At 69.2% G+C, this 54,883-nt stretch carries 58 protein-coding genes and 1 tRNA gene (2 of these 59 only partly in view); 30 read left to right on the top strand and 29 right to left on the bottom strand.

From position 1 onward, the window contains the following. From AB4070_RS09070 to AB4070_RS09055, 4 genes are all read left to right on the top strand, one after another. On the top strand, positions 1–276 hold the 3' end of the coding sequence (locus tag AB4070_RS09070) for a DMT family transporter (protein ID WP_441979790.1). The gene continues 744 nt to the left of window position 1, outside the view; only the last 276 of its 1,020 coding nucleotides appear in the window; its start codon lies off the left edge, out of view; its stop codon occupies positions 274–276. Positions 277–353: 77 nt separating this feature from the next. After that, complete coding sequence (aspS, locus tag AB4070_RS09065; protein WP_441979789.1) at positions 354–1,655, top strand: aspartate--tRNA(Asn) ligase; 1,302 nt, start codon at positions 354–356, stop codon at positions 1,653–1,655. A 187-nt stretch (positions 1,656–1,842) separates the two neighbouring features. Beyond that, positions 1,843–2,883: a tryptophan--tRNA ligase gene (trpS, locus tag AB4070_RS09060; RefSeq protein ID WP_441979788.1), complete on the top strand. Its 1,041-nt coding sequence runs from the start codon at positions 1,843–1,845 to the stop codon at positions 2,881–2,883. A gap of 90 nt (positions 2,884–2,973) precedes the next feature. After that, positions 2,974–3,441 (top strand): acetyltransferase, encoded by a 468-nt coding sequence (locus AB4070_RS09055; RefSeq protein ID WP_441979787.1) that lies wholly within the window; start codon positions 2,974–2,976, stop codon positions 3,439–3,441. A gap of 74 nt (positions 3,442–3,515) precedes the next feature. Here the strand turns inward: AB4070_RS09055 and AB4070_RS09050 are convergent, their stop codons facing one another. Then, a complete protein-coding gene (locus AB4070_RS09050; protein WP_441979786.1) occupies positions 3,516–4,139 on the bottom strand; it encodes an HAD family hydrolase in 624 nt (207 codons plus the stop codon). A gap of 85 nt (positions 4,140–4,224) precedes the next feature. On the opposite strand from AB4070_RS09050, the gene AB4070_RS09045 reads away from it, so the two are divergent. Then, positions 4,225–4,995: a glycosyltransferase family 2 protein gene (locus AB4070_RS09045; protein WP_441979785.1), complete on the top strand. Its 771-nt coding sequence runs from the start codon at positions 4,225–4,227 to the stop codon at positions 4,993–4,995. Between the two features lie 25 nt (positions 4,996–5,020). On the opposite strand, the gene AB4070_RS09040 is transcribed toward AB4070_RS09045, so the two are convergent. Then, entirely contained in the window at positions 5,021–5,911 is an 891-nt protein-coding gene (locus AB4070_RS09040; protein WP_441979784.1) for an alpha/beta fold hydrolase, read from the bottom strand. Between the two features lie 93 nt (positions 5,912–6,004). On the opposite strand from AB4070_RS09040, the gene AB4070_RS09035 reads away from it, so the two are divergent. The 4 genes from AB4070_RS09035 (at position 6,005) to AB4070_RS09020 (ending at position 9,976) form a co-directional block, all read left to right on the top strand. Further along, the gene (locus AB4070_RS09035) at positions 6,005–7,759 is read left to right on the top strand and encodes an MDR family MFS transporter (protein WP_441979783.1); all 1,755 of its coding nucleotides are present in this window, start codon (positions 6,005–6,007) and stop codon (positions 7,757–7,759) included. Position 7,760: 1 nt separating this feature from the next. Further along, the gene (locus AB4070_RS09030; RefSeq protein ID WP_441979782.1) at positions 7,761–8,216 is read left to right on the top strand and encodes a MarR family winged helix-turn-helix transcriptional regulator; all 456 of its coding nucleotides are present in this window, start codon (positions 7,761–7,763) and stop codon (positions 8,214–8,216) included. Positions 8,217–8,296: 80 nt separating this feature from the next. Continuing rightward, the gene (locus tag AB4070_RS09025; protein WP_441979781.1) at positions 8,297–8,824 is read left to right on the top strand and encodes a MarR family winged helix-turn-helix transcriptional regulator; all 528 of its coding nucleotides are present in this window, start codon (positions 8,297–8,299) and stop codon (positions 8,822–8,824) included. 63 nt (positions 8,825–8,887) lie between these two features. Then, complete coding sequence (locus AB4070_RS09020) at positions 8,888–9,976, top strand: alkene reductase (protein ID WP_441979780.1); 1,089 nt, start codon at positions 8,888–8,890, stop codon at positions 9,974–9,976. 15 nt (positions 9,977–9,991) lie between these two features. Here AB4070_RS09020 and AB4070_RS09015 read toward each other — a convergent pair whose 3' ends face one another. Next, the gene (locus AB4070_RS09015) at positions 9,992–10,777 is read right to left on the bottom strand and encodes a DNA/RNA non-specific endonuclease (RefSeq protein ID WP_441979779.1); all 786 of its coding nucleotides are present in this window, start codon (positions 10,775–10,777) and stop codon (positions 9,992–9,994) included. A gap of 103 nt (positions 10,778–10,880) precedes the next feature. On the opposite strand from AB4070_RS09015, the gene AB4070_RS09010 reads away from it, so the two are divergent. The 3 genes from AB4070_RS09010 to AB4070_RS09000 all read left to right on the top strand — a co-directional run bounded on the left by AB4070_RS09010 (position 10,881) and on the right by AB4070_RS09000 (position 13,573). Next, positions 10,881–12,242 (top strand): aminotransferase class I/II-fold pyridoxal phosphate-dependent enzyme, encoded by a 1,362-nt coding sequence (locus AB4070_RS09010; RefSeq protein ID WP_441979778.1) that lies wholly within the window; start codon positions 10,881–10,883, stop codon positions 12,240–12,242. Continuing rightward, a complete protein-coding gene (locus AB4070_RS09005) occupies positions 12,242–13,489 on the top strand; it encodes a pyridoxal phosphate-dependent aminotransferase (protein ID WP_441979777.1) in 1,248 nt (415 codons plus the stop codon). The genes AB4070_RS09010 and AB4070_RS09005 overlap by 1 nt, the downstream gene beginning before the upstream one ends. 13 nt (positions 13,490–13,502) lie before the next feature. Next, positions 13,503–13,573 (top strand) — tRNA-Cys (locus AB4070_RS09000). Between the two features lie 30 nt (positions 13,574–13,603). Here the strand turns inward: AB4070_RS09000 and AB4070_RS08995 are convergent. Further along, a complete protein-coding gene (locus tag AB4070_RS08995; protein WP_441979776.1) occupies positions 13,604–14,455 on the bottom strand; it encodes an AraC family transcriptional regulator in 852 nt (283 codons plus the stop codon). 123 nt (positions 14,456–14,578) lie between these two features. Between AB4070_RS08995 and AB4070_RS08990 the strand changes: the two genes are divergently transcribed. Continuing rightward, positions 14,579–15,124 carry a carboxymuconolactone decarboxylase family protein gene (locus AB4070_RS08990; RefSeq protein WP_282848046.1) on the top strand — a complete coding sequence of 182 codons (546 nt, stop codon included), beginning with the start codon at positions 14,579–14,581 and terminating at the stop codon, positions 15,122–15,124. 61 nt (positions 15,125–15,185) lie between these two features. Here the strand turns inward: AB4070_RS08990 and AB4070_RS08985 are convergent, their stop codons facing one another. Both AB4070_RS08985 and AB4070_RS08980 read right to left on the bottom strand, forming a co-directional pair. Continuing rightward, positions 15,186–15,917 carry a glutamine amidotransferase gene (locus AB4070_RS08985; protein ID WP_441979775.1) on the bottom strand — a complete coding sequence of 244 codons (732 nt, stop codon included), beginning with the start codon at positions 15,915–15,917 and terminating at the stop codon, positions 15,186–15,188. Further along, positions 15,914–16,936, bottom strand: a complete 1,023-nt coding sequence (locus tag AB4070_RS08980; protein WP_441979774.1) for a type I glyceraldehyde-3-phosphate dehydrogenase — start codon at positions 16,934–16,936, stop codon at positions 15,914–15,916. Before AB4070_RS08980 ends, AB4070_RS08985 begins: the two co-directional genes overlap by 4 nt. A gap of 51 nt (positions 16,937–16,987) precedes the next feature. Here AB4070_RS08980 and AB4070_RS08975 point away from each other — a divergent pair, with 51 nt between their 5' ends. Beyond that, positions 16,988–17,668, top strand: coding sequence for an HAD-IA family hydrolase (locus AB4070_RS08975; protein WP_441979773.1), 681 nt, complete (start codon positions 16,988–16,990; stop codon positions 17,666–17,668). Between the two features lie 4 nt (positions 17,669–17,672). Here AB4070_RS08975 and gabT read toward each other — a convergent pair whose 3' ends face one another. After that, the gene (gene gabT / locus AB4070_RS08970) at positions 17,673–19,010 is read right to left on the bottom strand and encodes a 4-aminobutyrate--2-oxoglutarate transaminase (RefSeq protein WP_441979772.1); all 1,338 of its coding nucleotides are present in this window, start codon (positions 19,008–19,010) and stop codon (positions 17,673–17,675) included. Positions 19,011–19,098: 88 nt separating this feature from the next. On the opposite strand from gabT, the gene AB4070_RS08965 reads away from it, so the two are divergent. Further along, positions 19,099–19,878 carry a YggS family pyridoxal phosphate-dependent enzyme gene (locus AB4070_RS08965; RefSeq protein ID WP_441979771.1) on the top strand — a complete coding sequence of 260 codons (780 nt, stop codon included), beginning with the start codon at positions 19,099–19,101 and terminating at the stop codon, positions 19,876–19,878. A 6-nt stretch (positions 19,879–19,884) separates the two neighbouring features. Then, positions 19,885–20,760: a heme o synthase gene (locus tag AB4070_RS08960; protein WP_441979770.1), complete on the top strand. Its 876-nt coding sequence runs from the start codon at positions 19,885–19,887 to the stop codon at positions 20,758–20,760. A 13-nt stretch (positions 20,761–20,773) separates the two neighbouring features. Here AB4070_RS08960 and AB4070_RS08955 read toward each other — a convergent pair whose 3' ends face one another. From AB4070_RS08955 to AB4070_RS08925, 7 genes are all read right to left on the bottom strand, one after another. Further along, entirely contained in the window at positions 20,774–20,980 is a 207-nt protein-coding gene (locus AB4070_RS08955; RefSeq protein ID WP_441979769.1) for a CDGSH iron-sulfur domain-containing protein, read from the bottom strand. Further along, a complete protein-coding gene (locus tag AB4070_RS08950) occupies positions 20,977–22,044 on the bottom strand; it encodes an iron-containing redox enzyme family protein (protein ID WP_441979768.1) in 1,068 nt (355 codons plus the stop codon). The genes AB4070_RS08955 and AB4070_RS08950 overlap by 4 nt, the downstream gene beginning before the upstream one ends. Before the next feature lie 132 nt (positions 22,045–22,176). Then, positions 22,177–23,067: an endo alpha-1,4 polygalactosaminidase gene (locus tag AB4070_RS08945; protein ID WP_441979767.1), complete on the bottom strand. Its 891-nt coding sequence runs from the start codon at positions 23,065–23,067 to the stop codon at positions 22,177–22,179. After that, positions 22,992–23,684 (bottom strand): DUF899 domain-containing protein, encoded by a 693-nt coding sequence (locus AB4070_RS08940; RefSeq protein ID WP_441979766.1) that lies wholly within the window; start codon positions 23,682–23,684, stop codon positions 22,992–22,994. The genes AB4070_RS08945 and AB4070_RS08940 overlap by 76 nt, the downstream gene beginning before the upstream one ends. A 55-nt stretch (positions 23,685–23,739) precedes the next feature. Beyond that, the gene (locus AB4070_RS08935) at positions 23,740–25,137 is read right to left on the bottom strand and encodes an MFS transporter (protein ID WP_441979765.1); all 1,398 of its coding nucleotides are present in this window, start codon (positions 25,135–25,137) and stop codon (positions 23,740–23,742) included. Positions 25,138–25,181: 44 nt separating this feature from the next. After that, positions 25,182–26,297 (bottom strand): carboxylate-amine ligase, encoded by a 1,116-nt coding sequence (locus tag AB4070_RS08930; protein ID WP_441979764.1) that lies wholly within the window; start codon positions 26,295–26,297, stop codon positions 25,182–25,184. A gap of 8 nt (positions 26,298–26,305) precedes the next feature. Further along, positions 26,306–26,572, bottom strand: coding sequence for a DUF7218 family protein (locus AB4070_RS08925; RefSeq protein WP_441979763.1), 267 nt, complete (start codon positions 26,570–26,572; stop codon positions 26,306–26,308). Positions 26,573–26,695: 123 nt separating this feature from the next. Here AB4070_RS08925 and AB4070_RS08920 point away from each other — a divergent pair, with 123 nt between their 5' ends. Continuing rightward, positions 26,696–26,860 carry a hypothetical protein gene (locus tag AB4070_RS08920; RefSeq protein ID WP_017201713.1) on the top strand — a complete coding sequence of 55 codons (165 nt, stop codon included), beginning with the start codon at positions 26,696–26,698 and terminating at the stop codon, positions 26,858–26,860. A 77-nt stretch (positions 26,861–26,937) separates the two neighbouring features. Here AB4070_RS08920 and AB4070_RS08915 read toward each other — a convergent pair whose 3' ends face one another. Then, complete coding sequence (locus tag AB4070_RS08915) at positions 26,938–27,144, bottom strand: CsbD family protein (RefSeq protein WP_046747714.1); 207 nt, start codon at positions 27,142–27,144, stop codon at positions 26,938–26,940. A gap of 213 nt (positions 27,145–27,357) precedes the next feature. Between AB4070_RS08915 and AB4070_RS08910 the strand changes: the two genes are divergently transcribed. Beyond that, on the top strand, positions 27,358–27,735 hold the full coding sequence (locus AB4070_RS08910) for a hypothetical protein (RefSeq protein WP_441979762.1): 378 nt from the start codon (positions 27,358–27,360) through the stop codon (positions 27,733–27,735). A gap of 78 nt (positions 27,736–27,813) precedes the next feature. Here the strand turns inward: AB4070_RS08910 and AB4070_RS08905 are convergent, their stop codons facing one another. Beyond that, the gene (locus AB4070_RS08905; RefSeq protein ID WP_282848031.1) at positions 27,814–28,161 is read right to left on the bottom strand and encodes a hypothetical protein; all 348 of its coding nucleotides are present in this window, start codon (positions 28,159–28,161) and stop codon (positions 27,814–27,816) included. A gap of 300 nt (positions 28,162–28,461) precedes the next feature. On the opposite strand from AB4070_RS08905, the gene AB4070_RS08900 reads away from it, so the two are divergent. Further along, on the top strand, positions 28,462–28,947 hold the full coding sequence (locus tag AB4070_RS08900) for an FBP domain-containing protein (RefSeq protein WP_441979761.1): 486 nt from the start codon (positions 28,462–28,464) through the stop codon (positions 28,945–28,947). A gap of 5 nt (positions 28,948–28,952) precedes the next feature. Here AB4070_RS08900 and AB4070_RS08895 read toward each other — a convergent pair whose 3' ends face one another. The 6 genes from AB4070_RS08895 to AB4070_RS08870 all read right to left on the bottom strand — a co-directional run bounded on the left by AB4070_RS08895 (position 28,953) and on the right by AB4070_RS08870 (position 35,634). Then, positions 28,953–29,774, bottom strand: coding sequence for a PaaX family transcriptional regulator (locus AB4070_RS08895; protein ID WP_441979760.1), 822 nt, complete (start codon positions 29,772–29,774; stop codon positions 28,953–28,955). Continuing rightward, positions 29,764–31,002, bottom strand: coding sequence for a kynureninase (locus AB4070_RS08890; protein WP_441979759.1), 1,239 nt, complete (start codon positions 31,000–31,002; stop codon positions 29,764–29,766). Before AB4070_RS08890 ends, AB4070_RS08895 begins: the two co-directional genes overlap by 11 nt. 1 nt (position 31,003) lies before the next feature. Next, positions 31,004–31,966, bottom strand: coding sequence for a hydrolase (locus tag AB4070_RS08885; protein WP_441979758.1), 963 nt, complete (start codon positions 31,964–31,966; stop codon positions 31,004–31,006). Further along, entirely contained in the window at positions 31,966–32,817 is an 852-nt protein-coding gene (locus AB4070_RS08880) for a tryptophan 2,3-dioxygenase (RefSeq protein ID WP_441979757.1), read from the bottom strand. Before AB4070_RS08880 ends, AB4070_RS08885 begins: the two co-directional genes overlap by 1 nt. 61 nt (positions 32,818–32,878) lie before the next feature. Then, a complete protein-coding gene (locus tag AB4070_RS08875; protein WP_441979756.1) occupies positions 32,879–34,594 on the bottom strand; it encodes an amidase in 1,716 nt (571 codons plus the stop codon). Next, the gene (locus tag AB4070_RS08870; protein WP_441979755.1) at positions 34,594–35,634 is read right to left on the bottom strand and encodes an agmatine deiminase family protein; all 1,041 of its coding nucleotides are present in this window, start codon (positions 35,632–35,634) and stop codon (positions 34,594–34,596) included. Before AB4070_RS08870 ends, AB4070_RS08875 begins: the two co-directional genes overlap by 1 nt. Before the next feature lie 67 nt (positions 35,635–35,701). On the opposite strand from AB4070_RS08870, the gene AB4070_RS08865 reads away from it, so the two are divergent. Together AB4070_RS08865 and AB4070_RS08860 are read left to right on the top strand one after the other, a co-directional pair. Continuing rightward, on the top strand, positions 35,702–36,406 hold the full coding sequence (locus tag AB4070_RS08865; protein WP_441979754.1) for a TetR/AcrR family transcriptional regulator: 705 nt from the start codon (positions 35,702–35,704) through the stop codon (positions 36,404–36,406). A gap of 10 nt (positions 36,407–36,416) precedes the next feature. After that, positions 36,417–37,790 (top strand): pyridoxal phosphate-dependent decarboxylase family protein, encoded by a 1,374-nt coding sequence (locus AB4070_RS08860; RefSeq protein WP_441979753.1) that lies wholly within the window; start codon positions 36,417–36,419, stop codon positions 37,788–37,790. A 24-nt stretch (positions 37,791–37,814) separates the two neighbouring features. On the opposite strand, the gene AB4070_RS08855 is transcribed toward AB4070_RS08860, so the two are convergent. Together AB4070_RS08855 and AB4070_RS08850 are read right to left on the bottom strand one after the other, a co-directional pair. Next, positions 37,815–38,870, bottom strand: coding sequence for an alpha/beta hydrolase (locus tag AB4070_RS08855; RefSeq protein WP_441979752.1), 1,056 nt, complete (start codon positions 38,868–38,870; stop codon positions 37,815–37,817). A gap of 77 nt (positions 38,871–38,947) precedes the next feature. After that, the gene (locus AB4070_RS08850) at positions 38,948–39,472 is read right to left on the bottom strand and encodes a TetR/AcrR family transcriptional regulator (RefSeq protein WP_441979751.1); all 525 of its coding nucleotides are present in this window, start codon (positions 39,470–39,472) and stop codon (positions 38,948–38,950) included. Between the two features lie 97 nt (positions 39,473–39,569). On the opposite strand from AB4070_RS08850, the gene AB4070_RS08845 reads away from it, so the two are divergent. After that, positions 39,570–40,280 carry an MBL fold metallo-hydrolase gene (locus AB4070_RS08845; RefSeq protein ID WP_441979750.1) on the top strand — a complete coding sequence of 237 codons (711 nt, stop codon included), beginning with the start codon at positions 39,570–39,572 and terminating at the stop codon, positions 40,278–40,280. Between the two features lie 25 nt (positions 40,281–40,305). Here AB4070_RS08845 and AB4070_RS08840 read toward each other — a convergent pair whose 3' ends face one another. The 3 genes from AB4070_RS08840 to AB4070_RS08830 form a co-directional block, all read right to left on the bottom strand. Continuing rightward, entirely contained in the window at positions 40,306–40,869 is a 564-nt protein-coding gene (locus AB4070_RS08840) for a cysteine hydrolase family protein (RefSeq protein WP_441979749.1), read from the bottom strand. After that, positions 40,866–42,308, bottom strand: a complete 1,443-nt coding sequence (locus AB4070_RS08835) for a purine-cytosine permease family protein (protein WP_441979748.1) — start codon at positions 42,306–42,308, stop codon at positions 40,866–40,868. The genes AB4070_RS08840 and AB4070_RS08835 overlap by 4 nt, the downstream gene beginning before the upstream one ends. A gap of 80 nt (positions 42,309–42,388) precedes the next feature. Further along, positions 42,389–43,669, bottom strand: coding sequence for a M18 family aminopeptidase (locus AB4070_RS08830; RefSeq protein WP_441979747.1), 1,281 nt, complete (start codon positions 43,667–43,669; stop codon positions 42,389–42,391). A gap of 268 nt (positions 43,670–43,937) precedes the next feature. Between AB4070_RS08830 and AB4070_RS08825 the strand changes: the two genes are divergently transcribed. After that, positions 43,938–44,801, top strand: coding sequence for an EamA family transporter (locus tag AB4070_RS08825; RefSeq protein WP_441979746.1), 864 nt, complete (start codon positions 43,938–43,940; stop codon positions 44,799–44,801). Between the two features lie 114 nt (positions 44,802–44,915). Beyond that, a complete protein-coding gene (locus AB4070_RS08820; protein WP_441979745.1) occupies positions 44,916–46,349 on the top strand; it encodes a DUF222 domain-containing protein in 1,434 nt (477 codons plus the stop codon). A gap of 24 nt (positions 46,350–46,373) precedes the next feature. Here AB4070_RS08820 and AB4070_RS08815 read toward each other — a convergent pair whose 3' ends face one another. Further along, positions 46,374–47,030 carry a response regulator gene (locus tag AB4070_RS08815; RefSeq protein WP_218867291.1) on the bottom strand — a complete coding sequence of 219 codons (657 nt, stop codon included), beginning with the start codon at positions 47,028–47,030 and terminating at the stop codon, positions 46,374–46,376. 227 nt (positions 47,031–47,257) lie between these two features. On the opposite strand from AB4070_RS08815, the gene AB4070_RS08810 reads away from it, so the two are divergent. Next, positions 47,258–48,403, top strand: coding sequence for a sensor histidine kinase (locus AB4070_RS08810; RefSeq protein ID WP_441979744.1), 1,146 nt, complete (start codon positions 47,258–47,260; stop codon positions 48,401–48,403). Between the two features lie 253 nt (positions 48,404–48,656). Here AB4070_RS08810 and AB4070_RS08805 read toward each other — a convergent pair whose 3' ends face one another. After that, positions 48,657–49,400: a GntR family transcriptional regulator gene (locus tag AB4070_RS08805; protein WP_441979743.1), complete on the bottom strand. Its 744-nt coding sequence runs from the start codon at positions 49,398–49,400 to the stop codon at positions 48,657–48,659. 169 nt (positions 49,401–49,569) lie between these two features. Here AB4070_RS08805 and AB4070_RS08800 point away from each other — a divergent pair, with 169 nt between their 5' ends. From AB4070_RS08800 to AB4070_RS08780, 5 genes are all read left to right on the top strand, one after another. After that, complete coding sequence (locus tag AB4070_RS08800; RefSeq protein ID WP_441979742.1) at positions 49,570–50,499, top strand: phosphate/phosphite/phosphonate ABC transporter substrate-binding protein; 930 nt, start codon at positions 49,570–49,572, stop codon at positions 50,497–50,499. A 106-nt stretch (positions 50,500–50,605) separates the two neighbouring features. After that, a complete protein-coding gene (gene phnC / locus AB4070_RS08795; protein WP_441979741.1) occupies positions 50,606–51,436 on the top strand; it encodes a phosphonate ABC transporter ATP-binding protein in 831 nt (276 codons plus the stop codon). Further along, a complete protein-coding gene (phnE, locus tag AB4070_RS08790; protein WP_441979740.1) occupies positions 51,433–53,187 on the top strand; it encodes a phosphonate ABC transporter, permease protein PhnE in 1,755 nt (584 codons plus the stop codon). Before phnC ends, phnE begins: the two co-directional genes overlap by 4 nt. Continuing rightward, a complete protein-coding gene (locus AB4070_RS08785; protein ID WP_441979739.1) occupies positions 53,184–54,158 on the top strand; it encodes an FAD-dependent oxidoreductase in 975 nt (324 codons plus the stop codon). Before phnE ends, AB4070_RS08785 begins: the two co-directional genes overlap by 4 nt. Before the next feature lie 11 nt (positions 54,159–54,169). After that, positions 54,170–54,883 carry the 5' portion of an alcohol dehydrogenase catalytic domain-containing protein gene (locus tag AB4070_RS08780; protein ID WP_441979738.1) on the top strand. It continues 375 nt past the right edge of the window, so the window shows 714 of its 1,089 coding nt (coding positions 1–714); it begins with the start codon at positions 54,170–54,172; its stop codon lies beyond the right edge, outside the window.

The raw sequence follows: 54,883 nt of genomic DNA, 5'->3' as shown, positions 1-54,883 counted from the left end.
GCGCTCAACGCCCTCCTGTTCCTGGTCGCGCCGACCACCGCGGCGGCGGGGGCGCTCCTCCTCGGCGAGCCGCTCACGGGCGTCACGCTGCTCGGATTCGGGCTCTGCGCGGCGGGTGTCGCGGCCGTGCTGGTGAGCGAGGCGCGAGGCGGGAGCGACGTGGGCGGCCCGGAGCCCGATGCTACGCTGGCGGCGGCAGCTGCGAGGAGTGACGACCCTCGGCCTCTCGGGGCGAGCGGCTCCCGCGCGTCCGGCGTATCGACGAGAGGCCGATGAGCGATCGGCGAAGGTGTGGTGGCACCGCGATCTAGCCCCCGCCCGCACCTCCAGGGCTTTCGCCACCTGGAGGAATCATGTCGCCATCCGACCCCGCCCGCACGCTCGCCACGGAACTCCCCACCATGCCCGATGGTGCCCGGATCACCCTCATGGGTCACGTGCACCGGCGCAGGGAACTCGCCACCGTGTCGTTCCTGATCCTGCGCGACCGCACGGGACTCGCGCAGGTGGTGTTCCGACCCGACCAGCTGCCGGTGGACGGCCTGCCCGGTGAGGAGACGGTCGTGCGCATCGAAGGCACCGCCACCGCGAATGGCCATGCCCCCGGCGGGATCGAGGTGACGGCGCCGGAGGTCACCCTGCTCTCCGAACCCGCGCGCACGCCGGTCGTCGAGCTCTGGCGTCCCACGCTCGACGCGGCGCTGCCGACCGTGCTCGACCATGCCGCCGTCACCTGGCGGCACCCTGCTCAGCGGGCGAAGTGGGAGCTGGCCGCGGCGAGCCTGCGCGGATTCCGTCGCACGCTCGACGCCGAGGGGTTCACCGAGATCCAGACGCCGAAACTCGTCGACTCCGTGACGGAGTCGGGCGCGAACGTGTTCCCGGTCGACTACTTCGGCTCGACCGCATACCTGGCGCAGAGCCCGCAGTTCTTCAAGCAGCAGCTCGTCGGCGTCTTCGAGCGCGTGTACGAGACCGGCCCGGTGTTCCGCGCGGAGCCGCACGACACGGTGAGGCACCTCGCCGAGTACGTGTCGCTCGACGCCGAGCTGGGCTTCATCGACGACCACCGCGACGTGCTCGCGCTGCTGCATCGGGTGCTGACGGGCATGATCGACGGCATCCGCACCGAGAGCGGCGACGCCGTCGAGCGCCTCGGTGTCGAGCTGCCGGTCATCCCCGACGAGATCCCGGTGATCCACTTCCAGGATGCCCTTCGGCGGGTGGGCGCTCCGGACGACGAGCCCGACCTCGCGCCGGCGCATGAGCGCGCCCTGGGGGAGTGGGCGCGGGAGCGGTACGGCAGCGACGTGCTCGCCGTGGAGGGGTACCCGATGCGCAAACGCCCCTTCTACACGCACCCGCAGACCGATGACCCGCGCTGGAGCAACAGCTTCGACCTGATCTTCCGTGGGCTCGAACTCGTCACCGGCGGACAGCGACTGCACCGGCACTCCGACTACGTCGCCGCCATCGAGGCGCGGGGCGAGTCGCCCGATGCCTACGCCTCGTACCTCTCGGCGTTCGCGCACGGGATGCCCCCGCACGGCGGGTTCGCGATCGGGCTGGAGCGCTGGGTGTCGCGGCTCATCGAGGCGTCGAACATCCGGGAGGTGACGCTGTTCCCGCGCGACCTGCACCGGCTCACACCCTGACTGTCGCCGGGAGCTCCTCAAGAGCTCGTGGTCGCGGTGCGCGATAGCATCTGTTCCATGACGATCAACCGCTCTGCATGGTGGTGGCTGCGATAGCAGCCGGTTGACGTACGTTCATGGGCTGCACGGCAGTTCGTGAACAGCACCCGTGAACTCCGTGCGGCTCCCGATTCAGGGAGAGAGACAGATGGATTCGTTCACCGCGACCGCACACCGATCGACGGAGGTCGCCGACGACGTGGCCCGGCATCCGGAGAGGTTCCGCGTGCTCACGGGGGAGCGCCCGACCGGCGCGCTCCACCTCGGGCACTACTTCGGCACGATCCGGGAGCGGGTGCGCCTGCAGGATGCCGGGGTCGAGACGTTCCTCGTGCTCGCCGACTACCAGGTCATCACCGATCGGGATACGACGGCCCACGTGCGCGAGAACGTGCACGGGGCCGTCCTCGACTACCTCGCCGCGGGAATCGATCCGGTGCGGACGACGATCTTCACGCACTCGTCGGTCCCTGCGCTGAACCAGCTGCTGCTCCCGTTCCTCAGCCTCGTCACCGAGGCCGAACTGCACCGGAACCCCACGGTCAAGGCCGAGTTCGAGGCATCGGGGCGCGCCCTGAGCGGGCTGCTGCTGACATACCCGGTGCATCAGGCAGCCGACATCCTCTTCTGCAAGGGGAACCTGGTGCCGGTGGGGAAGGACAACCTGCCGCACGTGGAGATGACGCGGGTGATCGCTCGGAGGTTCAACGAGCGCTACGGGGCGATGTTCCCGATCCCGGATGCGTTGATCACCGCGACGCCCGAGGTCCCCGGCCTGGACGGTCGCAAGATGTCGAAGAGCTACGGGAACGCGATCGCCCTGTCGATGACCGCGGATGAGACCGTCGCCGTGATCCGGCGCACGCGGACGGATCAGGACCGGCGGATCACCTTCGACCCGGAGCATCGACCCGGGGTCTCGGCACTGCTGTCGACGGCTGCCCTGTGTCTGGGGGCTGCCCCGGAGGAGCTGGCCGCTGACATCGGAGACGGTGGCAGCGGTCAGCTGAAGGCGTTGACCGCCACCGCGGTGAACGACTTCCTGGCGCCTCTGCGCGCCCGGCGGCGAGAGCTCGCGGCGGACGGGGAACTCGTGCGCTCCGTCCTGCGGCGCGGCAACGATCATGCTCGCGCGATCGCGGATGCCACCCTCGATGAGGTGCGTGCGGCGATGGGCACCGTGTATTGACGGGACGGCAGGCGAGGGCTCGGCGACGCGCGTCGCGGGTCGCTACGTGCTCTGGAAGGATGGATCGATGTCTTCCCGGAAGGAACTCGCATGACCGATCTCACCGTTCGACCGTCGCTCGGGCCGGAGGAGTACCCGGCGCTCGTCGCGATCTGGCGGAGTGCCGTCGACGCCACGCACGACTTCCTCGCGGAAGCGGATCGGAACGCGATCGAGGCCAGGCTCGCTTCGGATTACTTCCCCGCGGTCTCCCTCTCAGTGGTGGAGCGCGACGGTCGACCGGTGGGATTCTCCGGCGTGCTCGACGGGAACCTCGAGATGCTGTTCGTCGATGCGGCCGCACGCGGCGGTGGGATCGGCACGGTACTCCTCGCCCACGCGATCGGGGAACAGGGCGTCACGGCGGTCGACGTCAACGAACAGAACGTCTCGGCCGCCGGGTTCTATGTCCACCGCGGGTTCGAGGTCGTCGGTCGCAGCGAGACGGACGAGGCGGGTCGACCGTATCCGCTGCTGCACCTGCGGCTCGGGGCTGATCGGTCTTCGCACGACGCCTAGGAGCATTCCGCTCCGCGTCGAGCAGATGCACACGCATCACCCGAACGCGATGAGGCGGCCCTCGACGTCGCGCTTCACACCCTTCTGCTGCGAACTGTGTCTCCGTTCGCCGCGACGTCCACGCCCGCGTGGACGAGTCGAGCGCGCAGGTCGTCGACTCCGTCGTAATGATGGGTGTGCATCGCGAGGCTCTGCGCTCCCACGAGCTTCGACGCCGAATCGTCGGTGAAGAAGACCTCGGCCGCGTCCACCCCGAGAGCCTCGAGCACGTGGCGGAACGCGCGGGTGTCGGGCTTCGCGTATCCGATCTCGGCGGAGTTGAAGACCGCGTCGAACCGGGAGGCGATGCCGAGGGCCGCGATCTCGGCCGGGATCGTGTCCGTGCCGTTGGTGAGCACGGCGGTGCGGACTCCTGACTCGCGGACGTCGTCGATCAGCTCCAGCACGCCGTCGTCAATCGCCGCGGGCTGCGCGCTCCACTCTTCGGCAGCAGCCGTCCCGACCCGCGCACCGACACGGCGCACCCACTCGGCTCTCGTGATCCGGCCGGTCGTGACCTCGTCGATCAGCGGGCGGGCGAAGGCGATGCGCTCGATGTCTCCGGGGGCGAGAGCGTAGCGGCGCTCGATCGTCGCCGTGTTCCTGGCGTCGAAGTGCCGGATCACGCCATCGAGGTCGAACAGTACGACACGGATCATCCGACCATCCTCGCTCAATCGCGGCGATCGGCCCTCCACGGAGGAGACTGTGTCTGGAATCCGTCGGTGCAGGGGGAGGAGAACGATGGCGACCGTGTTCCCGCGCTCCGTCTCGGTGGTCATCCCCGTGCGTGATGACGCCCGCTTGCTGGAGGTGTGCCTGGCGGCACTCGCGCGGCAGACCCGGCGCGCCGACGAGATCGTCATCGTCGACAACGGCAGCAGTGATGACACGGTCGACGTGGCCGAGAGGTTCGGCGCCCGCGTGGCGAGCGAGCCGATCCCGGGGATCCCCCGAGCATCGGCGGCCGGTTATGACGCAGCCACCGGCGACATCATCGCGAGGCTCGACGCCGACTCGCGCCCCCACCCTGACTGGGTGGAGCGGATCGAGAGGACGTTCCGCGAGCGTCCCGACGTCGACTTCCTCACCGGCGACCCGCGCTTCTACGGATCGACGCCGCTCGTGCACTGGATGGGGGAGCGCCTCTACATCGGCGGCATGTACACGACGATGGCGCCCGTCCTCGGGCATGCGCCGCTCTACGGGTCGAACATGGCGATGCGCGCCTCGGCCTGGCGCACGCTGAGCGCCGAGGTGCACCGCGAGGAGACGAACATCCACGACGACTTCGATCTGTCGTTCCACGTGCGGCCGGAAATGACGGTGCTGCGGGACCGTGACCTCGTCGTCGAGGTGTCGGCCCGACCGTTCCAGGATTGGGCATCGCTCCGACGGCGGTTGAGCTACGTCGTGCCCACCGTGCGTCTGCATCTGTCGCAGGAGTCGTTGCGCCTTCGACGGCAGGCGCGTCGCGAGGTCGACCGATCGGATGGATCGTCCGTCGGACGGTGAGAGCTGCCGGTCCAGAGCGGGTGTTTCAGTCGCGCGCGCGGGAGAACAGATCGAGCAGGTCGGCGGTCAGCTGATGCGGGGTCGTCTCGCTCGGACTGTGCCCCGTCGGGTACGCGCGGAACTCCGCGTCGATGTCGCGCGCGTACCGTTCATGTGCGGTCAGGGGCCACAGGTCGTGCGAGCCCGCGACGACGAGCTTGGGCACGGGCAGCGCCCGCACCCGGTCGCGCAGGTCGGGTGCGACCATCATGAGTCCCACGATCTCGTCGACACTGCGACGGCTCGTCAGGGCGAACCGCGAGCGCACGAACTCGAGTCGCCGCGGCGGGACGCGGTTCTTGTTCGTCACGATCCCCCAGATCATGAGTCCCGCTCCGCGCCGAGGACTCGCGATGGGCGCCAGAGGCCCCAGCCACTTCATGCTCGCGAACACGTTGCCGGAACCAGGGGGAGTGGTGAGCAGGGTGAGGGATCGGACGAGGTCAGGACGGCGGACGGCGACGACCTGGGCGATCGTGCCGGCGAAGGAGTACCCCAGCAGGTGCGCGGGAGTCCCTGCCTCGAGGAAGGCGATCAGATCGCCCGTGAACAGCTCGTAGGTGTACCTCGCATTCGCACCGGCGGCGTGCGACTCGTACTGCCCCGCCAGGTCGAAGGACTGCGCGAAGTACCCCGCCTCCGCCAGCAGGGGCAGCATCAGGGCGAAGTCCTCTTTCGACCCCGTCGCTCCCGGCACCAGGACCACGCGTGGATTCGCGGGGTCGCCGAGTGAGATCACCGCCAGGTCTCCGCTCGGCGCGGAGAACCAGGATCGCTGCGAGCCCGCGGGTGCCACCGTCCAATCGATGTCGCCGATGGCCGCGTCGAGGTCCGCCGGGGCACCGAGCGCCCGCCCACTCCTCGAATCCGTCGACACGCTCACAAGGTACTCCCCGGCGTGTTCGCCGGGGAGGTGCGCTCGCCGCAGCGTCGAATACGCCTTTAGTTGCACTTTGGCAACTAAAGGCGTATGGTTGACCTCGATCAACTTTCTACGCAGGAGCGTTACCCCGTGACACAGACCCCCATCCCCGCTTCCGAGACACGCTCGGCTCGCGAGGTCTTCACCGCGATCTCCGGCCTCGTCGTCGGCATGTTCGTCGCCGTGCTCTCCGGCACGGTCGTGTCGACCTCGATGCCCGTCATCATCGCCGACCTCGGCGGCACCCAGTCCCAGTACACCTGGGTCATCACCGCGAGCCTTCTCGCCACCGCCGTCTCGACCCCGATCTGGGGCAAGCTGGCCGACCTGGTCGACCGCAAGGTGCTCGTCCAGATCTCTCTCATCCTCTTCACGGTCGGCACCGTGATCGCCGGCTTCTCGACCGACACGAACATGCTCATCGCGGTCCGTGTCATCCAGGGCATCGGCGTCGGCGGCCTCATGTCGCTCGTCATGATCGCGGTGGCCCTCATCATCTCGCCGCGCGAGCGTGGCAAGTACATGGGCGTCGTCGGCGGCATCATGGCCCTCGGCACGATCGGCGGGCCGCTGCTCGGCGGACTCCTCACCGACGTGTGGGGCTGGCGCTCCAACTTCTTCGTCGGCGTGCCGTTCGCGATCCTCGCCCTCGTGCTGCTGCAGTTCACGCTGCACCTGCCCAAGCCCCAGCGCGACACCAAGGTGTCGATCGACTACTTCGGCATCGTGCTGCTCGCGGTCGGCGTCTCGACCCTCCTGATCTGGGTCTCCATGGGCGGCAACCAGTTCGACTGGGACTCGTCGACGAGCATCATGCTCGTCATCACCGCTGCCGTCGCGATCGCCGCGTTCATCACGGTCGAGTTCTTCGTCAAGGAACCGATCGTCCCGATGTCGCTGTTCCGCAACCGCACCTTCACGCTGTCGGTCATCGCGTCGATCGCAATCGGCGTCTCGATGTTCGCCACCTCGGTGTTCCTCGCGCAGTACTTCCAGCTCGCCCGTGGCGCCACGCCCACCGAGTCCGGCCTCATGACCATCCCGATGATCATCGGCCAGATGGGTGCATCGATCATCATCGGCCAGCTCGTGAGCCGCTTCGGCAAGTGGAAGGGCTGGATGCTGACGGGTTCGGTCCTCGCCACCGTCGGCGTCAGCCTGATGGCCACGCTGCGCTACGACACCCCGTTCCCGCTCGTCGCGGTGTACATGTTCGTGCTCGGTGCCGGACTCGGCATGGTCATGCAGAACCTCACGCTGATCGTGCAGAACGACACCGCGCCGCAGCAGCTGGGCGCCGCGTCGTCGAACGTGAACTTCTTCCGCACGATCGCCGGCACCATCGGCGTCACCGTGATGGGATCGCTGCTGTCCACGAGCGTCGCGAACTACATCACCGATGCGCTCGACGGCTTCGTGCCGACGACGCCTGCCGAGATCGAGGCGCTCAAGCACCTCGCCTCCGGCGACGTGCCGAAGGTCGGCCAGCTGCCCGACACCATCCGCGCGATGGTCGAGGGCGCCTACGGGCACGGCATCGCGGATGCGTTCATCATCGCGATCCCGCTCGCCGTGATCGCCATCATCGCGATCGCTTTCATCAAGAACAAGCCGCTGTCGACGAAGAACGCCGCCGAGCAGATGCTCGAGCAGGCCGAGGAATCGGTGATCGAGGTGTCCGAGGCCGAGGTCGGAGCCTCGCTCTCCACCGGAGCCATCCGGATCGAGAGTGCCGAGTCGGCGTCGCCCACGACCGGGTCCGTGCGCGTTCTCGAGCGCGAAGATCGGGACCAGGAGCGCTGAGATGCTCGCCCCCGGAGCGGTGGAGTCGGCGGACGTCGACAGCGCGCTCGGTGACCTCCAGGCGCACCTGAACCTCATCTTCGCGAGGACCCGGTCGCTGTGGAAGGAGTCTGCAGCTCGGGTGCATCCCGAGCTGCAGGTGGCCGGCTACAAGCTGCTCACCTTCATCGACCGGGCGGGAACCGCGAATGCGCACGAGATCGCGGAGCGGTTCGAGATGGACAAGTCGGTCATCAGCCGTCAGGTGCGGATGCTGGAGGAGCTCGGGCTGCTCGAGTCCCGTCCGGATGAGCGGGACGGGCGCCTCCGCGTGCTGAGCGTGACCCCCGTGGCGTGCAGCGCGCTGGCCGAGGTCCGCCGCGAGTACGGCAGCCGCCTGCAGGCCGTGATCGACGAGCTGACTCCCGAGGAGATCCGGGCAGCATCCAAGGCCTTCCGGTTGCTCGCCGAAGTCTGAGCCGAACTCTCTGAGCAGAAGTCCGAGCCGAAGCCCCGCTGTCATGATCGGCAGCGGGGCTTCGCCGTACACTGGCGAGCATGAGCGCCTCTCCCGACGCCCCTTCGGACACGCCAGCCGGGTCCTCCGCATCCGCCTCGACGGCGGATCGGCTCGGCGACGAAGATCTCGATCAGGCCGTCACCAGGGTCGAGCAGGAGTTGGGCCGGCTGTTCGCGCGGATCCGCATCGGCTGGCGCGAGGCGGCGGCGACCGTCCACCCCGATCTGCAGCCCCTCGGATACCAGGTGCTGACCTCCATCGCGACGGGCAAGGCGACCTCGGCCGGAGCGATCATCGAGCGCCTGCAGACTGACAAGTCGGCGGTGAGTCGTCAGGTGCGGCAGCTCGAACAGCTGGGACTCGTCGAGAGCGTGCCCGACCCGGACGACCGCAGGGCTCGCGTCCTCGTCGCGACCGACCTCGCCCAGGAGCGCGTGGCCCTCGCCCGTTCGCAGTATGAGGGGCGCATCGGAGAGCGGCTGCGCAACTGGACCGCGGCCGATCTCGACCACTTCGCCGACCTGCTCGCCGGGCTCGGGGGCGGAGAGGCACCGGCGGCGAGGTGAGACGGCCGGCGAGGTGAGACGGTGGAGGGAATACGGCTCGCCGCCCGTGCCTTGTCTCCCACTGTGACTCTCTACGAACCCGCCGTCTTCGGCGCCCTGCAGCTGTCCAACCGCGTCGTGATGGCGCCCCTCACGCGCACCCGTGCAGACGACGAGGGCGTGCCGACCGCGACCATGGCGGAGTACTACCGCCAGCGTGCGGGGCAGGGCCTGATCATCTCCGAGGGCACCTGGCCGGCAGCGGAGGGCAAGTCGTACCCTGGTCAGCCCGGCATCGTCACCCCGGCGCAGATCGACGGATGGAAGCAGATCGCCGACGCCGTGCACGACGAGGGCGGAACCATCGTCATGCAGCTCATGCACGGGGGACGCGTGGGGCACCCCGCGATCTCGGGCGAGGCCCGCGTCGTGGCTCCGAGCGCGCTCGCGGCCCCCGGGCAGACGCGCACGCCTCAGGGCAAGGCCGATCTCCCGGTCGCGCATGCGCTCACCCTCGAGGAGATCCCCGTCGTCGTCGAGCAGTTCGCCCAGGCGGCGCGCAACGCGATCACCGCGGGCTTCGACGGCGTCGAGGTGCATGGTGCCAACGGGTACCTCGTGCACGAGTTCCTGTCTCCGGTGTCGAACACGCGTGACGACGGCTACGGCGGATCGCCCGCGAACCGGGCACGCTTCGCGATCGAGGTCACGGAGGCCGTCGCCGCGGCGATCGGAGCCGATCGCACCGGCATCCGCCTCTCGCCGCAGCACAACATCCAGGGTGTGCTGGAAGAGGACGCCGCCGACGTGCACGCGACCTACACCGCGGTCGCCGAAGGGCTCGCACCCCTCGGTCTCGCGTTCGTCGACGTGCTGCACGCAGATCCCGCCGGCGAGCTCGTGCAGCACATCCGCCGCACGGCCGGTGCGCCGCTGATCGTCAACACCGGCTTCGGGATCGACACGACCAGGGACGCCGCCGAGAGTCTCGTGGACGACGGATGGGCGGATGCTGTCGCCGCGGGCCGTCCCGTGATCGCGAACCCCGACCTGGTGGAGCGCTGGACCCAGGGGGCTGAGCTCAACCCTCCGCGCCCCGAGCTGTTCTACGGTCGCACGGCCGAGGGCTACACCGACTACCCGTCGCTGGAGTCGGTGCGCGCCGGAGTCTGAGGCGGCGCACTCGCCTCACAGAACGATGTCCTTCTCTGCCTCGAGGGTCAGCCACCCCGTGTCACGGGCGCCCGGTCGCGCGAGCACGTCGGCCTCGGTCAGCACGCCGAGGTCGACGCCGGTGAGGCGGGCGATGTCGACGATCGGCACCTGGAACGTGCGGAAGCCGCCGAGCGGCGGGACGGCATTCTTCTCCTCGCGGGTGTCGACCAGGTCGGACTGATCGAGGACGAAGCCGGCTGCGGCGAGGCCATCCGGCCCCCGCCAGGCCGCCACCTTCCAGAACCGGAGCGGCACCCGGATGCCGCGGTAGGGAGGGTCGCTGTCCGCGAGCACCGGCGCGGTGAACACCGACACTCTCTGGTCGGTGCTCTCCGCGTAGGCGAGCACATGATCTTCCAGGCCGAGCCAGAGCTCCTTGGACTGGTTGAACCCGGCCGCCTGCGGAGCCGCGTTCGGGTAGAAGAAGGTCGCTTCGCTCGCCGCGCGGGCGGTCGCAGGCGGCCCCCAGCCCGGATCGCGTCGGCGCACGAGGTGTCCGCGGTCGAGGTCGTTGCGGGCATACACCTCCGGCCCGGTCTGCTCGTCGGGTGGCAGGCGTTCGTCCAGTCGCCAGTCGCCGGTGCGGGGGAGGTTCTGCAACGTGGCGCCGTCGATGTTCACGGCCGTGACCGCGGCCAGGCGCCGCGCCGGGTCGAGCAGCACCGTGAACCGGGGGTACGGGAGTGTGCGCACGTCGTGCGCAGGGCGCGGGAGGGGGAGGGGGGTCCCGAGGAACTCCACGTCGTAGCCGTCGCTCATGGTCCCATCGTGCACCGTGCCTCCGACACGCGCACCCTTTCGATCGTGGCAAACGAGGCCGGGATCTTTTGACATAGGTCAAACGATCCTCTACGGTCGAAGCATGGCTCAGGCACCCGATCGCGAAGACGTCTCGGAGACGATCGTGGGCTCGACCGCTGCAGAGATCTCCGAGAGCGTGCGCGACCTCGTCGAGCGTGGTGCCTATGCACCGGGCGATCAGCTGCCGCCCGTGCGTTCCCTCGCGGCTCGCCTCGGCGTGAACCGGAACACGGTGCTGGCCGCCTATCGATCGCTGGTCACCGCGCGTATCGCCGCCACGGGCGGTCGCACCGGGACCACCGTGCTCGGGCCGGCGGATAACCCCGACGAGGGGTTCACTCCGGGCTCGGTGCTGCGCGACATCGGCAGCGGCAACCCCGATGCCGCACGCCTTCCCGACCTCGCGGCCGCGTTCGCCACGGTCACTCCGGGGCACGTGCTGTACGGCGAATCGGTGATCGACCCCGACCTGGCCGAATGGGCGACCGACTGGATCGCCGCCGATCATCCGCGTCCGTTCCGTCTGTCGATCACCGCGGGAGCGGTCGATGCCGTCGAGCGCCTCCTCGCGCAGACCCTCGTGCAGGGCGACCGGGTCGGTCTCGAGGATCCGTGCTTCCTCTCCAGCATCCATACGGCGCGGCTCGCCGGGTATGTGCCGGTCGCCATCCCGGTCGATCGCGAGGGCATGACCGTCGCGGGCCTGAAGGTGGCGCTCGAGAGCGGTGCGCGTGCGATCGTCTGCACTCCGCGCGCGCACAACCCGACGGGCGTCGGCACCAGCGCGGCCAGGGCTCTGGAACTGCGCGAGGTCCTCGCCGACCATCCTCATGTCCTGGTCATCGAGGACGACCACTTCTCGCTGCTCGACCCCACGCCCTACGCCAGCATCATCGCGCCGACGCAGCAGCGGTGGGCGCTGGTGCGGTCGGTGTCGAAGTTCCTCGGGCCGGACATGCGCCTCGCGGTGACGGCATCCGATCCGGTGACCGCGCAGCGGCTCGCCTTGCGGCTCAGCCCTGGAACGATGTGGGTGAGTCATGTGATGCAGCGGCTTGCGGCAGCGATGCTGCGCGATGACGACGTGCAGCAGTCGATCGTCGCAGCGGGCGAGCACTATGCCGGACGGAACGCGGCCTTCGTGTCGAAGCTCGATGCGCGCGGGGTCCAGGCTCAGGCGGACAGCGGCCTCAACGTGTGGGTCGATGTCCGTGACGATGCGACCACGATCGGTCGACGTCTCGCGTCGCGCGGGTGGCTCGTGCGCCCCGGCTCCGAGTTCGCCCTGGACGCCGAGAGTGCGCAGAGCTCCACGCATCTGCGTCTGACCGTGCACGCCCTCGATGATGCCGAGACTCAGCGGCTCGTTGATGATCTCGTGGCTCTGGCCGGCGGTTCGCCCTCGTCCGGAGCCGGAGAATGATGGCCGGTCGGCCTCGCGGTGCCGAATCGCGCATCGGCCGCTCTTCGCGCCTGGAAGGTGTGCTTTACGACCTGCGTGGGCCGGTCGCCGACCGGGCGGCCGAGCTGGAGAAGCGCGGGGAGTCCATCCTCCGTCTCAACATCGGCAACCCGGCACCGTTCGGGTTCGATGCTCCTCCGGCCATCGTCGAGGCGCTCCGCTCAGCCCTGCCCCATGCGCACGGCTACTCCGAGTCCGCCGGGCTCCCGGAGACGCGCGAGGCGATCAGTGCGCACTATGCACTCCGGCCGGGCTTCCCCGCGCTTGCCATCGATGACATCACCGTCGGCAACGGCGTCTCGGAACTCGTCGGACTCACGCTGCAGGCGTTGCTCGAGCCTGGCGACGAGGTGCTGATCCCGAGTCCCGACTACCCGCTGTGGACGGCATCGACGGTGTTGGCCGGTGGGCGGGCGGTGCACTACCCGTGCATCGAGGCCGAGGGGTGGGCGCCCGACCTCGCGGCGATGGAGGCATCGATCGGTCCGCGGACTGCGGCCATCGTCGTGATCAACCCGAACAACCCGACCGGCGCGGTGTACGGGCGACAGGTTCTCGAGCAGATCGCCGAACTGGCGCGACGGCATGGCCTGCTGCTGCTCTCCGACGAGATCTACGACCGCGTCGTCTACCCGGGGTTCGAGCACGTCTCGACCGCACAGGTCGCTCCGGACGTGCCCTGCGTCACCTTCGCCGGGCTCTCGAAGACGCACCGGGTCGCGGGCTATCGCGCCGCGTGGATGACCGCGACCGGATTCCACTCCGACGATCCCTTCCTCTCCGGGGTGCGTCTGCTCGCCTCGATGCGCATGTGCGCCTCCGTTCCGGCGCAGCACGCGATCACTGCGGCGCTGACCCACGATGCCTCGCTCGACGCCCTGGTCGCGCCGGACGGACGGCTCACACGGCAGCGGGATGCCGCACTCGACGCACTCGCCGGGATTCCCGGGGTGGATGTGCAGGCGGCTGGCGGGGGACTGTACCTGTTCCCTCGCCTGGACCCGGAGGTGCACGGCATCGTCGACGATGAGCGCCTGGTGCTCGACTTCCTCGACGCCGAACGGATCCTCCTCGTGCATGGGCGGGCCTTCAACCTGCAGACCCCCGATCACCTCCGCATCGCCTTCCTCCCGGAGGCCGATGTGCTCACCGATGCGCTCCGTCGTCTCGGTGCCTTCCTCGACGGGTACTCGCCGCCTCAGCGCTGAGCTCGTCCGACCCGGTGGAGTGACCGAGTGGCCAGGTCGCGGTCCGCAAGACCGTGCACGCAGGTTCGATTCCTGCCTCCACCTCTCAACGGCCCGGCGCCGTCACGCACACCCTCAGGCGGCCAGCGTCAGCCACGTCCGCGGCGAGTGTCCGATGCGCTGGGCGAACACCCGCGAGAAGGCGGAGGAGCTCGCGTACCCGAGCTGCGCCGCGACCGCGCTCACCGACATGCCGCCACGTAGCTGTTCCTGCGCGATCGTGAGCCGCCACTCGGTGAGGTGATCGCCGGGCGAGCGTCCGAGCACCTCTTTGAATCGCGCGGCGAACGCACTGCGCGACATGTTCGCCGTGCGCGCGAGGGACTCCAGGCTCCACGCTTCCCCCGGTGCCTCGTGCATCGCGACGAGCGCGGGGGCGAGCCTCTCGTCGGCGAGGCCGGGGATGAGCCCCGGTGCAAGGTCGAGCTGCCCGGAGTGATCGAGCATCCATCGAAGCAGCTGGATGAGCACGACCTCGAACATCCGGTCAGCCACCAGGGGGCGTCCGCACCGCACGTTGTCGACCTCTGAGAACATCAGGTCGAGTGCGGGGCCGAGAGTCTCGACCGCATCGAGGGGCAGCACGATCGACGATGGCAGCGTGCGGACCAGCGGGTGGGTCGCGCCGCCGTCGAAATCGAGTGTCGCGCAGGCGAAGTCGGACTCTTCGGTCGGAGCGTTCAGGAACGAGTGGTCGACCGGCCGGGGGAAGAACAGCAGACTCGGCCGCGTGATGAGTGCGCGCTCGCTGGTGCCGTCGGCCCGACGATGCGTCACCTCCATCTCGCCTCGTCGCAGCACGTGCAGGAATCCGTGTCCGCCGCTCGCCGGGAACACCGTCGTGCCGCACAGCGGCCCGTTGTGGAACAGCCGCGTGCGCACGCGGAACCGCTCGAGGAGGGGGGAGAGGCGATCGATATCGGACACGTTCCCAGTATCCAGGACGATCTGTCATGAAAGCAAGACGTTATGGTGCGCATCGTCCGACTGTCCTCGAAAGACTGGAGTGAGCCCGGATCCGGGCAGAATCGACAACCGAAGGAGCATCCCGTGCCCAACGTCCCTCTCATCGACCGCGACAACGCCACCGGAAACGTCAAGGAGCAGCTCGATCAGATCGCCGGCGCCTTCGGGGCCGTGCCCGCGATGTTCCGCGCCGTCGCCAACTCTCCCGCGGCTCTCACCAGCATGTGGGGGGCGTTCGGCGCCTTCGGCGGCGGCTCGCTCGGTGCGGCCATCGGCGAGCAGATCGCCGTGGCCGTCGCCGACCGGAACTCCTGCCAGTACTGCCTCGCCGCGCACACGGCGCTCGGCAAGAAGGCGGGCCTCAGTCGTGAGACCCTCACTGCCGCGCAGAGCGGCGAGTCCGACGACCCGCGCACCGCGGCGCTGCTCGCGTTCGCGCTCAAGCTGGTGGAGGAGCGCGGCCAGGTGTCGTCGGCGGATGTCGACGCGGTGCGCGCGCAGGGGTGGACCGACGAGCAGATCGTCGAGACGATCGCCCAGGTCGCGCTGAACCTGTTCACGAACTACGTGAACATCGCCCTCGACGTCCCGATCGATTTCCCGAGCGTGGCTCTTCGCCGCGCGAGCTGATCGCTGTCGCAGACGAAGGGGCCGGGACCGCAGGGACCCGGCCCCTTCGTCGCCGTCGCGGTCAGGCGGTAGGAGCGGGCAGTTCGACGGAATCCAGCCATGTCGCGATGGCGGAACGGGCCGCCCGCTCGAGTTCCGGTCCGTAGGCTCTGGCGTCCTCGCGGATGATGCGCGGGTCGATGCCGTTGTGGTGCAGCTCGTGCGCGTGGCCGATCAGCCAGCTTCCGATCGCGCGGTGGTCGGCTTCGAGGTGGAACTGCAGGGCGAGCACTGTGTCCGTGCTGAACGCCTGGTTCGGGAATCCGGGGGTGGACGCCAGCCGGCGAGACCCGGCAGGGATCGTGAACGCGTCTCCGTGCCAGTGCAGCACGGGCATGCCGTCGAGCGCACGCAACGGTGAGTCGAGGCCGTCCTCGGTCAGGTCGAGCGGTGCGTAGCCGATCTCGACCTGACCGGTCGGGTGCACCTGCGCCCCCAGGGCCTCGGCGATCAGCTGTGCTCCGAGGCATACCCCCAGCAGGGGCCTGCCGGAGCGCAGTCGATGGGCCACGGCCTCCTTCGAGGCATGCAGGAGCGGGTACTCATCGGCGTCGTGCACGCCGATCGGGCCGCCCAGCACGATCATGAGATCGGCGTCGTCCACGCGTTCGATGTCGATGGCCTCGGTGCCGAGGTCGACGTACTCCACGCGAAAGCCGCGTTCGCGGAGGAGCGGTTCGATGATGCCGAGGTCTTCGAAGTGCACGTGTCGGAACGCGAGCGCCGTGCGCTCTCGCAGCCGGGGAATCGTCATGCGGACAGCCTTTCTGCAACGTACTGGGTCAGCTCGGTGAGGCGGTGCGAGTATCCCCACTCGTCGTCGTACCAGGCGGAGATCTTCACCTGCGAGCCGATCACGCGGATGAGACCGGCGTCGAGGATCGAGGAGTGCGGATCGATGACGGTGCCGGTGACGGCGATCTCATCGTCGGCGCAGCGCAGGATCCCCTTGAGCGGGCCTTCCGCAGCCGTCTCGTAAGCGGCTCTGACCTCATCGGCGGTCACCGGTCGGGACGCCGTGACCGTGAGATGCGTGATCGAACCGCTGATGGCCGGCACCTGCAGGGTGTAGCTGTCGAGTCGGCCGTCGTCGAGCTCTGGCAGGACGCGACCGATCGCCGACGCGGCTCCTCCGCTGCGCGGTGTGATCCTCTCCCCTCTCGCACCCTTCCCCATCGTGGACCGCGGGTCGGCGTGGGGGACGTCCTGCACATGGAGGTCGGATGACTCGGCTCGGATGGTCGTCATCAGGCCGGAGTCGATGCCGAACGCCTCGTGGAAGACCTTGGTGACCGGGGCCAGGCAATTGGTCGTGCAGGACGCGCTGGAGATGACGTGGTGTCGAGTCGGGTCATAGGTGTGCTCGTTGACCCCGAGCATGATGGTGCCGTCCTCGTGCGCAGTCGGAACCGCCGCGATCACCTTCTTCGCGCCGGCCGTCAGGTGCGTGCGGGCGTCGTCGGTCCCCGCGTCGGATGACGTCGCCTCGATGACGATGTCGACTCCGAGCTCACGCCAGGGCAGCCGCAGTGGATCGTGCTCGGAGAGCATGCGGACCGCGTGTCCGTTGAGGAAGAGGTGGTCGTCGTCGTACCGCACGCCGCGCGTCGAGGGCCCGCTGCTGCCGTCGCTGCGCAGGAGATCCGCGATGGCGCGCGGTCCCCGCGGGTCGTTCACAGCGACGAGATCGAGCTCCGATCGGCGGGCGAGCAGGAGCCGAAGCTGATTGCGGCCGATTCGGCCCAGCCCGTTGATGGCGATTCTGGTAGGCATTGGTGTCCCCTCCGCGGCGCGGTCCCCCCGTGCCGGTGCTAGCTTTGGCCTATGCCAAAATTATCACACGTGCGCAGCGGGGATTCCTGGGAGTTCGGACCGGCCGGACTGCTGTTCGACTGCGATGGTGTCCTCGTGGACTCGGCCCTGGCCGCAGCGCCCGCCTGGGATGCCTGGGCCCGCAGGCATGCTCCCTCCTTCGACTTCCTGCGCGATGCGCCCCACGGCATGCGGCCGAGCGAGGTCGTGGCCGACCTGGTGGGGCGGGAGGCCGCGGAAAAAGCCACAGAGGAGCTGGTCGCGTTGGAGGTCGAGGCGGCCGTGCACACCCGCGAGATCGGGGGAGCCTCGCGGCTGGTGAGCGCGCTTCCACGCGACCGCTGGGCGGTCGTGACGAGCAGCAACCGCGCCGTGGCTACCGCGCGACTGCGCAGCTCCGGCATCCCGCTTCCACCGGCGCTGGTCGCGGCGGAAGACGTGTCCCGGGGGAAGCCGGAACCCGACCCCTATCTTCTCGGTGCCTGTCTGCTGGCGCACCGAGCTGAGGACTGCATCGTGTTCGAGGACTCCGTGCCGGGCATCCGCTCGGCGCGCGCCGCGGGTGCCGGGTACATCATCGGCGTGGGGGAGGGCTCGGCGGCCGGCGACCCCGATCTGGTCGTGCCTGACCTCGGGTGCGTGCGATGGCGGGCGGGCGCACTCGTCGTCGAGGCGACGGGTGCGCCGGGCTGAGCTGTCAGCTGAGCGTGGACAGCGCTCGGTCGATCACCTCCATCGCGACCTCGATCTGATCGTCGGTGGTCGTGAGCGTCGGCAGGAATCGGATGACGTTCGAGTCGCTGCCGGCCGTCAGGAGCAGGATGCCGTGCTGAGCCGCGTAGGCCGCGATCGCGGAGGCGGCTCCTTCGGCGGGTCGCGAGGTGGCGGGATCGGTGAGTTCGAAGGCGTACATGGCGCCGATCCCCCGCACATCTCCGATCAGCGGGTGGCGCGAGGCGAGGGTGGTGAGGTGCTGCCGGAGGCTGCCTCCGATGCGCAGGGCTTCCGCGAAGAAGGGCCCGCGCTCGAGCTCATCGAACACGGCCAGGGCTGCGGCGATGGAGACGGGGTTGCCGCCGAAGGTTCCGCCGAGGCCGCCGGGGTCGGGAGCGTCCATGATGTCGGCGCGGCCGGTGACGCCCGCGAGCGGGAGTCCTGCCGCGATGCCCTTGGCCGTGAGGACGAGGTCGGGGACGACGTCGAAGTGCTCGCTCGCGAACCACGTTCCCGTGCGTCCGAGCCCGGTCTGGATCTCGTCCGCGATGAACACCACGCCGTTGCGCGTGCACCAGTCCTGCAGTGCGGGCAGATAGCCGTCGGCGGGGACCACGAACCCGCCCTCGCCCTGGATCGGCTCTGCGATGACGGCGGCCAGGTCGGAGGTGCCGATGCGCTGCTCGAGGTGGGCGATCGTGCGCTCCGCCGCCTGCTCCCCGGAGAGGCCGTCCCGGTACGGGTAGGAGTTGGGCACGCGGTGGATGTCGGACGAGAAGGGGCCGAACCCGGTGCCGTATGCGGCCTTGTGGTTCATGGCGAGAGTGAGGCTGGTGCGTCCGTGGAAGGCATGGTCGAGGGCGGCGACCGCGCGCCGACCGGTGTGCCTGCGGGCGATCTTGACCGCGTTCTCGACGGCCTCGGCGCCGGAGTTCACGAACATCGAGCGCTTCTCGTGATCGCCGGGGGTCTTCTCGGAGAGGCGCTCGGCAAGCGTGACGTACCCCTCGTAGGGCGTGACGGTGAAGAGCGTGTGCGTCACCTGCTCGAGTTGCGCGGCGGCGGCTGCGACTGCGGCGGGATTCCCGTGTCCGATCGTGGTGACGCCGATGCCGCTGCCGAGGTCGAGGAGGCGATTGCCATCCACGTCGGTGACCCAGGGGCCGTCCGCATGCGCGATGTACACCGGCAGCACGCTGCCGACTCCCCGGGCGACGGTCTGCCTGCGTCGCTCGTGGAGGGCTCGACTGCGCGGCCCCGGCACATCGGTCAACAGCGACGGCGCGGAGGAGGGATCGGGAAGCACGCGGGGCGCGGACATGGGGGCTCCTTCGGTGAGCGGTGATGAGTGGTGGTGAGTGGCGGACATCGCCGACGAAACGGCCTAAGACTATGTTAGTGTTTGGCCTATGTCAAAGTTGGATGCACCGATCGGCGCCGATGAGCGCTACCCCACGGCGGTCACCGTCGACGACTTCCGGCACAACGTCGCCAGCGTCGAATCGCGCATCGCCGAGGCGGCGCGTCGGGCGGGACGCGATCCGCGCGAGGTGACCCTGCTGCCGGTGAGCAAGACTGTCCCGACCGAGCGCGTCCGCGTCGCGATCCGCTCCGGCATGCGGCTCCTGGGCGAGAACAAGGTGCAGGAGGCGGTGCGCAAGAACGGGGAGACCGCCGACCTCGATGTGTCGTGGTCGATCATCGGGCATCTGCAGACCAACAAGGCCAGAGATGTGGCCGCGTTCGCCACCGAGTTCCAGGCCCTCGATCGATTGCGGGTCGCCGAGGCGCTCGACCGACGTCTGCAGGCTGCCGGTCGCAGCCTCGACGTCTTCGTGCAGGTGAACACGTCGGCCGAGGATTCCAAGTTCGGGATGCCACCGGGGGAGCTTCCCGCTTTCCTGGAGGCACTGCCCTCCTATGGGACGCTCCGCGTGCGGGGATTGATGACCCTCGCCATCCTCACCCCGGACGACGCCAGGGTGCGCGAGTGCTTCTCCCTGTTGCGCACGCTGCGCGACCAGGCCAGAGAAGACGCTCCCGACCTCATCGGGCCGGGCGAATTGTCGATGGGGATGTCCGGGGACTACGAGATCGCCGTCGAGGAGGGCGCCACCTGCGTGCGCGTCGGACAGGCGATCTTCGGTGCCCGCGCGCTGCCGGACAGCTACTACTGGCCGGAAGGCTGACGACACGTGCTGCGGACCGTTCGCGCGTACCTCGAACTGACCAAACCCCGCATCCTGGAACTCCTCCTCGTCACCACGGTCCCCGTCATGGTGTTCGCCGCCGACGGACGGCCGGACATCGCTCTCCTGGGCGCGGTGCTCGTGGGCGGGGCACTGAGCGCCGGGTCCGCCGGGGCGTTCAACATGTACTTCGAGCGCGAGAGCGATGCGGTCATGGAGCGCACGGCCAGGCGTCCCCTGGTCACGGGAGTCGTGTCCGCGCGTGCCGGTCTGATCTTCGCGACCGTGCTCGGGATCTCATCCGTGGGGTGGATGGTCGCCTTCGTCGGGCCCCTGCCCGCCGCGTTGTCCACCGCGGGTCTCGTGCTGTACGTGGTGTTCTACACCCTGCTGCTGAAGCGTCGCACCGAGCAGAACATCGTCTGGGGCGGGGTCGCTGGATGCATGCCCGTGCTCGTCGGCTGGACCGCCGTGCGCGGCGCTGTCGAATGGCCGGCTGTGATCCTGTTCCTGGTGGTGTTCTTCTGGACGCCTGCGCACTACTGGCCGCTCTCGATCCGCTATCGCGACGACTACCGCCGGGCCGGTGTCCCCATGCTCGGTGCCACGCGTCCGCCGTCGTACGTCGCCGCCAGGGTGATCGGCTTCGCGGTGGTGACGGTCGTGTGCTCGCTCATCCTGCCCTTCGTCGCGGAGGTGAGCCTGCTGTACCGGACGGTGGCTCTGGGCGCGGGCGCCGGGTTCGTGGTGTCCGCGTCGCTGATGCGGTCACGGGCTCGCCGCGGTGGAGAGCTGCGCCCGATGCTCGTCTTCCGCGCATCGATCGTCTACCTCGCTGCGCTGTTCCTCGCGGTGGGCGTCGATCCTCTGCTGACGCCCTGAGTGCACGGCGTCCTCAGTCCTCGGTGCGGAAGCCCGCAGGCTTGTGCGTGCCGTCGCAGAAGGGCTTGAGGGCCGAGAGTCCACAGCGGCACAGCGCCACGGTGCGGCGGCGGGAGGGGATCGGCGTGCCGTCGGCGGCGTGCAGCTCGACGGCACCCCGGACGAGCAGCGGACCGTCCGGGTACGGGGTGATCGTCGCCGGCTCGTGGTCCGCGCTCATGATGATTCCCCCGCGCGCAGCGAAGAGGATTCCGCCGACCAGGCCTCCAGGATGTGTGCGCCTCCCCATCCGTCCACCGTCAAGCAGGCGGCTGCACCGAACATGATGTCGGGCAGCAGCTCCGGGTGGTCCTCGGCGAGGCTGCCTGCGAGGTCTCGGGCGGCGATCTGCTCATGCACGGCGTCGGCCTCGACGTGCTCGTCGAAGTACGCCGTGACATCGGTGGGGAAGTCCAGGCGGCGCAGACCGTCGGCATACAGGCGGCACGGGATGGAGGAGGTCATCTCGTAGGCGGCGAGATGGCCGACGATCGATCCGACGAGCCGACGGTTGAGGCCGAACATCGACATCATGTTGAGCGACGCGAGGGTGACGGCGGGGAGATCGTCGACGTACGCGCCGTAGGTGTCATCCAGGCCGGCTGCGCGCATGGCGCGTGCGAAGAGGGCGGCGTGCACGCGGTGCGGTCGGCCGCCGCCGTACTCGTCGGACTGGATCTCGACCAGAGCCGCCTTGGCGCGTCCGTCCAGTCGGGGAATCGCCCAGGAGTGGGGGTCAGCCTCGCGGAGCGTGTACGCCGAGCGCTGGATGAGCATCTCCCGCGCCTGGGACTCCGTGGCCTTCTTCACGAAGTATCGCGAGAGGCTCGGGCCGGTGTCTGCTTCGGCGAGTGCGAAGAGCGCCCGCCCGACGGCATCCACGGTCGGCTCGGGCAGCTCCGGCATCGGGATGTTCGCGCGCAGTTCCCGCTCGAACGCCGACTCGAGCGTGCGGCGGGTCGCGAGGAGCGTCGGATCCCACTCGAGCTCGGGATCGAGTGCCGGCAGCGATCCGTAGGCGGATGCGTAGAGCACGAACAGGGCGAGCTGGACGTCGTCGTCGCGGGAGAGGTCGGCGCAGGCCGCCGCAGCTTGTTCGGCGAGAGCGGTGTGGTCGGCGTCACGATCGACTCCGGTGAGATGCGAGATGACGGCGCGGCTCACCGGGCCGCGCTCGTGGAAGGGGAGTGCCGGTGCGGATGCCGGTGCGGGTGCCGGTGCGGTCGCCGTGGCGGAAGAGGTCATGTGTCGTGCTCCTGATCGATGCGGACACTCGTATCCTGCGGGCTCGGATGAGATCGGACCAGGGACTTGACGAGCGCCCATCGACCGGGCAAGCGGGTACACGCGGAAGCCCGCGCGGATGCACGGAGCCGCCTACCGGCAGGACTCGAACGCGTAGGCGTCGTCGTCGGGGGTGACGAGGTCGCGGTCCCGCAGCACCATCGATGCCGGCGAGGCATCGTCCGCGCACATCTCGGCGAAGGGTCGCGGCAGCTCGTCGGTGTACTCGATGTCGATCACGTGCTCGCCGTAGACATCGGTGTACGCCCCGCACTCCTCGTACGCGGCGCACTCCTCGGCCACCGCGAAGTCGAATCCGGCACGCTCCTGCAGCGAGGCCGCGTCCTCGGCGGCGTTCTTCTGTCCCGCTGCCAGCCCCGCGCCGTGCGCCGCCTCGACGAGGAGCGTGGCCAGTGCGAGGTTGTCATCGAGCGAGAGGGCTCCCTTCGACCGTGAGTACGAGTCGAGGTTGTCGAACTCGACGGCGTCGAACCCGTCATCCGCGCAGCGCTCGATCCAGGGGACCACGGTGTCGGCGATCTGCTCCCTGCGCTGCGCGGTCGACGTGTCGAGCAGTGCCTCGTCCGGCCAGTCCGGGTCGAAGACGACGTGTCCGTCGCGCTGCAGCAGCAGATCGTCTGGCCAGGTGTCGAGTTCCCCCGGTTGCGTCTGGAAGCCATTGACGTAGCAGACCGAGTACACGCCGGCCGCGGGCTCTGCGCTGCGATCGCGCCCGACCACGCCGACGCCGGAGGGCGGATCGTAGGCCCCGCCGAGCTGATAGTCCGGCGTGGCCCCGGACGGAGGAAGGGAGACGGAGGTCGACGGCTCCGCGGGCGCCGCGCACCCGCCGAGAGCGAGAAGGAGGGCGACGCCGGCCGCCGGCCCGGCACTCCGGAGCAGCCGATTCAGCGCGCTGCCCCGTACAACTCCGCGATCTCCTTCGACCCCATGCCCTGCGCGTAGGTCGGATGCTGAGGCCATCCCTCCGGAACGTCCTGCCATTCCTCCTGCCGACCGTAGGGGAGCAGGTCCACCAGGCCCTGCAGGTGGCTCAGTCGCTCTGTGCCGCGGCCATCGGTGTGCCAGGTGCGGTACACGGTGTCGCCGTCGCGGAGGAACACGTTCACGCCGAACCCCGCGTTCGGCGGGGCATCCACATCGGCCCCGAAAGTGCTGTCGGCGCTCGAGTACCACTGCATCCGGTTGCCCACGCGGTCGCGGTAGGCCAGGGCTTCCTCGATCGGACCGTTCGTCACGATCACGAAGCGCGCGTCGTAGTAGCGCTCGAGCACGTCGAGTCGCGTGAACTGCGAGGTGAAGCCGGTGCAGCCGGGACACTGCCACTCGCTGCCGTCCGACCACATGTGGTTGTAGACGATCAGCTGGGAACGTCCATCGAAGATGTCGGCCAGGCGTACCGGGCCCTCGGCTCCGACCAGCGTGTAGTCGGGCAGTTCGACCATGGGCAGGCGTCGTCGTTGCGCGGCGATCGCGTCGAGCTCCCTGGTCGCGGCCTTCTCGCGCACGCGCAACTCGTCGAGCTCCCGACGCCAGGTCTCGGCGTCGACGACAGGGGGAAGGGGTTGTGCTGTGCTCACGGTGACCTCCGGATGCTGAGCGATGCGTCCAGTCTGCGCGCGGCCGGCGACACGGTCAATGCGGGAGCGGCCCCGTTGATGCGGTGTCGGCGGGGAGCGCCTCGCTCGGATTGCGGCGGATGCCGATCCACGACACCACGCCGCCGATCACGAGCAGAGTGGCCGTGACCCAGGCGGCGCTGTGGAACCCGTCGAGGTCGAGAGTGCCGCCCACGATGGTCGACAGCATCGCGACGACGAGCAGCCCGGCGACACGCGATACCGCGTTGTTGACGGCCGAGGCGATCCCCGAATGGTTCTCGTCGATCGCACCGAGGATCGCGGCCGTGAGCGGCGCGACCGTGAGCGAGAGGCCGAGACCCATCACGATCATGGCCGGCAGCACCTGCCACCAGTAGTCGAAGTCTGCGGACACGAGGAGCAGCATCAGAGCGCCGACGGCCATCAGCAGCGGGCCGACCGTCATGAAGATGCGGGGTCCCCACTTGCCAGCCCACTGACCGGCACGCGAGCTGACCAGGATCATCAGGATCGTCATCGGCAGGCTCGCCAGGCCCGCTGCGGTGGCGCTGAGTCCTGCGCCCTGCTGCAGGTAGACCCCGACCACGAAGCCGTTGAGCGACAGTGCCGCGTAGACGAAGAGCGTCGCGAGATTGCCCCACCCGAAGTCGCGCACCCGGAACAGCCAGAGCGGCATGAGCGGCGACGCGGAGTGCTGCTGCCGCCACAGGAACAGTCCGAACAGTGCGGCGCCGGCGATCGCGGGGATCCAGATCGCGGGCGACTGCCACCCCATGTTGGGCTGCTCGATGAGCGCGAAGACGACGGCTCCGAGCCCGATCGCGCACAGCGCCCCGCTCCACCAGTCGACCTTGACGCCGCGGGGGTGCTCCGGCAGATGCAGGCGGGCGAGGAGCAGCAGGGTGATCCCGATCGGGATGACGTTGATGAGGAATACGAAGCGCCACGAGAGGTAGTCGACGAACAGTCCCCCGAGCAGCGGACCGACCAATTGGGCCCCCGTGGTGAAGGCCGTCCAGACGCCGATGGCGCGCGATTGCACGTCGGCCCGCATCGTGGCCGTGATGAGGGCGAGCGAGCTGGGCACGAGCAGGGCACCGGCGGCGCCCTGTGCGGCGCGGGCGACGATCAGCATGAGCGGATCGACAGCCGCCGCCACCGCGATCGAGGCGATCCCGAACGCGATGAGTCCGATGCGCATGACGAGAACCCGGCCGTACGCGTCGGACACCGATCCGGCCAGCAGGATCAGGGCGCTCAACGTGATCAGGTAGGCGTCGACGACCCACTGCTGGGTGGTGATGCCGCCGCCGAGCTCGCGGCTGATCGCCGGGAGTGCGACGTTCACGACCGTGCCGTCGAGGAAGGTCACGAACGATGCGAGCACCGCGATCGAGATGACGAGTCTTTGGAGCGGGGCGAAGGCGGGCACAGGCCGACACTACTCCCGGTGGCCGACGTCGGGGTCGGTGCGCCTCAGAGCGCGGGGGTGGATCCCGCGAGTCCAGCGCGATCCGCCGCGAGGGGTGACGGCGTCCCCGCACGCAGGAGCTCGGCGAGCTTCGCCGGTCCGCCATCCGCGACGGCGCGCCGTTGGCGATCACCGCCGGTGCCGGACGCACGCAGCCGGTCGATGCCGTCGCGGACCCTGTCCTCATCGTCGAGCTCGCGGAGCGTGGGAGCGATCGCGGCCAGCAGCCGGTCGGCCAGCAGCCAGGCGCCCTCTGCCTTCCCGCTCGTCGGATCGAGCAGACGGGCGGACATGCCGTGTCGCGCGGCCGTCCACATCGAGGCGTCGATGCCGTCCACGCCGATGTCCGTGTGCGGCAGGTCGTCGGTGAGCACGATCGCTCGCGAGAGGAGCGCTGCGAATACCGCGTCTTCGGCGGAGAGCTGCGCGTCGAAGACCCTGAGCTCGACCGTCGGATACCGCTCCGACAGCCGCGCCGACCACGACAGCGAGGCCGCATCGGCGATGGCGCCCACGTCGATGAGTCGCTGCACATCCGCGCGGTAGGCGTCGTAGTCGCGGAAGTGCGGGGGAGTCCACGACGAGGGCAGCCGACGGATCAGGATGCTGCGCCAGCTGGCGAAGCCGGAGTCGCGGCCGTGCACGAAGGGGCTGTTGCCGGTGAGGGCCAGCAGCACGGGGAGCCACCCGCGCACGCGGTCGAGCGCACGCACCCTCTCCTCGTCGTCGGTCACCTCGACGTGCACATGAAGACCGTTGACCTCGTGATCGCGCGTGAGGTGTCCGAGGTGCGCGGCGACCTTGTCGTAGTGCGGTGAGGGCGACACCGCGGAGGAGCGCGTCGTGGCGAACGGCGTGCCGGTGCCGGCGGCGATCGCGTGCTGGTCGCCGGCGTGCCAGCCGATGAGCCCGCGCAGGTGCGTCAGCTGCTCCGCGGCGGCCTCAGCCGTCGAGACCGGTTCGGTGAGGCACTCGATCTGCGACGTCAGGTACTCCTGGGTGACCTCGCCTCCCGTGCGAAGGCGGGTGATGCGCTCGCGGGTGCCGGCGGCGAGACTCACGGGCGTGAGCGAGTGCTCATCGAGGAAGATGAACTCCTCCTCGATGCCGAAGCGGGGCATCCCCGTCCTCAGTGATTCCTGAGCGCGGAGATCAGCTCGGACTTCCGCTTGCCGCTGTATCCGGTCAGGCCGAGCTCCTTCGCCTGCGTGCGCAGCTCCTTCACCGTCCAGTCCTCGTAGTCGCCGTGCTCCCCGCCGCGCCGGCCGACCGCGCTGCGACCTTCCTTCGCGGCGGCGTTCGAGATGCGCGCGGCCTTCTCCTTGGAGGCGCCGTCGTCTCTGAGCTCCTCGTACAGCTCGGGATCCTTCAGCGAGTTGTTGCGTCTTCCTGGCATGAAACCTTCTCCTTCGCGCACTCGGGGGGTCGAAGTCAACCCCCTCTGACAGAAGTCCCTCCGCGGCTAGCGTGAAGGCACCACAGTCGGGCGTCCGCGCCTGCCGAAAGAAGGGAAAGACCGATGAACATCCTCCTGATCATCGTCATCGTCGTCGCCGTGATCCTCGCGATCACCGGAGGACTGGTGCAGTCGCTCCAGTTCCTCCTGTGGGTCGGACTCGTCCTCCTCGCGATCGCCGTGATCGCCTGGTTGATCCGAGCGATCAGCGGCAGCCGCAAGGTCTGACAGCACGAACAGGTCTGACCCCATCGAGGTGAGGCCCGCCCATCGGCGGACCTCACCTCTTCGGTGTCAGAGGCCTGTTACTTCTCGAACGCGTCCCGGACGTTCTCGCCCGTCTTCTGGGCGGCGTCCTTCACGTTCTCCCCGGCCTGCTTGGCGGAGGCCTTGACCTGGTCGGCCTTGCCCTCCGCTTCGAGCTTCTCGTTGTCGGTGAGCTTTCCGACGCCTTCCTTGACCTTTCCGGCGGCCTTCTCGGCGGCGTTCTTGATGTCGTCTGCAGCACTCATGCGGTGCTCCTCTCCTCGTCGGATCGATTGCCTCCGAGGCTCTCATGTCCCGCGGGAAGCGGCCACGGGATTGACAATCCGCCGCGCACATGACAACGTTCCGTCGCCATCGACGCGCGGGCGCCGAAGGACTAGCCTGGCGCCAGGCGGGTGGTCCTGCCCGCGGACTCGACCAGGAAGCGGTGTGCGATGGACTCGATGATGATGGGCGCCATGTCGAAGAACATGGAGTCGATGCCCGACATGCAGATGATGGACATGTTGGTCATGCAGGCGTGCATGGATGCGTGCGCCGCCTGCGAGCAGGCCTGCACGGTGTGCTCGACGCAGCTGATGGACTGTGCGCCGGCCTGCATGAACTGCGCCGATATGTGCAACACCATGATGCGGTCGATGATGCGGATGCAGGGGATGACCCCGGCCTCGATGATGGCGATGCTCAACGCCTGCATCGCCATGTGCAAGGCGTGCATGGATGCGTGCGCGCGGCACGCGGACGACAGCGAGGTGTGCCGGATGTGTGCTCAGGCGTGCGAGGCGTGCATGGACGCCTGCTCCGCCATGAAGGACATGCTGATGGCGAGCGCCTGAGAGCAGCCGATCCTGAGACCAGCCGATCCTGAGACCAGCTGGTGCGGCGGTGACGTTGTCGCGGGTGGGCGCGAGTGATCAGACGGTCGCGACGTTGAACTGCGTGCCGCCGACGGCCAGCACTCCGTAGCGCGGGTGCAGCGCGACCGGGGTTCCCGCGGCGGCTTCGAGGGCCGCGCCTGCGCCGTTCCACAGCGTGTGCGCTTCGCCGTCGAGCGTGCGCACGACGAGATCGCCGGAGACGGCGTCGGCCCGCTCGACCAGCGCATCGATCCATTCGGACGGCGTCGCCGAGGCGATCCGCGCCTGGATGAGGTGCAGGGCGTGGCCGGGGGCGAAGGAGGAGCACCGGCCGCCGTGACTGCACATGCACGCCGCACGCTCGCGCACCGGGAGAGGCGAAAGGCGGTTCAGCGGCGTGGACACGGGGGGACTCCTTCTCGTTCGTCGTTCCGGAAAGACTAGGTCGGTCGCCCTGCAGTGCCCAGGTGAGCCGACACGGACGGAAACAAACGGGTGTAAGCTCGCCGGGTGCTGTCGTCGATGAGCGCCCTCGGGGCGCAGAGCGGAGCTGCAGGCGCCTTCCGCGCCGCAGACAGAGGCTGAGGACCCACCGGAGGCGGAATCCCCGTCCCCGGTGCCGTGTCGTACCCGGCGGTACCTGCCGGGATTCCTTCTTCCGATCGATTCGCCTTCGCGGCGACCTCTCCGAAAGCACTCACCCTCATGCGTCCCATCGACGACCGCGCCATCCGCGCCTCCTTCCTCAACGCCTCCCGCAAAGAGGTGTCCGACCTGACCCTGCCGCCCGGTTTCGCCGAGATCGACTTCGACCGTCTCGACTTCCTCGGCTGGACCGACCCGAAGATGCCCCGTCGTGCCTACGTCGTCACCTGGATCGACGACGCACCCGTCGGCGTCTTCCTGCAGCGCGCTGAGCAGCGTGTGATCGCCAGGGCGCAGTGCTCCTGGTGCGAAGACGTCACGCTCCGCAATGATGTGCAGCTGTACGTGGCCCGGAAGTCGGGACCCGCCGGGCGCAAGGGCGACACCGTCGGCGTGCTCACCTGTGCCGAGTTCGGCTGCAACCGCAACGTGCGGATCCTGCCGCCGCTGGCCTATCAGGGCTTCGACCGGGAGTTCGCCCGCGACCTGCGCATCCTCCGGCTGCAGGAGCACGTGGCCGGCTTCCTCGCCGCCGTGGCGGGCTGAGCGGGCTAGGAGACCCTCGACCGCACGTGCGCCGAGGCGGGTGCAGCCAGTTCCGCGGACCGACGCGCGAACTCGTCGAAGCTGCGACGGCCGGGCCAGCCGGGCGGCAGCATCGACGGGGGAAGCCCCGGGTCGGTGTAGGGCAGCACCCGCCAGCGGTCGATCAGTTGCACGTACGCGGCGAACGGCTCGCGGGGCAGCGTCGTGAGTGAGCTCTGGAAGGCGAGGTGCTCCTCGCGCAGCGCCTCCAGATCCCACCACTGCGCCGCCGCGTCGACCAGGGTGCCGGCGGGAAGCGGAGTCGATGCGGGGAACAGCGTCGCCCACCGACGCGCGTCGAGGTCGTCGAGGATCTGCTCCACCTCGGCCTGGAGATGGCCGGGGCAGATCCACAGGGCGGGGGATACGATGCCCGCTCCGATCCACTGCAGTCGTCGCCGCAGCTGGTGGCGCACGCTCCTGGCGCGCTCCGGGATCGAGAACGACACCAGGCACCAGGGGTCGGCGTCCGTCATCTCCCGCATCTCGAAGATGCGCCGGTCGCCGCGCTCGAGCATCGGGATCGCCGCCGGATTGAGACGGTAGCCGATCTGCCCTTCCCGTGCGCCGAGCAGCAGCCCCTTCTGCTTCAGGCGTGCGATACCGGTGCGCGCCGCGGCAGCGTCGATATTGAGGTCGCCGGCGAACGCGACCAGGTCGGCGGCGGAGATCCACCCGCCGAGCGGACGGAGGAAGACGCCGATGAAGGTCCGCAGCACCGAGGCGGTGCTGCCGGGGCGTGCATCGATGTCGTCGAGCACGAGGGCGGGAGCGATGTCAGAAGTCACCGGACTCCAGCGCGTCGCGCACCGCGAGCACACCGGTGACGGTCTCGACGTGCGAGGTGCTCAGGGGCGAGAGACCCAGGCGGATGCCGTCCGGGAACCGGAAGTCGGGGATGATGCCGTCGGACCACAGCCGCCGCGTGACCTCGCGGAAGTCCGGGTGACCGATCGTCACGTGGCCACCCCGCAGGTCGGCGTCGCGGGGGCTGAGCAGGCGGACGCCGAGAGGAGCGAGAACCTCGTCGTAGGCGCGGACCGCGAGATCGGTCAAGGACTGCGACTTGGCCCGGACGCCCGCGATCGTGGACTGCTCGATGAGGTCGAGCATCCCCTGCATGGCCAGCATCGAGATGACGGGAGGGGTGCCGCTGAGCAGCTGGCGGATGTCGCCGGACGGCACGTACTCCGGCCCCATCGCGAAGATGTCCGCCGCACTCCACCAGCCCTGGATCGGTTGACGCAGCACGCCCTGGAGGCTGCGGCGCAGGTAGGCGAAAGCGGGCGAGCCCGGCCCGCCGTTCAGGTACTTGTAGGTGCAGCCGACGGCCATGTCGACACCCCACTCGTCGAGCTGCATCGGGATCACGCCGGCCGAGTGGCAGAGGTCCCACATCATCAGGGCGCCGGCGCCGTGCGCAGCCGCGGTGATGCCCGGCATGTCGGCCAGAGCCCCGGAGCGGTAGTCGACGTGGCTCAGCGACACCAGGGCGGTGCGCTCGGAGAGAACCGCCTCGACATCGGCGACCGACACCCCGTGCACAGGGTCGGGCTCGAGCCAGCGCAGCGTCATCCCGGTCTCCGCCGCGACGCCTTCGGCGAGGAAGCGGTCGGTGGGGAAGTTGCCCGCCTCGATCACGAGCTCGGTGCGCGCGGGGTCGGCGGCAGCGCCGGCACGCATGAGCTTGTAGATCAGCACGCTCGTCGAGTCGGCCACCACGGTCTGGCCGGCCGCGGCGCCCAGCGCGACACGTCCGATGCGGTCACCCAGCTCCATCGGCAGCGCCATCCACTGCTCGTCCCAGGACCGGATCAACCGCGTGCCCCAGTCGTCGCGCACGAAGGCGGCGAGCTTCTCCGGCATGTCGCGCAGCGGGCGTCCGAGCGAGTTGCCGTCGAGATACGCGTCGACGCCCGGCGCCTCGGAGAAGGCGTCGAGGTGAGCACGCAACGGGTCGTCCGCATCGAGAGCGCGAGCGTGCTCGAGCAGGGAGGAGTCGGGAGTCGTGGTCATGTCACACCTTCAGATCGGCGGGGGTGAGGGGGCGGGCGTCGAGGGGGTCGAACGAGGAGGAGCTGCCGACGGGGAGGAGCAGGAGCACCGATCCGGAGTCGAGCGGATCCACGGGAGCGAGCGCGCGCAGGAGGGCCGCGTCGTCGAGTCCGGCCTCGCGAAGGGCGTCGACCTCGTGCGGGTTCACGTCGACAGGCATCGGTCCGTTGCCCAGGTCGGTGCCGTAGAGCACGGCTCCGCCCGCGGCGTGGAACCGGCGCACGTTGTCGATCGCGGTCGCACGCTCGGGGTCGTCGTGGATCGCGAGCGTCGAGATCCATGAGACGGAGGCCGCCTGGCGCACGATCTCGTCATCGTCGAGGCGCTCCGTGAACGGAGCGTGGGCGAGCCCGGCTGCGCCGAGAGCGACCACCCGCTGAGCTTCACCCGCACCTTCGGCGTGCGCGACGACGGGGAGGTCGTGGTCGGCTGCGACCCGGACGATCGCGCGGAACAGCTCGTCGGTGAAGACCGGCCCTGCGCCGCTGTTGCTGGTGACCTTGATGCAGGTGGCACCCGCATCCGCCATCCCGACGACCGTGGCTGCGGCAGAGTCCGCGTCTGCGATCTCGCGGACCGAACCCTTCGGCGCCCAGTCGCGGCCGGAGGGGTAGCCCCCCGGCGCGGTCAGGAACGCCCCGGCGAAGTCGACCTCGACGTGGTGGCGGGCGGTGGACGTGAGCTGACGCAGCACCTCGGGATTCCCGCCGAGGTCGACCACGCGGCCGAGGCGAGACCCTGCCAGCAGAGTGTGGTCCACCAGCTGCAGGTGCACGTGGTGGTCGGTGAATCCGCCTGTGAGAACGCCTTCGATGCGGGGGAGTGCGGGGGTGGGGCGCTCATCGCGCAGGCGCGCACGCCCGTCGACGAGCTCGACGACGCCCTCGCGCCACTCGCTCCCGTCGAAGAACGTCGCGGCGTGCATCAGCTGCCGATCTCCGTGCGCACGGTGTAGAGCTCGGGGAAGAACGTCAGATCCAATGCGCGCTGCAGGAAGCCGACGCCGCTGGAGCCGCCGGTGCCGACCTTCATGCCGATGGTGCGAGCGACGGTCTTGAGGTGCCGGAACCGCCAGAACTGGAAGTTGTCCTCGAGGTCGACCAGGTCTTCGCACGCCTCGTACAGATCCCAGTACCGGCTCGGGTCCTGGTAGATCTCGCGGATCGCGGGCACCAGTGCCGGTGTCTCCCGGTAGGGCTCCCGCACGTCACGCTCGAGGATCTCCGTCGGGATCGGCAGTCCGCGGCGGGCGGCGAAGCGCAGGAACTCGTCGTACAGCGTCGGCTTCTCCCACTCGGCGGTGAGCAGCGCGAGGTTGGCCGGGTGGTCGGCGAACACACTCAGCATCTTCTCGTTCTTGTTGCCGAGGGCGAATTCCACGGCGCGGTACTGCACGGACTGGAACCCGGAGGAGTTGCCCAGCGCTCCACGGAACTGCGCGTACTCGGTGGGCGTCAGCGTCGCGAGCACCGACCACTGCTGCGTCATCACGTCCTGGATGCGTTTGACGCGGGCGATGCGCTTCAGGGCTTCGCGCAGATCGTCCCTTGCCAGCAGTTGACGTGCGGAGGACAGCTCGTGCAGCAGCTGCTTGAGCCACAGCTCCGTGGTCTGGTGCTGGATGATGAACAGCATCTCGTCGTGGTGCTCGGGTTCGCTCACCGGGTGCTGCGCCGTGAGCAGCTGGTCGAGCGCCAGGTACGAGCCGTACGTCATGCGCCCCGACAGATCGGTGACGATGCCGGATTCGAGGGCGCGTTCGTTCTCGGTGTCCATCTGCAGAACATATCACTTTCGTGGCGAGCGTCACAGGAGTGTTATGTCCAGCATCCGGGGTTCAGAGCGCGGGAGTGCGCGGCGGTGGCGTGCGCCGGGTGCCTCGGCTGCCGGCAGTCTCGAAGGCCGCGGCGAAGCGCAGCAGTCTCGCGTCGTCGTAAGCACGTCCCGCGAACGTCAGCCCGATCGGCATGCCGATGTCGCTCATCAGCCCCATCGGCACGGTGACCGTCGGGATGCCGAGGTGGCGTATCGCGAGGTTCCCGTTCGCGATCCAGACGCCGTTGCGCCACCCCAGGTCGGCCGATTCCGGGTTCACGTCCATGTCGGCCGGGCCCACATCGGCGACCGCGGGGAAGACGACAGCATCGAGCCGCAGCACGTCCATCCACACTTCGAGGTCGCGGCGACGCGTCTCCTCCAGACCGCGGAGGCCGTCCTCGAGCTCGGGCATGTCGGCGATCCCGACGCCGGGGTTGTCGCGCACCCAGCCGGGGTACTCCGCGATGTCGTCGTCGAACCCCGTGTAGCGGTCGGGGAGTGCGCCGTCCGGATGCGGGAAGATCGTCGCCCCATCGATCTCGGCGAGCGAGTGCAGTGCCGGGTCGCCGTTCGCCCGCAGGAAGTCCTCCCACGCCCATGCCGAGAGGTCGACGATCTCGCGGTGCAGGTATTCGGGCGACACGAGGCCGCGGGAGGCGATGGTGTGCGCACCCGGTCGGTCGCCCTCGTAGTTCGAGACGACGGGGAAGTCGACTTCGATCACGGTCGCTCCCGCCGCGGTGAGGTCGCGGCGCGCCGCCTCCCAGCGTTCGATGACGCTCGCGCGCGTGACGATGCGCCGGCCGGTGGGACCGCCGATGCCCGGGTCGGTCGAGGTGCCGGCATCCGGATCCGCGTTGATGTACATGCGGGGGATGCCGATGCGGGCGCCGACGAGGGGGAGGGCGGATTCCGTCGCGAGCGCCGGATACGACTCCGGCCGGAGGGAGGATGCGGCGGGCAGCTGTACCCACGGCTGCGCGCGCCAGAAGTCGCCACGCACCTCCGCATCGTCGGCCACGATCACATCGAGCACCTCGAGGAGGTCCGCCATGGTGCGGGTGTGCGGCACCACGACGTCCATCGTCGGGACGAGTGGCCAATTGCCGCGGGTCGAGATCACCCCGCGTGAGGGCGTGTAGGCGCACAGCGCATTGTTGGTGGCCGGTCCGCGTCCGCTCGACCAGGTCTCCTCGCCGAGCCCGAAGGCCGCGAAGCTCGCCGCCGTCGCCGTGCCTGATCCGTTCGACGACCCCGAGGCGAAGGGGGCCGTGAGGAAGGCGGCGTTGTAGGGGCTCTCGGCTCGCCCGTAGACGCCGCGCTGCATGCCGCCGTTCGCCATCGGAGGCATGTTCGTCAGCCCGAGGCAGATCGCTCCCCCCGCGCGCAGTCGTTCGATCGTGAAGGCGTCGCGCTGGGCGACGAGCTGTGCGAATGCCGGGCTCCCTGCGGCTGCCGTGAGTCCGCGCACGAGGTAGCTGTCCTTCGCGGTGTACGGGATGCCGTCGAGGGGACCGAGAGCCTCGCCTCCGGCGCGGCGTGCGTCGGACTCCGCGGCCTCGCGCCGTGCGTCCGGGTTCGCGACGACGACCGCGTTCAGGGCGGTCTCGGTGCCGGGGGCATCGTACGCGGCGATGCGGGCGAGGTAGGCGTCGACGAGCTCGACCGCGGTCGTCTCGCCTGTCTCGAGGGCGCGTCGCAGGTCGGCGATGGAGGCCTCGACCACGTCGATCATCAGCGGAGTCCGTCGAGCGCCGGCTGCTGCTGGGTGATGCAGTGGATGCCGCCGCCGCGGTCGAACAGCGGACGTGCATCCACCGTGACGACCCGGCGGCCGGGGTAGGCGTCGGCGAGGATCTCGCGTGCTGCGGCATCCGCCCTCTCGTCGCCGAAGCCGCAGGCCACCACGCCGTCGTTCGTGACGAGGTGGTTGACGTAACTCCAGTCGACGGGACCCTCGTCGTCGCTCAGCATCGACGGAGCGGGCAGCCCGATCACCTCGAAGCGGCGCCCGGCGGCATCCGTCTGCTCCGAGAGCAGGGCGCGCAGCTCGCGGGTGACGGCGTGGTCGGGGTGGTCGGGGTTCTGCTGGTCGTGCAGCAGCAGTCGCCCGGGGGAGGCGATGGTGGCGACGATGTCGACATGGCCGTTGGTGCCGAAGTCGTCGTAGTCGCGCGTGAGGCCGCGGGGGAGCCAGATCGCTTTCGTGGTGCCGAGCGTGCGAGACATCTCGGCCTCCACCCGCTGCTTGTCGGCGTAGGGATTGCGGCGGGGGTCGAGCTGCACGGTCTCGGTGAGGAGCACCGTGCCCTCTCCGTCGACGTGGATGCCGCCCCCCTCGTTCACCAGGGTGGAGCTCACCAGCTCGGCACCGACGGCGCCGGCCACGATGCGTGCGTGCTGTGCGGCCTTGCGCCATTCGGCCCATTCCGGGGCGCCCCACCCGTTGAAGATCCAGTCGACCGCGCCGAGGACTCCTGGTCGTTCGTCGTCGACCACGAACGTGGGTCCGGAGTCGCGCATCCAGAACTCGTCGACGGGTGCTTCCACGATGTCGATGCTGCTGCTGAGCATGCGCCGCGCCCTGGCGAGCTCGCTCGGGTCGACCAGCATCGAGACGGGCTCGAACTCGGCGACGGCATGTGCGACCGCTGTCCAGGTGGCGTAGCCCTCTTCGCGCGCCGCGGCGGTGTCGCCGAGGGTCTCGCCCTCCGCGGGGAATGCCATCCACGTGCGCTCGTGACGTGCGGTCTCGGTGGGCATGCGCCAGCTCATCGTGGTCTCCTCGTGCGGCCGGTCCGACTATTGAACAAGCGATCAACAGGTGTTACGGTAACCCCTGATGAAGACGACGTCAACAGGTGCGACCGCTCGGCGGATGTCGCCGCAGGAGCGCGATCACTCGATCCTCGAGGGGGCGCTCGGCCTTGCCCGCGAAAGCGGTCTGGAGAGCCTGACCGTCCGTGCGATCGCCGCCAGAGTGGGCGTCACTCCCGCCCTCGTCGCGCACTACCGACCGGGGATGGACGCCTTCGTCGCCGACGTCTTCGGGTCGATAGTGGCGGCCGAGCGCGAAGAGGTGATCTCCGCCTTCGACGACAGCCCGTTCCGCGACGCCGATGAGCTGCGCGGTGGTCTGCTGCGTCTGATCGAGACCCTTCTCGACGCCGACCGCGACGACGTCACCCTCATCTGGGTGCAGGCGTGGGCGCTCGGTGCCCGCAACGAGGCGCTCGCCGCCCGGGTGCGGCAGGAGATGGACGGATGGCAGAGCGCGCTCGAGGAGATCTTCGCCCGTGCCGCCGTCGACGGGGCGATCGAGGCGGGTCGCGCCGACACGGCCGCGTGGCTGCTGCTCGCGATGGTCGACGGCATGAACGCGCACTCGCTGGTGAAGTGGGCGCCGCGCGACCGTGCCGACCTCGCCAGGCGCGCACTGTCCGCCGTCTTGGACAGTGCCGCCCCCGATGCCCTCGTCGGTGCTCGATCCGCTGACACCCGATTCTCTGACTCCCCACCCGCTGCCACCCGGTCCGATGACACGTAAAGGAACGCCCATGGATGCTGTGCGCATGCACGCGGCCTCGCCCGAATCGACCGCGATCGTCGATGCCGTGCTCGACTATTCGCGTCGCCGCATGCTCGCCGCCGATGTGCCGCTCGACAAGCCGCAGTCCGAGGCCGAGCTGAACCGCCTCGTCGGGCCGACCATCACGGATGCGGGGTTGGGCGCGGCGCGGGCGCTCAGCGTGTTCGAGCACGTGCTCGCCCCGGCGTGCCTGACGACGAGTCATCCGCTGTATCTGTCGTTCATCCCGACGGCGCCGACCATGGCCGCCATCGCCTTCGACCTCGTCGTGTCGGCCTCCGGGCTCTACGGCGGCAGCTGGCTCGAAGGGGCCGGGGCCGTGCACGCCGAGAACGAGGTGCTGTCGTGGCTGGCCGGCGAGTTCGGACTCCCCGACACGGCCGGTGGCGTGTTCGTGCAGGGCGGGACGATCGGGAACCTCTCGGCACTGGTGGCCGCCCGTGAGGCGGCGAAAGCCCGTCTGGTCGCGGCGGGGAGGGAACTGCCGACCCGGTGGAAGATCCTCTGCAGCGTCGAGGCGCACTCCTCGAACAAGTCGGCGGCGCGCGTGATGGATGCCGACGTGCTGCTGGTGCCGGCGGGGGAAGACGGCGTGCTGCGCGCCGAGGGCGTCCGCGAGGCCCTGGCAGAGCACGGGGACGAGATCTGCGCGGTGGTCGCGACCGGGGGATCGACGAACTTCGGCATCGTCGACGACATCGCCGGCATCGCCGCGCTCAAGGACGAGTTCGACTTCTGGCTGCACATCGACGGCGCCTACGGCCTCACGGCCATGCTGGCCCCGGAGGCTCGGCACCTGTTCGCCGGTGTGGAGCGCGCCGACTCGGTCATCGTCGACCCGCACAAGTGGCTGTTCGCTCCGTTCGACTGCTGCGCCCTGATCTACCGCGACCCCGACAGCGGGCGCCGGGCGCATACGCAGCACGCCGAATACCTCGACATCCTGACCGACGTCGACGAGTTCAGTCCCTCGGACTACTCGATCCAGCTCACCCGTCGACCACGCGGCCTGCCGATGTGGTTCTCGGTCGCGACGTACGGCGTGACGGCGTACCGCGAGGCCGTGAGCGCCGGTCTCGCCCTGACCCGGCGGATCGCGGACGAGATCGCCCGACGCCCTGAACTGAAGCTGGTGCGCGACCCGCAGCTGTCGATCGTGGTGTTCGAGCGCGAGGGATGGGAGCGCGCCGACTACGACCGCTGGTCGGCCGCTCTGCTCGACTCGCAGCGGGCCTTCGTGGTGCCCAGCTCCCACGCCGGTCGTCCGAACACGCGCTTCGCGATCCTGAATCCGCTCACCACGTTCGAAGACCTCGTCGGCATCCTCGACACCATGAAGTAGCGCGGTGCCCGACCGGCGATGCCGTCAGCGCGTGGTGTGCGCGTCGAGGAAGTCGATCGTCTTCTGCAGGGCGGTCTGCGCATCCGGCAGGTCCAGGTGGAACTGGTACTCATGCGGCAGCTGCGGCTCGTGGGGCGCGGGCCAGAACTGCGTCGTGACGTCGACGCCGAGCTCGTCGAGGCGCTGCGCCATCGGGAGGGACTGCAGCCAGGTGAGCCCGTCGCCGTTGCCGCCGGAGATGTAGGTCGCGGGGAAGTCGGCGGTGACCCAGTCGACGGTCGACATGGTGGCCCCCGTGGAATCCTCCGCCCAGGTCTTCGTTCCGGAGTACGCCCACATCGCCGATTTGAATCCCCAGCCCGCGATGCCGTCGAGCTGGGCGAGCGCCGACAGATCGTAGACACCGCAGTTCAGCACGGTCGCGACGAGCTGGTCGGCCCTGAGCGAGGGTCGGATGTCCATGATCTCGGCATAGTCAGGACTCGTGATGAGGGTCGCCATCTGGCTGGCCAGTTGCGCCCCCGCCGAGTCGCCGGCCAGCACGATCTGCGTCGGGTCGACACCGAGCTCCTCGGCATGCGCGTCGATGTAGGCGAGTGCCTCGTCGAGCTGATGCACCGCGAGCGGGTACACGCCCTCCGGCCCGATCGTGTAGTTCACGCCGATGGTCGTGTAGCCCTCTCCGGCGAGGATGCGCAGGTAGGGGTCGACGTTCTCCTTGGCGCCGGAGATCCATGCCCCGCCGTGGATCCACACCACGGTCGGGAGCGCACCGGCGGCCGCGGCCGGGCGGAAGACGTCCATCGTGGTGTCGGCGCCTCGGTCGCCGTAGGCGACGTCGAGCGTCTCCGTGAGCTTCGTGTCGGGGACGTGCCGGTCCATCTCGGCGGCGGTGTCGTCCCCACCTTTCGTGAACACGGCGCGGATGATCATGGCCGACGGCCACGGGGTGAGGGAACCGATGATCGCGATCACGGCGGCCACGGCGACGACCACGGCCAATGCCACCTTCGTCCGATGCCACGGCCTGCGAGCCTTCGTCGCGCGTGCGGGTTCCTCGACGTGCGTGTCGTTGTCCATGGGTCCTCCGTCGCCCAGTGTGCCAGGTCGTCACGGACTGCCACCATGTGCGCGATCGAAGTGCGGCGAGATGCCTTTCAGCGAGTGATCCCGGCGGTGAGGCGATGCAGGCCGTACTCGAAGGCGCGGTCGACGTCTCCGCCGAGGCGGAACGCCCCGGACAGCTCCATCTGCAGGAAACCCGTGGCCCAGGCCGTGAAGAATCGCGCGGCGTCGAGGGCGTCTTCCTCCCCGACCACGGCGGAGGCGGCACGGAGGAGGGGCGCGACTGAGCGCTCGAGAGCGTCGTGGGGAGCTGCGATCGTGAACATGAGACGGAAGCCCTCCGGATGCCGGTGCGCGAAGTCACGGTAGGCGTGCGCGAGCGCACCGATGTCGTCGCCCGCAGCTTCGAGACGTGCAGTGAGCGCGTCGATCGATGCGGCGGCGACCGCCGTGTGCAGTGCGTCACGGTCTCGCACGCGCTTGTACAGCGAGGGGGCGCGGACTCCCACCCGTTCCGCGACGGCCTGCATCGTGAGCCCGGAAGGACCGGCGACCTCGAGGATCTCTCGCCCTGCGGCGACGATCTCCTCGGTGGATGTGCGTTCAGGCGTCGGCATCGATCCTCCGGTGACGGCTGCTGACAATCATGGCTATTGACATTAGCCATGATAGCTACGTATCGTAGCCATCGCAATCATCCCGAGAGGATCAGCCATGAAGCTCGCACCGCACCTGCACCGACTGGGCAACGACATCGTCGCCTCCTACCTCATCGACCTGCCGGAGGGCATCACGCTGATCGACGCCGGTCTCCCCGGGCACTGGCGCGATCTGCAGCGCGAGCTCTCGACGATCGGGCGCCCGCTGTCCGATATCCGCGGACTCGTTTTGACGCACGGCGACGGCGACCACATCGGCTTCGCCGAGCGGCTGCGGAAGGAGGCCGGGGTACCGGTGTTCATCCACGAGGCCGACGGTCATCGGGTGCGCACCGGCGAGAAGCCCAAGACCCCCATGGGGCCGGCCAAGATCGGACCGACGCTCGGGTTCCTCGCGTACGGACTCCGCAAGAACGCGTTGCGCACGCCGCACGTTTCGGTCGTGACCGAGGTGGCGGACGGTGATGTGCTCGACCTGCCGGGCGCGCCGGTCGTGCTCGGGATGCCCGGCCATTCACCGGGGAGCATCGCGGTGCACGTCCCCGCCGTCGATGCGGTGTTCGTCGGCGATGCTCTGACGACCCGTCACGTGCTCACCGGTCGCAGCGGCGCTCAACCTGCACCCTTCACCGACGAGCCTGCCGAGGCGCTGGCCTCACTCGATCGTCTCGCTGACGTGTCGGCGGCGTGGGTGCTGCCGGGGCACGGAGCGCCCTGGCACGGTTCCCCCTCCGACATCGCCGCAGCGGTCCGCGCCTCCGCCTGACGCGCCGTGGTCAGGTCAGTGCGGGTCAGCGTGCCGCGAGCACCGTCGCCGTGTCGCTCATCGTGATCTGCGGCGGGTAGAGACTCATCACCTGCAGGGCGGCGGCGTGATTCTCCGCGGTCGAACCGGCACAGGCGTCGGTCGCTATCGTCACGTGTGCGCCCGCATCGGCGGCGGCCAGCGCGGTCGAGATCACGCAGCAGTCGGTCGAGACGCCCGCGAGCACGACGTGCCCGCCGCGTCCGATGATCCGCTCGAGCTCAGGACCCCACTTGCCGAACGTCGGCAGGTCGATGCTCGGATGCGGCGAGAGCGCCTCGGCGTCGGGAACGAGGGCGAACAGCGGATCGCTCGGCGGCTGGTCCGCGAAGGGCCAGGCGTCGAAGTATGCACCCCAGGACGTCGTGCGGTCAGCAGTCGGCATCCATCGGGTCACGAGCACGCGGTCGCCGAACGCATCGGCCAGGGCGCGGATGTGCGGCATCACCTCGGGGAAGAAGGGCGACCCCCAGGCGGAATCCGGTGCGGCGAAGATGGTCTGCGGATCGATCACCACGAGCCAGGCGTCGGCGGAGACAGACGTGCTCACACGGCCTCCTGCTGTCGGATCTTCGCCGCCCTCGCGAACCAGGTCACGAGGAACGAGAGCACCAGGGCGAAGAACACCCCGAGGTTGGCGTAGGCCCATTCGCCGTCGCGGCCGCCGATGAGGAACAGCAGGTAGCCCTGCCAGTTGTTCCACGCGGCATCCTCGGCGAAGTTGTTCACGACCAGGCCCCAGCCGATCACGCTGGTGACAACCAGGGTCCCGATCGAGGTCCAGTCCCACGCGCCGTAGCGTCCGCGCTGGTCGAACAGCGCCTCTTCGTCGTAGTCCTTCCGGCGGCGCAGGATGTCGGCGATCAGGATGCCGGCCCACGAGGCGAGGGGCACGCCGAGGGTGATCAGGAAGCTCTGGAACGGCCCCAGGAAGTCGGTCGCGAAGAACACCACGAAGATCGTGCCGATCGTGAGGATGACCCCGTCGATCGCTGCGGCGGACGGGCGGGGGATCCGGATGCCGAGGCTGAGCAGCGTGAGCCCGGAGGAGTAGATGCCCAGCACCGCGCCCGAGACGAGGGCGAGCACTGCGGTGAGCAGGAACGGCACGAGCACCCATACGGGCAGGATCGAGGCGAGCGCGCCGATGGGGTCGGCGGCGATCGCGTTCATGAGGTCTTCGTCGGAGCCGCCCAGCAGCAGACCGAACACCACGAGGATCACCGGCGCCACCGATCCGCCGATCGTGTTCCAGGCGACGATCGCCCCGTCCGATGCCGTGCGCTTCTGGTAGCGGGACCAGTCGGCGGCGATGTTGATCCAGCCGAGACCGAACCCGGTCATCACCATCACGAGCGCGCCGATCACCTGGCCGATGCCGCCGTCGGGGCGGGCCATCACGACCGCGAGGTCCACCTGGGGAGCGGCGAGCACGATGTAGAGCACGGTCACGACACCGGTGATCCACGTGAGCACCGACTGCAGCTTCATGATCGTGTGATAGCCGAGCACGGACGCCGTGACGATCAGCGCCGCGACGATCACGGTGGCGACGATCTTGAGTGCGATGCTGTCGCCGTCACCTCCGAGCTGCGTGATGACCGTGGCGGTGGCGAGCACGGCCATGATCGCGAGGAACGTCTCCCAGCCGATCGAGGTCAGCCACGAGACGATGCCGGGCACCTTCTGGCCCTGCACGCCGAAGGCCGCCCGCGAGAGCACCATCGTCGGCGCGGAGCCGCGCTTTCCGGCGATCGCGATGAGACCGCAGAGCAGGAACGACACGACGATGCCGATGACCGAGACCACGGTCGCCTGCCAGAACGAGATGCCGAAGCCCAGCACGAAGGACCCGTACGACATGCCGAACACCGAGACGTTGGCGGCGAACCACGGCCAGAAGAGGTCGCGCGGCTTCGCTGTCCGCTCGGATTCGGGGATGATCTCGATGCCCGCGCGCTCGATGAGGGCCGGCTTGATGTCCGTCATGCTCACATCCTGGCACTGCCGAGGCGGTCCCAGGCGGGTTTAGGGGCGGCGGCCCCGCCCTCGTGTCAGTCGGTGAGTGTTCAGCCGGCGAAGAACGCCTGCGCGGTGCGGGTCAGATCGTGCAGGTCGGAGACCCCAGCCAGCTCCCGCGCGGAGTGCATGGACAGGATGGGGATGCCCACGTCGACCGTGCGGATGCCGAGCCGGGTCGCCGTGATCGGGCCGATGGTCGAACCGCACGGCACGCTGTTGTTGGATACGAACTCCTGCGTGGTGACGCCCGCGCGCTCGCACCAGGAACGCCATGATGCCGTGCCGATCGCATCCGTGGCGTAGCGCTGGTTGGCGTTGATCTTCAGGATCGGCCCCGATCCGAGTACCGGCTGCACCACGGGGTCGTGCTTGGCTGCGTAGTTCGGGTGCACGGAGTGTCCGACATCGCTCGACAGGCACCACGACGATGCGTAGGCCTGGCGGCGTGCGGATCCGTCGGCGCCGAGCCCCGCGTACACCCGCTCGAGCACGTCTTCGAGGAAGGGGCCTGCGGCGCCGGAGCGCGACTCCGAACCCAGTTCCTCGTGGTCGAAGGCGGCGAGCACAGCGATGGGTGCTCCGGCGGCAGGGGTATGCGCCTCGATGGCCACCACGCCGGCGTGCACCGAGGCGAGGTCGTCGAGGCGTCCCGACGCGAAGAACGCGCTGTCCTTGCCGAACACCGCTCCGCGGGCGGAGTCGGCGATCACCACGTCGTAACCGCGGATGTCGGAGGCCGAGACGCCCGCGGAGGAGGCGAGTTCTGCAAGGATGTCGGCCTCGGTCGGGTCGCCGAGCCCCCACACCGGCTGCGTCTCGGTCTGCTTGTCGAGGGCGAGGCCGTTGTTCACGCCGCGGTCGAGGTGGATCGCCAGCTGCGGCAGACGCAGCAGAGCTCCGGTGTCCGCCAGCACGACACGGCCGTCGGCCAGTGCCAGTCGCCCGGCGAGGCGCAGCTCGCGGTCGAGCCACGAGTTCAGCAGCGGCCCGCCGTACACCTCGACGGCGGCCTGCAGCCAGCCCCGCGAGCCCGTCGTCGGCTGCGGCTTGAGCTTGAAGCCGGGGGAGTCGGTGTGCGCGCCGAAGATCTGCACGGGCGTCGTCGCCGCAGCACCCTCGGGGACGACCCAGGCGATCGCGGCCCCGTCGCGCACGACGACGAAGCGTCCAGCGGTCGTCGGCCAGGCGTCCTCCTCGTGCAGCCGGTGGAAGCCCGCATCCTCGAGCCGACGGGCGACCTCCGCTGCCGCGTGGTAGCTCGACGGGGAGGCGGCGACGAATTCGGCGAGGTCCTCGGCGTGGGCGAGAGCGGCGGGGGTGACGGGCATGTCGTGACCTTCCTGGAGAGCGCGGTCCTTCGAGCGTAGTCCGGGTCTCCGTTCGTCCTCCACGACAGCGGCCAGCGCGCCGGCTGTTTCCCGGCCGTTCATCCCGACGGGTTAGGGTGGTCCCGATAGCGCCTAGGGTTCCGGGGTTCGCGCCCGTCTGGTCCGAGCGGCGCCACGGCACTCCTCCACAGGAGAGCCGTCATCTGACAGGACAAAAGCCCGGAGGACCCTGTTCGTCGCGCCGTGCGCCGGACGGAAGGGTCTGTGCGTGTCTCCTCTCGCCTTCGTCCTCGTCTTCGGCGCGGCCATCGCCCACGCGGCGTGGAACATCATCGCGCACGGCATCAGCAGAGCGGGCGCGCCGTTCCTGTGGTGGGGCGCGGTCGCCAGCACCGTGGTCTGGATCGGAGCCGTGCCCTTCACGGGTGGGCTCGGCACCGACGACCTGTGGTCGTTCGCCCTCGGTGTCGTCGTCTCGTCGGTGCTCCACGTCGGCTACATGGCGGTGCTCCAACGCGGCTATCGCGAGGGCAACCTCTCCACGGTGTATGCGACCGCCCGTGGCACCGGTCCTTTCCTCTCGGTGATCGTGGCCATACTGCTGCTGGGCGAGCGCCCGTCGGTGCTCGCGCTGATCGGGGTGGCGGCCGTGATCGCAGGTGTCGTCGCCATCGGATTCGTCGACCGGGGCAGAGGATCCGGCACCCGGCGGATGGATCCCGGCATCGTCTTCGGCCTGCTCACCGGTGTCGCCATCGCCGTCTACACGATCTGGGATGCTCACGCGGTGCGCACCTGGAACCTCTCGCCCGTCGCGTTCATGGTCGGCACCACGCTGCTGCAGGTGCCGTTCTACTCGATCGCGGTGCGTCGGCGCTGGGACGCGGTCTGGGCGCTCTGGCGCACGCAGTGGCGCCGCATCCTCGCCTTCGGCGCCCTGTCACCGCTGTCGTACATCCTGGTGCTGACCGCGATCCAGATCGCCCCGGTGGCGCTGGTGGCGCCCCTCCGCGAGGTCAGCGTCGTGCTGGTGAGTCTGTTCGGGGTGTTCGTGCTGCGGGAGTCGCGCGGGGGCTGGCGGATCGCGGCATCCCTCGTCGTGGTGACGGGGATCGTTCTCCTCGCCGTCTGAGCCCTCGCACGCCGGATCGACGGATGTCGAGCGTATTCCGGAATGCCGCGAAAACGCCTCTGAACAGGACTGTTTCGGCCTGGGAATGTCGGTGGTCGCGTGTCGGATGGACGCATGAACCCCCTCGCGGAAACACTGGAACGGGTCGTCGCCGACCTCGACGCCGTGCTGTCCGCCGGACAGTTCGCCGGGCTCGACGATGCCGCGCGATTGGATGTCCTCCGCGGCGCGGGCGAGGCGCTTCGCCGCGTGGAGGCCGTCGTCGTGGAGACGGCCGCCACCGCTGAGCCCCGCTTCGCCGAGGCGACCGGATGTCGGTCGATGAACGAGCTCCTGCAGCGGGTGCTGCGGGTGGATGCTCCCGGAGCGTCTCGGGTGGTGAAGGCGACCGAGGCCGTTCGGCGCGAGGTGGCGCTGACGACGGGGGAGCGGCTCCCGGCGCGCTTCCCCGCGATCCGCGAGACGATGCTCGATGGCGTGGTCGGGGTGGCCGGCGTGCTCGCGGCGACCGGGCCGATCCTGCAGGCGGGCGATCGGATCGGGGCGGAGGACCGGCTCGCGGCCGACGCTGCGCTGGCCGATCTGGCACGCGGACTCCCCGAGACGGACGGGGGCACCGAGGGTGGAGGGCCGCCCGCCACTCCCGATGACCTCCGGCAGTACGCGATGCTGCTCGCGCAGCTGCTCGACCCGGATGGTGCCGAGCCGACGGACGCGAAGGCGCGGAACCGGAGATTCCTCACCATCGGGCGCCTGCGCGACGGGGTGCATCCGCTCCGGGGCAACCTCCTTCCCGACGTGGCCGCTCAGCTGCAGCTCATCATCGACGCTCAGAACAATCCGAGGACCGACGGCCCACCAGAGCCGGGCGTGACCTTCCGGTCGGAGAGTGATCGATCGGGCGATGGAGCCGAGTCCGGTGCGGACCTCACCGAGGGCGATCCGTGGAACTCCGACCCGCGCAACGTGATCGAACAGCGCACCGCTGCGCAGAAGCGGCACGACGCCCTGGCGGCAGCACTGGCGATCGCCGCACGTCACGAAGACATGCCCCGACTGGCCGGAGCGTCCCCGACGCTCGTGGTGCACGCCGACGCGAACGACCTCGTCTCCGGCACCGGGTGGGCGACCGTAGCCGGCTCGCAGGCGCCGGTGCCTATCGGGGTCGCGACCCAGGCCGCGTGCACAGGGGCCATTCAGCGGGTGCTGTTCGACGACGGCCGGATCGTCGGCACGACCGTCATCGATCGGGTGTTCACAGTTCACCAGCGCCGCGCGATCATCGCTCGAGATGGAGAGTGTCTGATCCCCGGGTGTCATGTGCCGGCGTCATGGTGCGAGATCCACCACGTCGTCGAGCACGCCAGGGGAGGACCGACCGATACGGACAACGGTGTGCCCCTGTGCTGGTGGCATCACCGATCACTGGACCGATCGGGGTGGGAGATCCGGATGGCGGGAGGTACCCCGCAGGTCCGCGGCCCGGCGTGGTGGGATCCCGAGCGTCGCTGGCGTGTTCCGCGGCAGCGCGTGACCGCAGCCGCGTGACACCGCTGAAACGCGGGTGGGCGATCAGCGGAAGCTGACGAGTCCCGCGTGTGCGGCCGTCACGAGGATCTGCACGCGGTCGCGCAGGTGCCACTTCGACATCATGCGTCCGAGGTGAGCCTTCACCGTGCCCTCGGAGACGATGAGCGCCTTCGCGATCTCTGCGTTCGACATGCCCTGCGCGAGGCAGTTCAGCACTTCGACCTCACGCTCGGTGAGCGGTTCGAGCGCTGCGGCGTCGGCGGCGACAGGGGTCGAATCGCGGACGTGCTTGATCAGCATCGAAGCGATCCGCGGCGACAGGGAGCTGGCACCGCTGTGCACCTCGCGCACACCGGTGACGATGTCCTCCGCGCTGGAGTCCTTGAGCAGGTAGCCGGAAGCGCCGGCGCTCAGCATGGGGAGCACGGTGTCGCTCCCGTCGAGCGTGGTGACAGCGAGCACGCGCACGTGCGGCCACCGCTCGGCGATGACACCCGTCGCCTCGATGCCGTCCATCTCGGGCATCTGCACGTCCATCATCACGACGTCGGGCTGTTCGCGCTCGACAGTGGAGATCGCCTCGAGACCGTCCTCTGCCTGCGCGATCACGCTGATCTCCGGGTCGCGCGAAACGAAGTGCGACAACGCCGAACGGACGAGGGGATCGTCATCGACGATCACGACACGGATTTCCTGCATAGGGGGAAGCCTAACGGCGCGGGCACCTCATGGACGGCATGTAGACCTTTGGCCAAAAAGGTCTGGACCTGAGACAGATGTGCGCCGCTCCCATCGCCGAGAAGATGAATACAGACATCGACGAACGACTACATAATGGAGGTGAACGTAATGACTTTCTGGCAGCAGGTTGGCAAGTTCTTTGGTCTCCACAACTAGAATAGTTGGCAAATAGGAGATAGTGAAGCATGGCCTTCGACCACTCGAACCGGGAAACCGCGGACACTCTCCGCCTGGCCCGAGGCGAGAAGCTCAGCGCGATCGAGCGCATCGTCGTGCTGGCGATCCTCGCTATCACCGTTGCTGCAGATCTCATCGGCTTCTTCACCACTCCGGGTGTGAACCCGGCAGCTCTTCTGGTGAGCATCGCGACCACGTCGGTGTTCGCGCTCTACCTCTGGAAGCCGCTCCTCGCGACATGCGCTCTCGGCGTCGTGTTCGCGCTCTCCTTCATCCCCGGATCAGAGCTCCAGGTTCTGACCGCCGCCGCTGTCGCGGCCGGCTTGGTCATGAGGCTGGGGTGGACGTCACTGATCCTCTCCTACACCGGCGGATTCCTGGTCGCCGCGGCGATCGTCCCGTTCGCCGCCGAGCCGGGTGTCACCGTCAACGTCGGCCTCTATCTCGTCTTCGCCACCGTGGCGGGAGCCGTCGGGTTCGCTCTGCGGCTGGCGTTCGCCCGTGGCAGTCGTCTCGAACGCGAGCTCGAGGCGCGGGCTGAACAGGAACGACAGGCAGTGCTCGCCGAGCGACGTTGGATCGCCGGTGAGCTGCACGACAGCATCGCGCACCACCTCACGGTGGTGTCTCTGCACGTGCAGATGCTCGAAGACCCCGAGATGAGCACCGACTCTCGAGAGGCGATCCGCGTCGCCGCTCGCAAGGCCATGACCGATCTCCGTTTCGTGATCGAGCTCGCCGACGACGGTCCGCAGTCGTCGAGCGTGCAGACGGGCGACCTCGCCGATGCCGTCGATGAGGCGCAGGGCGAGTTCGAAGCAGCGGGCCACTCCGTGGCCCGCGTGGGCGATCCCAGCGACGAGCGCATCCCGCGTGCCGTCGAGATCGTCCTCGCGCGCATCGTGCGCGAGTCCGCCACCAACATCCTCAAATACGCAGGCCCCGGCGAGGTGCTGATCGACCTCGCCGTGGACGATGAGGTCGCACACCTCACGCTGCGCAGTCCCCTCCCCACGACACCGCGCCGTGAACTCTCGTCGAGTCGGACAGGACTCGGCCGGATGGCGGAGCGCGTGATGGGAGCCAGTGGCGAGTTCAGCGCTGGCGAAGTCGACGGGTTCTGGGTCGTGTCGGCCCGACTTCCGGTCGTCTGATGCTCTAGAGTGTGTGAGCACCCTCTCCACGATCCGCGAGAACCTAGACGAAGGTCTAGCGAGGTCTCGACGTTCGACACTGTGGAACGAGTTGCAGTCCGCCATATTCTGAGGGTTCCCCAGATAAAGCGTCCCCAGCGCTGCGATCGCGAGCGCGGTCTTTCTGGCTTCTGAAACACTTTGCGCGCTCGCGATCGCCTTCTGCGTTAACGGCCGTCTTCCCGGCCTCCCGCACGCCGGTCGTGTCGTCCGGCTACCCGCCCACTGCGCGCATGTAGTGACCATCGGTCGAGATCCCCGATGCAGCGACGGTGAACCGGACGACCTCGCTCAGGTACCGGTCCTCCGAGGCCTCGAAGATCCGCCCCTCTGCATCACGCGAGGTGCGGGTGAGACGCAGGATGGGCGTCCCGCGTGGCACGCGCAGCAGCGCCGCGTCCTGGTCGTCAGCGGCCACGGCGTCGATCACGTGCTGGAGGGTGACGATGGGGTGCCCGACCGACGAGAGGTACTCCGTGATCGACACCGCGTCCAGATCCACCTCGAACAGCTTCCGGCCAGCGACCTCGGTGTAGTTGAGCCGCTCCAGCATGGTGGGGCGCCCGTCGAGCAGACGCAGCCTGACCACGCTCACGATCGTGTCCCCGGCGTCGACGCCGAGTGCTGCTCCGAGCTCTCCGGCGCGTCTCAGGCTCAGCTCCTGCGTCTCGGCCCCCGGCGTGACCCCCAGCTCGCGGGCCCAGCGGGTGAAAGGCACCGACACGTCGACCGCCTGGCTCGCCTTCCTGGCGACGACCCGCGCCGGCCGACCGCGGCTGGTCTCGATCAGGCCCTCGCCGCGGAGCGCGGCCAGGGCATTGCGGATCGGCCCTCGCGAGGTGTGCCATCGCTCCGCGAGGTCCGCTTCCGTGGGGACGTCATCACCGGGGCGCAGGGCACCCGCGGCGATCTGCGCGCGCAGGTCGTCGGCGATCTGGGTGTACACAGCTTCGGCCACATAGGTACATTACTTGGTCAGTCCGAACGGCGCTGCCTCGTTCCGGGAGTGTTCACTCAGGCGAATCCCCGGTAAACGCGGCCTGAACTCTTCCGAGTTAGGTACATATCTGCGCTCATCACCTGTCAGAGTCGTCCGTGGATCACCCCTCACACCCTGAAAGGTCCTCATGAAGCTTCGCGCTCTCCCCGCCCTCGCCGGCGTCGCGCTCCTCGCCCTCGGCCTCGCCGCCTGTTCCGGCTCGGCGGACGCCTCCGGCACTCCCGGCGCCGACGAGTCGTCCTCGGCCAGCGGCTTCGCGGTCGATGAGAACACCCTCGTCTTCGGCGTCGTTCCCGACTCCGTCGACACCGAGACGAACTACCAGCCGCTCATGGACTACATCGCCGACATCACCGGCAAGACCGTCGAGTACCACGAGTCCACCGACTACGCCGCTCTCATCGAGGCCGCCGTCGCCGGCAAGGTCGACGTCGCCTCGTTCTCCGGCTTCACCTACGTCACCGCCACCAACAACGGCGCAAAGCTCACCCCGATCTCCTCGATCGTGACGGAGGAGGGCCAGGAGCCTGGCTACTTCTCGCAGGCGATTGTCCCCGCGAGCAGCGACATCAAGAGCATCGACGATTTCAAGGGCAAGAAGGTCTGCTTCGTCGACCCGTCCTCCACCTCGGGCTACCTGTTCCCCTCCTACAACCTGCTGAAGGCCGGCATCGACCCCAAGACCGACATCACGCCCGTCTTCGCGGGCAAGCACGACGTCAGTGTCACCAAGGTCGGCGAGGGCGTCGAGTGCGAGGCGGGCTTCGCCGAGGACTCCGAGGTCGAGAAGTCGGACAAGGTGAAGGTCGTCGACGAGACGATGGTGCCCGGCGCGCCGCTGGTCTACTCGTCCACGCTGCCCGATGACGTCTCGAAGAAGCTCATCGACGGGCTCTCCGAGATCACGATCGACGACATCATCGCCGCCGGCATCGATGGTGCCGACACCGACGCCTTCCGCAGCGTGTTCTACGCCACGAAGCCGGTCGACGACGCGTACTACGACCTGATCCGCGACATCTGCAAGGAGACCGAAGCAGAGCAGTGCCAGGGCTGAGCCCGGCCTGACGCTTCGCCTCACCCGGCGCCCTCCGTCTCGTCCGCCTCACGCGGACGAGACGGAGGGCACCACCGCACGATTCACGACACACAGGAGCTACGACATGACCGCCTCGGCATCCGACGCCCTCATCCGCCTCGACCGCGTGACGAAGACCTTCGGGACGACCACCGCACTGAAGGATGCCTCGCTCGAGGTGTCCCGCGGCGAGATCGTCGTGCTCCTCGGGCTCTCCGGCTCGGGGAAGTCGACCCTGCTGCGCCACCTCGACGGCCTCGAGATCCCGACCTCCGGCTCGGTCGAGGTGCTGGGATCGCAGGTGCCGACCCTGAAGGGGAGGGCACTGCGCGACCTCCGCAGCCGTGTGGGTTTCATCTTCCAGCAGTTCGAGCTGGTTCCCTCTCTCACCGTGCTCGAGAACGTGCTCACCGGATCGCTGTCGGGCGTGCGTGGCCCCCGCCTCGGCCTCTGGGGATACTCGCGCGCCTCGAAGCTCACCGCCCTCGAACACCTCGACCGCGTCGGCCTGCTCGATCGTGCGTACCAGCGCAGCGACACCCTCTCCGGCGGACAGCAGCAGCGCGTGGCCATCGCCAGGGCGCTCATGCAGAAGCCGGCGATCCTGTTGGCCGACGAGCCGGTCGCCTCACTCGACCCGGAGTCGAGCGAACAGGTCATGGCCCTGATCCGCGAGATCGCCGCCGACGAGGGACTCACGGTCGTGTGCAGCCTGCATCAGGTCGACCTCGCGATCTCCTGGGCCGACCGCATCGTGGGCCTGCGGCACGGCGAAGTGGTGCTCGACACCCCGACCGGTGGCCTCACCAAGGCCGAGGTCATGGAGATCTATGGCCGCGTCGCCACCACGACCGCCGAGATCCGCGCCGTGAAGGAAGAGCTCGTCGAGGCGGCTGCGCAGGTGGCCGCGTCATGACCGCGTTGGATGCGTCGACGGATGCCCCCACGCGCGGCGGCGGGATCCCTCAGGGCGGCGGGAGCAGCGTCGCCGAGCGTGCGCCCAAGCGTCCGATCTCCCCCGAGCGGATCGCCGCATCCCTGACCCTCGTCGCGCTCGTGATGCTCGGTATCCTCGCGGTGCGCGATGTCGACATCTCCCTCCCCGCGATGGTGCAGAGCTGGGGCAACGCCGAGAACTTCATGGCCCGCGTCGGCGGTCTCACCTTCCCCGAGCCCGCAGACCTCGCCTGGCTGATCGCCCTCACGGTGGGCCTCGTGCTCGTGGGGACGCTGCTCGCCGCCGTGCTCTCGGTGCCGATCGCGTACCTCGCCGCCGCCAACACGACCCCGGGCAACGGCTGGCGCGCCGCCGCGCGCTTCATCGGCGTGCTCACCCGTGCCCTCCCCGATGTCGTGCTCGCCATGGCTTTCGTGCTGATGTTCTCGCTCGGCACCCTTCCGGGAATCCTGGCCATCGGCATCCACTCCATCGGCATGATCTCGAAGATGTTCGCCGATGCGATCGAGCAGATCGACGAAGGACCGCGTCTCGCCATCCGTGCCGCGGGCGGCTCGAAGATGCAGGAGTTCACGTCGGGGATCCTGCCGCAGGTGCTGCCCAGCTGGGTGGCCACCGTGCTGCACCGCAACGACATCAACCTGCGCGGCAGTGTCGTGCTCGGCTACGTCGGCGTCGCAGGCCTCGGCCTCGAGATGTCGTACGCGTTCAAGTCGCTCAACTACGGCAAGGGGCTCGGCATCGCCCTCGTGATCTTCATCCTGTGCGTGGCCATGGAGATCGTCTCGAGCATGGTCCGCGGAGCGATGCTCGGAGAACAGAAGCACACGCGCTCCTGGATCGACCGGATCCTGCATCCACGCCTCGGTGCGCACGCGGCGTCCACGCAGGTCGAGCGCCCCGCCTGGGCGGCCAACCCGGAGACCGCCGTGCGTCGCCCCTGGACCGCGCAGCGCATCCGTCACACCATCGCCGGTGTCGTCGCCGTGCTCGTGGTGATCGGAAGCGTGCTGGTCAGTCAGATCAACTGGATGGACCTCCTCACGTTCTGGGCCAAGCTGCCCGAGGTCGCGGCGCGCTTCTGGCCCCCCTCGTTCGGCAACTACGACGCGAGCGCCATGTTCCAGGCGATGCGGGAGACGGTCGCGATCGCCCTGGCCGCGACCGTGCTCACCCTGCTCCCGTCGCTGCTGCTCGGCTCCCTCGCCGCCCGCAACGTCGCGCCGAGCTCCGGGGCGCGGGGGACGGCACGACTGCTGCTCGTCGGCATCCGCGGCATCCCGGAGCTGATCCTCGCGATCGTGCTCGTCGTCATCACCGGTCTCGGGGCGCAGGCCGGCGTCATCGCCCTCGCGATCGGCGGCATCGGGCTGCTCGGAAAGCTCATCGCCGACTCGTTCGAAGAGGTGGATCGCGGACCGGAGCGCGCGCTGCGGGCGGTGGGTGCGACACGTCTGCAGACCTACACCTCGGCGACCGTGCCGCAGGGCATGCAGGCGCTCATCGGGCACAGCTTCTACATGCTCGACACGAACATCCGCGCGGCGACCATCCTCGGCATCGTCGGCGGAGGCGGAGTCGGCTACTACCTGCTCAACGCCAGCCAGGGGTCCCGCTACGAGACCGTGACGGCCATCGTGCTGATGATCCTCGCCACCGTGCTCGTGGTCGAAGGTCTCGCCATGTGGATGCGGAAGGTGTTCCGATGAATCGCTCTCTCGACACGGCGGATGTGGTCGTCGTGGGCTCCGGCATCGTCGGCCTCGGTGCGGCGTACGCGGCGGTCCGGCGTGGGCTGCGCGCGATCGTCGTCGACCGCACCGATGGACCGGTCGGTGCGACGATCCGCAACTTCGGACACCTCTGCATCGGCGCGCAGGGCGGCGAGGCGCGTCGCTACGCCGATCTCTCGCGCGACCTGTGGCTGCGCCTCTCGCACGATGCGGGATTCTGGCTGCGAGAGTCGGGCACGCTGGTCGCAGCCAGACACGACGACGAGCTCGACATGGCAGGGACCACGGTGCTCGACGACGGCGTCGTGGAGCAGGCCTTCCAGCGCGCTGCCGAGCGCACGGGCGTCGCCGATCGGATGCCGTGGGACGAGGCGCTGGACTACGTGCGCGTGACCATGGGGCAGTCGAAGATCGACGTCTTCACGCACCTCTCCGGCGGGGACGCAGAGTCCGCAGCGCGGGCCACTGCCGCCTTCGAGGGCGCCTACGCCGAGATCGTCGCCGAGCAGGGCGTCTCCGAGATCCCCGGGGCCGCCGACGCGATCCAGGGGTTGAAGGACGCCGGGCTGAAGGTCGTGCTCACCACCGGCTTCGCCCCGGTGACCCGAGACGCCCTGATCGACGGACTCGGCTGGCGGGACCTCGTCGATCTCGCCCTGTCGCCGATCGATGCCGGACGTGGGCGCCCGGCGCCCGACCTCGTGCTGGCGGCACTGCTGCGCACGCAGGCATCGTCCGTCCAGTCGATCGCCGTCGTCGGCGACACCGTCAGCGACGTCGAATCGGGCCGTCGAGCCGGCGCCGGATTCGTCGCGGGCGTGCTCACCGGCGCCCACGATCGTCCGGCGCTGAGCGCCGCCGGAGCCGATGCCGTGCTGAGCGACGTGAGCGCGTTGCGGGGTGTGCTCGTCCAGCGCGAGCTGCTGCCGCTCGTCGCCGCCTCCTGAGGGAGCGCGCCATGGGAACGCTGCTGATCCGTCCCCCCGGCCACCGTCGAGACGTCGCGCTGCGCCCGGCGGCCACAGCGATGGTCTGGGTCGGCGAAGGCCACCCGCACGAGACGATCGCCGTGCCGGGAGTGGCTCTCGCGGACGGCGACGCGCTCGTGGCGGTCGAGATGTCGACGATCTGCGGATCCGACGTGCACACGGTGCGGGGACGACGCTCCGCTCCGACGCCGCTGGTACTCGGACACGAGAGCGTCGGCCGGGTGATCGCCATCGGAGACACCGGCGCGCGTACCGTCGACGGCACTCCGCTGCGGATCGGCGATCGGGTGGTCTGGTCGGTGACCGTATCCTGCGCGAGCTGCGATCGCTGCCTGCGGGGGCTGCCGCAGAAATGCCGTGACCTGGGGAAGTACGGGCACGACCGCGTCGGCGCGCACGGCGACCTCACCGGAGCGTTCGCGAGCCACGTGCAGCTGAGGGAGGGGACGGCCATCGTCCGGGTGCCCGAGGCACTCCCTGCTGCGGTGCTCGCCCCCGCCTCATGCGCCACGGCCACCGCGTGGGCGGCGGTCGCTCGAGCGGCGAAGGACCACGACCTCGACGGCGCCTCCGTGCGGATCCACGGCGCGGGTCTCGTGGGACTGTCCGCCGCAGCCATCGCCGCCGAGCAGGGGGCGACCGTGGAGGTGCGGGACCCGAACACCGAACGGCAGGGTTTGGCC

The organism is Microbacterium sp. 2RAF4, from assembly GCF_052115285.1.
GTDB lineage: Bacteria > Actinomycetota > Actinomycetes > Actinomycetales > Microbacteriaceae > Microbacterium > Microbacterium oxydans.
This window is presented reverse-complemented; position numbering and strand designations above follow the sequence as displayed.

Excerpts from the sequence above, each read along its gene's own strand:
- AB4070_RS08875 (WP_441979756.1), bottom strand. The coding sequence starts at position 34,594 with ATGATCGACGTGGTCGAGGCCTCCATCGCCGACCTGCGACGCGCCCTC.
- AB4070_RS08845 (WP_441979750.1), top strand. The coding sequence starts at position 39,570 with ATGAAGCTCGCACCGCACCTGCACCGACTGGGCAACGACATCGTCGCC.
- AB4070_RS09030 (WP_441979782.1), top strand. The coding sequence starts at position 7,761 with ATGCTCGCCCCCGGAGCGGTGGAGTCGGCGGACGTCGACAGCGCGCTC.
- AB4070_RS09035 (WP_441979783.1), top strand. The coding sequence starts at position 6,005 with ATGGTTGACCTCGATCAACTTTCTACGCAGGAGCGTTACCCCGTGACA.
- AB4070_RS08950 (WP_441979768.1), bottom strand. The coding sequence starts at position 22,044 with ATGACCTCTTCCGCCACGGCGACCGCACCGGCACCCGCACCGGCATCC.
- AB4070_RS08800 (WP_441979742.1), top strand. The coding sequence starts at position 49,570 with ATGAAGCTTCGCGCTCTCCCCGCCCTCGCCGGCGTCGCGCTCCTCGCC.
- gabT (WP_441979772.1), bottom strand. The coding sequence starts at position 19,010 with ATGTCCGCGCCCCGCGTGCTTCCCGATCCCTCCTCCGCGCCGTCGCTG.
- AB4070_RS08880 (WP_441979757.1), bottom strand. The coding sequence starts at position 32,817 with ATGGACACCGAGAACGAACGCGCCCTCGAATCCGGCATCGTCACCGAT.
- phnE (WP_441979740.1), top strand. The coding sequence starts at position 51,433 with ATGACCGCGTTGGATGCGTCGACGGATGCCCCCACGCGCGGCGGCGGG.
- AB4070_RS08910 (WP_441979762.1), top strand. The coding sequence starts at position 27,358 with ATGTCGAAGAACATGGAGTCGATGCCCGACATGCAGATGATGGACATG.
- AB4070_RS08975 (WP_441979773.1), top strand. The coding sequence starts at position 16,988 with ATGCCAAAATTATCACACGTGCGCAGCGGGGATTCCTGGGAGTTCGGA.
- AB4070_RS08915 (WP_046747714.1), bottom strand. The coding sequence starts at position 27,144 with ATGAGTGCTGCAGACGACATCAAGAACGCCGCCGAGAAGGCCGCCGGA.
- AB4070_RS08820 (WP_441979745.1), top strand. The coding sequence starts at position 44,916 with ATGAACCCCCTCGCGGAAACACTGGAACGGGTCGTCGCCGACCTCGAC.
- AB4070_RS08835 (WP_441979748.1), bottom strand. The coding sequence starts at position 42,308 with ATGACGGACATCAAGCCGGCCCTCATCGAGCGCGCGGGCATCGAGATC.
- AB4070_RS08920 (WP_017201713.1), top strand. The coding sequence starts at position 26,696 with ATGAACATCCTCCTGATCATCGTCATCGTCGTCGCCGTGATCCTCGCG.
- AB4070_RS08870 (WP_441979755.1), bottom strand. The coding sequence starts at position 35,634 with ATGAGCTGGCGCATGCCCACCGAGACCGCACGTCACGAGCGCACGTGG.
- AB4070_RS08900 (WP_441979761.1), top strand. The coding sequence starts at position 28,462 with ATGCGTCCCATCGACGACCGCGCCATCCGCGCCTCCTTCCTCAACGCC.
- AB4070_RS08890 (WP_441979759.1), bottom strand. The coding sequence starts at position 31,002 with ATGACCACGACTCCCGACTCCTCCCTGCTCGAGCACGCTCGCGCTCTC.
- AB4070_RS09005 (WP_441979777.1), top strand. The coding sequence starts at position 12,242 with ATGGCCGGTCGGCCTCGCGGTGCCGAATCGCGCATCGGCCGCTCTTCG.
- AB4070_RS08865 (WP_441979754.1), top strand. The coding sequence starts at position 35,702 with ATGAAGACGACGTCAACAGGTGCGACCGCTCGGCGGATGTCGCCGCAG.
- AB4070_RS08925 (WP_441979763.1), bottom strand. The coding sequence starts at position 26,572 with ATGCCAGGAAGACGCAACAACTCGCTGAAGGATCCCGAGCTGTACGAG.
- trpS (WP_441979788.1), top strand. The coding sequence starts at position 1,843 with ATGGATTCGTTCACCGCGACCGCACACCGATCGACGGAGGTCGCCGAC.
- AB4070_RS09010 (WP_441979778.1), top strand. The coding sequence starts at position 10,881 with ATGGCTCAGGCACCCGATCGCGAAGACGTCTCGGAGACGATCGTGGGC.
- AB4070_RS08830 (WP_441979747.1), bottom strand. The coding sequence starts at position 43,669 with ATGCCCGTCACCCCCGCCGCTCTCGCCCACGCCGAGGACCTCGCCGAA.
- AB4070_RS09015 (WP_441979779.1), bottom strand. The coding sequence starts at position 10,777 with ATGAGCGACGGCTACGACGTGGAGTTCCTCGGGACCCCCCTCCCCCTC.
- phnC (WP_441979741.1), top strand. The coding sequence starts at position 50,606 with ATGACCGCCTCGGCATCCGACGCCCTCATCCGCCTCGACCGCGTGACG.
- AB4070_RS09025 (WP_441979781.1), top strand. The coding sequence starts at position 8,297 with ATGAGCGCCTCTCCCGACGCCCCTTCGGACACGCCAGCCGGGTCCTCC.
- AB4070_RS08985 (WP_441979775.1), bottom strand. The coding sequence starts at position 15,917 with ATGACGATTCCCCGGCTGCGAGAGCGCACGGCGCTCGCGTTCCGACAC.
- AB4070_RS08815 (WP_218867291.1), bottom strand. The coding sequence starts at position 47,030 with ATGCAGGAAATCCGTGTCGTGATCGTCGATGACGATCCCCTCGTCCGT.
- AB4070_RS09050 (WP_441979786.1), bottom strand. The coding sequence starts at position 4,139 with ATGATCCGTGTCGTACTGTTCGACCTCGATGGCGTGATCCGGCACTTC.
- AB4070_RS08945 (WP_441979767.1), bottom strand. The coding sequence starts at position 23,067 with ATGGCCTCAGCATCCGACCTACGCGCAGGGCATGGGGTCGAAGGAGAT.
- AB4070_RS08930 (WP_441979764.1), bottom strand. The coding sequence starts at position 26,297 with ATGCCCCGCTTCGGCATCGAGGAGGAGTTCATCTTCCTCGATGAGCAC.
- AB4070_RS08850 (WP_441979751.1), bottom strand. The coding sequence starts at position 39,472 with ATGCCGACGCCTGAACGCACATCCACCGAGGAGATCGTCGCCGCAGGG.
- AB4070_RS09055 (WP_441979787.1), top strand. The coding sequence starts at position 2,974 with ATGACCGATCTCACCGTTCGACCGTCGCTCGGGCCGGAGGAGTACCCG.
- AB4070_RS08810 (WP_441979744.1), top strand. The coding sequence starts at position 47,258 with ATGGCCTTCGACCACTCGAACCGGGAAACCGCGGACACTCTCCGCCTG.
- AB4070_RS08955 (WP_441979769.1), bottom strand. The coding sequence starts at position 20,980 with ATGAGCGCGGACCACGAGCCGGCGACGATCACCCCGTACCCGGACGGT.
- AB4070_RS08965 (WP_441979771.1), top strand. The coding sequence starts at position 19,099 with ATGTCAAAGTTGGATGCACCGATCGGCGCCGATGAGCGCTACCCCACG.
- AB4070_RS08885 (WP_441979758.1), bottom strand. The coding sequence starts at position 31,966 with ATGCACGCCGCGACGTTCTTCGACGGGAGCGAGTGGCGCGAGGGCGTC.
- AB4070_RS08860 (WP_441979753.1), top strand. The coding sequence starts at position 36,417 with ATGGATGCTGTGCGCATGCACGCGGCCTCGCCCGAATCGACCGCGATC.
- AB4070_RS09045 (WP_441979785.1), top strand. The coding sequence starts at position 4,225 with ATGGCGACCGTGTTCCCGCGCTCCGTCTCGGTGGTCATCCCCGTGCGT.
- aspS (WP_441979789.1), top strand. The coding sequence starts at position 354 with ATGTCGCCATCCGACCCCGCCCGCACGCTCGCCACGGAACTCCCCACC.
- AB4070_RS08855 (WP_441979752.1), bottom strand. The coding sequence starts at position 38,870 with ATGGACAACGACACGCACGTCGAGGAACCCGCACGCGCGACGAAGGCT.
- AB4070_RS08785 (WP_441979739.1), top strand. The coding sequence starts at position 53,184 with ATGAATCGCTCTCTCGACACGGCGGATGTGGTCGTCGTGGGCTCCGGC.
- AB4070_RS08980 (WP_441979774.1), bottom strand. The coding sequence starts at position 16,936 with ATGCCTACCAGAATCGCCATCAACGGGCTGGGCCGAATCGGCCGCAAT.